The organism is Megamonas sp., assembly GCF_986095205.1.
Genome location: NZ_CFQVBI010000066.1, coordinates 1 through 57,671, shown reverse-complemented (window position 1 = coordinate 57,671; position 57,671 = coordinate 1). Strand labels below are relative to the sequence as shown.

Here is a 57,671-nt window from a genome sequence, read left to right as displayed (position 1 = left end):
TTCTAGACGTGTGCTTGGTATGCGTCATTTTGATGTACAGATGATTGGTGGTATTTGCCTACATGAAGGTAAAATCGCTGAAATGCGTACAGGTGAAGGTAAAACATTAGTAGCTACATTAGCTGTATATTTAAATGCATTAACTGGTAAAGGCGTGCATATGATTACAGTTAATGATTACTTGGCAAAACGTGATAGCGAATGGATGGGTAGATTATATCGTTCTTTAGGATTAACAGTTGGTTTAATCACTCATGATATGGATTTCCCTTCTCGTAAATTTGCTTATAATTGCGATATTACTTTCGGTACAAATAATGAATTTGGTTTTGACTATTTAAGAGATAATATGGTTGTATCTAAAGAACAGATGGTACAACGTGAATTAAATTATGCTATCATCGATGAAGTGGATAGTATTTTAATTGATGAAGCTAGAACACCACTTATTATTTCTGGTCCTGGTGCAAAATCTACTGATATGTATGCTATCATGGCAAAAGCTGTAGCAAATTTAAAAGAAGGAGAAGATTATGTTTTAAATGAAAAAGAAAAGACAGTTTCTCCTAATGATTCTGCTGTAGCAAAAGTAGAAAAAGCATTAAATATTAAAAACTTATATGATAGTGCTAATATAGAAATGTCTCATTGCTTTACACAAGCACTTCGTGCCAAAGCAATGATGAAACGCGACCGCGATTATGTTGTTCGTGATGGTGAAATCGTCATTGTCGATGAATTTACAGGTCGTTTGATGTTTGGTAGACGTTATTCTGAAGGTTTACATCAAGCTATTGAAGCTAAAGAAGGTGTAAAAATTCAGCGTGAATCTCAAACTTTAGCAACAATTACTTTCCAGAATTATTTCCGTATGTATGAAAAATTAGCTGGTATGACAGGTACAGCAAAAACAGAGGAAAATGAATTCTTAAAGATTTATAAATTACCAGTAATTGTAGTACCTACAAATAAACCTATTAAACGTATTGATTATCCTGATGTTATTTATAAAACTAAAAAAGCTAAAATGAAAGCAGTAATCAATACAATAAAAGAATGTCATGCTAAAGGTCAGCCAGTCTTAGTAGGTACAACTTCTATCGTTCAATCTGAAGAAGTAAGTGCACAATTGAAAAGACAAGGTATAGACCATAAAGTATTAAATGCTAAATATCATGAAATGGAAGCTGAAATCATTAAAGATGCAGGTCAAAAAGGTGCTGTAACTATTGCTACTAATATGGCTGGTCGTGGTACAGATATTAGCTTAGGTGAAGGCGTAGCAGAAGTTGGCGGTCTTTATGTAATTGGTACAGAACGTCATGAATCTCGTCGTATTGATAATCAGTTACGTGGTCGTGCTGGTCGTCAAGGTGACCCAGGTGCATCACGTTTCTTCTTATCCTTAGAAGATGATTTAATGCGTCTATTTGGTTCTGATAATATCGCCAATATCATGGAAAAACTTGGCATGGGTGAAGATGATCCAATTGAACATAAATTAGTTACTCGTTCCATTGAACAGGCACAGAAAAAAGTTGAAGCACGTAACTTCGATATTCGTAAACATGTCATTGAATATGATGATGTCATGAATCAACAGCGTGAAGTTATTTATGACCAACGTCGTAAGATTTTACTTGGTGAAAATCTCTATGAAAATATCATTGAAATGGTTAAACGTATAATTGACAGTCAGATGGATAGATATGCTAATGAAAAACTTTATCCAGAAGAATGGACATTAGATGGTTTAATCCAAGAAGCAGAAGATATTTATGCACCAAAAGGAACTCTAGTAAAAGAACAATTAGAAGCGATGAGTCGTGATGAATTAAAAGAAACTTTATATAAAGTAGCTAAAGATAATTATGATAATCGTGAAAAATTATTCGGCAGTGAAGTAATGCGTGATTTAGAACGCATCATTATGCTTAAAGTTGTAGATAATAAATGGATGGAACATTTAGATCATATGGATATGCTTCGTGAAGGTATTAGCTTGCGTGCTTATGGTCAAAGAAATCCATTAGTTGAATATAAAATTGAAGGTCATGATATGTTCCAAGCAATGATTGATAATATTCAAGAAGATATTGCAAAATTGATGTATCGTGTAAATGTTGTTCGTGAACAACCACAGCCAGAAGACCGTTTGAAAAATGCAACTGTAAATCATGGTGAAAGTATTTCTAAATCTCCACAGGCAAAAAGCAATAATATAGGTAGAAATGACCTTTGTCCTTGTGGTAGCGGTAAAAAATATAAAAACTGTTGTGGCAAAAATAAATAATTAATATATAATGATAAGGAAAAGCTCTATTTTTATTCAATTTAATAGAGCTTTTGCCTATAAATAATTTTATTTATTTTAGTTAAAAATAAAAAAGGAAGTGAAATGATGCTAGAAGATTTACACACTACGATTGTAGCGATAGAAAAAAAGCTCACTGAAATGGGGGATTCACTTTGACATCGCTCGCAAAGAAGAAAAAATTGCTGAGCTAGAATATAAAATGGGTGAACCTACTTTTTGGGACGATCCAGACCAAGCCCAAAAAATCACTCAAGAATTAAATGGTGTCAAAGCAGGTGTAGACAAATACAAAAACATTCTCCATAAATTTGAAGAAATGCAGATTTTATGGGAAATGGGCATGGAAGATAAAGATGAAACTGTTTGCAATGATGTAGAAGCAGAGATAAAAGAAATCAATGAAGCTATAGAACAGTTAGAATTAGAATTGTTATTATCAGGGAAATATGATGCTAATAATGCAATTTTGACGCTACATGCAGGTGCTGGCGGAACAGAAGCACAAGACTGGACACAGATGTTATTACGCATGTATGGACGTTGGGCAGAACGCAATGGCTTTAGCGTAGAAACAGCAGATTTATTGCCAGGTGATGAAGCTGGGGTAAAATCTGTTACTTTATTGATTAAAGGTCATAATGCTTATGGCTATTTAAAATCAGAAAAAGGTGTTCATCGTTTAGTTAGAATTTCTCCATTTGATGCAAACTCTCGTAGACATACATCTTTCTCTGCTTGTGATGTTATGCCAGAAATTGATGATGATGTAGAAGTGGATATCAATATGGCTGATGTACGTGTAGATACTTATCGTGCAAGTGGTGCAGGTGGACAGCATATCAATAAAACTGACTCTGCTGTACGTATGACACATATTCCAACAGGTGTTGTAGCACAATGTCAAAGTGAACGTTCTCAGTTGCAAAACCGTGAACAATGTTTGCGTTTACTTCGTGCTAGACTCTTTGAACTTGAAATGGAAAAGAAAGAAAAAGAACTTGCAGCACTTGAAGGTGACCAGCAAAAAATTGAATGGGGTAGCCAGATTCGCTCTTATGTATTCCACCCATATAATTTAGTAAAAGACCATAGAACGAATACAGAAACAAGTGATACACAAGGCGTAATGGACGGAGATATCAATAAATTTATTGAATCTTATTTACATGCAAAAGCTAATCATATAATTTAAAATACGAGGTATCTTGAATTTGCGAAAATTATTAATAGGTTTAATCCTTGTAGTTGTAATAGCATTGGCAGGTGCAACTTATATATTACCAACATATATAAGTAATCAAATATCTGGACGCATAGAAAGAAGTTTGCAAACTGATTCTGTTAGTGCCAATATAGAAACATCACCTAGCTTTATGATGCTATTTGGTCAAGTAGATAATATAGATATTGAAGCTACAAATATAAAATTAGATAAAGTAAATTTAAATGAGTTATCTTTAAAGGGCGAAAATATAGAGATTAGCGTACAAGATTTATTATTAGCTCGTAGATTGGTGATAAATTCAGCTGATAATTTGACAATAACAGGTCTAATTGATGAAAATAATTTAGCCCAATTATTAGCAAAAGAAGTAGATAAAATTTCTGATATAGCAGTAAAAATTACACCTGATAATGTTGAAGCTACAGGAAAAATTTCTTTCTTAGGGCAAGAAGCAACTATCAATGTAAAAGGTATTATTGTAGTGGAAGGAAAAAATTTACTTTTCCGCATTACAGATGCTAATACAGAAAATAGATTGTTTGGTAAAATTGGTATAAGTTTCACTAAAGATATATTCTTAGTTTCAACAGATAAATTACCATTAGAAGGTGCAAAATTTACTAGAGTAGAACAGCAAAATGGTCAAGTACTTATTGAAGCAAGTATCAATAAGTAATAAGTAAGGTGGAATAGAGATTGACAAAGTTTAAATATAATCGTTTGTTGATTGTTTGTATAATAATTGGCCTAATAGCTGCTATTGGTGTAAATATTCAACGTAATAGTGTAGAAAAAGCAAATATGACAGTGGATTTAGCCATTGATTATGAAGATATGGTTAAATTAGCTCAATTAGAAGGAATGCCAGTAGAGGAAGTATTATCTCAAGCAAAACAGGCAGGTATCTCTTCACTTGCTGTATATGAAACTACATTTGAAAAATTGAATAAAAATGGCAAAGCTATGGCTATTGCAGGCAGTTCTGTACTAGAAAATTATTATAGTGGAACTTTAAGTGATCCTGCATGGCGTACTTTAGTTCAGCAAGGTACTATAAAAGCTGACGAAGTATATGTTGTAGGACATGATAAGCAAACATATACAGAAGTAAAAGAAGATTTATTTAGACGCTTAGGCAAAGAGAGAGTAAATGTTCTAGATTTAGGAAATCAAGAAATATTAGCAGTAAAAGCTAATTATACAGAGTTATTAAAAATGAATTTAGGTATGCCAACTGATGAAATGAAGGCTGTTAATGATGCAGGTTTTTATGTGTTGGCTAGACCTAGTAATTATAAAAATGTAACAGATGATGATATCAATGCAGTTTTTGACCGTTTAAAGGATTTCAAAATATCAGAAATAGTATTTTCTGGTTCTGAAACATTAGGTGGTTTGCATAATACTGAGCGTACTATTGAGTTGATGAAAGAAAGAGATATCACTCTTGGTATGATTGAACATGTTACACAATTGCAATTTTATCCACAAGATGGTCTATATGATATTGCTAGAGGTTTAGATTATAAAGTCGCTAGATTATATACTATACCAAAAGATGAACAGCCAAAATTGAAAATGGATGTAGCTGTTGAGCGTTGGGCAAATACTGATGAAGAACGTAATATACGTATAGATTTAATGCGTATTTATGAAAAACCTGAAGGTGATATGTCTCTATTAGCTACAAATATGAAATATATTTCAGATACAAAAGCAAAACTTGAATCTAAAGGTTTTAATATTGGACCTGCTAGTCATTTTGAGCCATTTTTTGGCAATAGAATTTTGCAAGTTATAATGCTTTTAGGTATTTGTAGTGCTTGTGTATTGTATATTTCTTTGGTTTACCCAAGCTTGTCAAATAAAAAACAGTATATTTTATTAGCAATTTGCTTTGTAATAACAGCTGTTCCAGTATTGATAGGAAAAGGCTCTACAATTCGTATAATGGCTGCTTTAGCTGCGGCAAATGTTTTCCCTGCTATTGGTATGATAAGTCAATTAGATGTAATTCGTAGAAATCGTCTAATTGGTAAATTAAAATTTGGTCCATTATTATTAAAAGCAGTGAAGGCTATTGTCTGTGCAAGTGTTGTTTCTATGATGGGGGCAATGTTCTTATCTGGTATTTTATCTGATGTAGAATTCTTCTTGGAAATGAGTATTTTCCGTGGTATCAAGTTAACATTTGTATTGCCAATTATTTTAGTGGCTATAGCCTTTATGCAACGTTTTGATATATTCGGTGATAATTTATTAACACCACCAGCTTTTAAAGAACAGGCTAAACGTATATTGAATATGACTGTATCTGTAAAAGCTTTAGTAGGATTTTTGATAGCTATGATTGTAGCTGTTATCTTTATCGGTCGTTCCGGTCATACAGCTGGCGTTCCTGTTCCTGGCATAGAATTGAAAATAAGAGCTTTCTTAGAACAAGCGTTTTATGCAAGACCTCGTTCAAAAGAAATTTTTATTGGTCATCCAGCGTTTATAATAATGATCATGGCATGGTATCGTAAGTGGCCAGCAGCTATCTTCTTTATTTTATCTATAGTAGCGACTATTGGACAAGGTTCTATGGTAGAAACTTTTGCACATATGCGTACGCCGGTATTTATGTCATTAATGAGAGGTTTTGATGGTGCTTTATGGGGTGCTGTCATAGGCTGTGTTGTCATGGGTGCATTGTATTTATGGCAATATATTGCATCTTCAACAGATAGGAGTAAGTCTTTGAATGAATAATATTGTAATTTCTGGGTATTATGGTTCTAAAAATGCAGGCGATGAAGCGATGCTATCTGCAATGTTAGAAGTATTCTCAGAGCTTAATCCAAAACTTCATATTACAGTTATTTCATCAGACCCAGAATATACAAGAAAACGCCATAGTGTTGATGCAGTTAATTGGTTAAATGTAGTAGATATTTTGAAAGTGTTGAAAAAGGCGGATTTACTTATAAGTGGTGGTGGTAGCTTATTACAAAATGTAACTAGCGGTCGAAGCTTATATTATTATATGGGTGTATTATTTTTAGCTAAATTAGTTCATACACCGATAATGTTATATGCTCAAGGTATTGGCCCTATTTATGGTAAATTCGCAAGACGCTTGATGAGATGGTTTGGCAATCATAGTGCGTTGATTACAGTTCGCGATAAAGATTCATTAAAAGAATTGGATATGCTTAAGATTGTAAAACCACCGATAAAAGCTACAGCAGATCCAGTGTTAGCAATAAATGCAGTAGATAAAAAAAGTGGGCGAGAGATTTTTAAGAAATCACATATTTCACTCACTAAGCCGATAATTGGTATATCTGTGCGTGAATGGCGTGAATGGCAACATTATAAAGACGTCTTAGCAGAAGTGGCTGATGAAGCAGTAACGAAATTAAATGCTCAGATTGTTTTTATGCCAATGCAATATCCAGAAGATGTAAAGGCTGCTAAAAAAATTGTAGCTAAAATGAAACAGCCGGCATGTATCTTGAAAGAAGATTTTACAACAAGGGAATTAATGTCATTAGTAGGAAACATGGATTTAATGATTGGCATTCGCCTTCATGCATTGATTTTTGCAGGTGTGATGGGCACGCCAATGATAGGTATATCATATGATCCTAAAATTGATAGATTTTTAAAATCCATTGATGAAGATGTTGTAGGCGATTTAGAGAATGTAACAGTGGAAGCTTTGATGCAAGAAATTAATGCTAAATGGAATAATAAAGAAATATATCGCAATCAGAATTTGAAACGAATGGCTAAATTGCGTAGTTTAGCAAGGTCAAATGCGGAAATGGCTTTAGAATTTATAGATAAAAATAAATAATAAAAAATGACTCCTAGTTATAATTACTAGGAGTCATTTTTTTATTTAAAGAGATTTTTTAAAGTCTTAAAGAAGCTTTCTTGTTCTGGATTTGCTTTATCATTTTTAATACCAGCAAATTCACGAAGAAGTTCTTTTTGTCTGTCAGTAAGTTTTTGTGGAGTTAAAACTTTAATGCGAACATGTTGATCGCCACGACCAGAACCGCGAAGGAATGGAATACCTTTTCCTTTTAAGCGCATTATTGTACCAGACTGAATACCAGCTGGTATTTTCATTTCTACTTTACCATCAAGAGTTGGTACTTCTATAGTATCGCCTAAGGAAGCTTGTACAAAAGTGATAGGAACTTCGCAGATGATTTCAGTGCCTTCACGTTTGAAGAATTTATGGTCTTTTACTGTGATATATACATATAAATCACCAGTAGATCCACCACGAACACCTGCTTCACCTTCACCAGCTACGCGGATACGATTTCCAGTATCTACGCCAGCAGGGATTTTAACTTCAACTTTAGAGCGAACAGATTTAACACCTTTACCATTACAATCTTTACATGGTGTTTTAACGATTTCACCTGTACCACTGCAACGGGAACAAGTACGCTGATTTACCATGCGACCAAATGGTGTATTTTGAGTGAATTGTACTTGACCTGTACCATGGCAATCAGGGCAAGTTTCAGGATGGGTACCAGCAGCAGCACCTGTACCATTACAACTAGAACATTTTTCTGTACGAGGAATATTGAGTTCTACTGTTTTACCAAATGCAGCTTCTTCAAAGGAAATAGATAAATTATAGCGTAAATCAGAACCACGTTCTGGGCCACGACGACGAGCAGAGCCGCCACCACCATTGCCAAAGAACATGTCAAAGATATCGCCAAAACCTTCTCCACCAAAGCCACCTTGACCAAAACCGCCGAACCCGCCAAAGCCACCGCCAGCTCCACCAGTACCATCAAAAGCTGCATGACCAAATTGATCATATTGAGCTTTTTTCTGTGGATTGGATAAAACCTCATAAGCTTCATTTACTTCTTTGAATTTTTCTTCGGCTTCTTTAGGATTATCACGATTGAGGTCAGGGTGATATTTTCGAGCCATTTTTTTGTAGGCTTTTTTTATTTCTGCTTCTGTAGCATTTTTACTTACGCCTAAGACTTCATAATAATCGCGTTTTGTACTCACTTTGCACCACCTAAACCTAAATAAAGATTTTATGCTTAATTGACATAACTCCAGCTAAGGATTAACTGGAGTTATGTGCATCGAATTTCTTATATTAATTAAACTTAAATTATTTATCAGTTACATCTTTAAAATCAGCGTCAACAACATTGTCATCATCTTTTGTCTGAGTCTGTTGCTGTGCATTAGCACCTGCTCCGCCAGCTTGCTGTTGAGCTTGCTGAGCCTGCTGATATGCAGCTGCGCTTAATTCATAAAGAGGTTTTTGTAATTCTTCCATAGCTTTTTTGATTGCTTCGATATCTGTACCTTTGAGAGCATTTTTAACGCCTTCAATACCATCTTTTACTTTAGCTACAGTATTAGCATCAGCTTTATCGCCTAAATCTTTGATTACTTTTTCAGCTTGGAATACTAAAGAATCAGCATTATTTCTAGTTTCTACTTCTTCTTTACGTTTTTTATCTTCAGCTTCATGAGCTTGAGCTTCTTTAACCATACGGTCGATATCTTCTTTACTCATACCGCTATCAGATTGAATAGTGATATTTTGTTCTTTACCAGTACCGAGGTCTTTTGCAGATACATGAACGATACCGTTAGCATCGATATCGAATTTAACTTCGATCTGAGGAACTCCTCTTGGAGCTGGTGGAATATCTGTTAAATCAAAACGACCGAGAGTTTTGTTGTCTGCTGCCATTTCACGTTCACCTTGAAGAACATGAATGCTAACTGCAGGCTGATTATCAGCCGCTGTAGAGAATACTTGGCTCTTAGAAGTAGGGATAGTAGTATTTCTTTCAATAATTCTTGTGCAAATACCACCTAATGTTTCAATACCTAAGGAAAGTGGAGTTACATCAAGAAGTAATACGTCTTTAACTTCACCAGCTAAGATACCAGCTTGAATAGCTGCACCTACTGCAACGCATTCATCAGGGTTTACACCATGATTTGGTTCTTTACCAAGATATTTTCTAATAGCTTCTTGAACAGCAGGGATACGGCTAGAACCACCAACTAAGATGATTTTGTCGATTTCAGAAACGGATAAACCAGCATCAGCCATAGCTTTACGAGTTGGTTCGATTGTAGCTTCAACAAGATCTGCTGTTAATTCATCAAATTTTGCACGAGTAAGAGTTAAATCTAAGTGTTTTGGACCTGTTGCATCAGCAGTGATGAATGGTAAGTTGATATTTGTAGAAGTCATGCTGGAAAGTTCGATTTTTGCTTTTTCAGCAGCTTCGATAAGACGCTGAGCACTCATTTTATCTTGAGATAAGTCAATGCCGTTGGATTTTTTGAATTCTTCTACCATCCAATTCATTACTGCATGGTCAAAGTCATCGCCACCTAAATGAGTATTACCATTAGTGGATTTTACTTCAAATACACCATCACCAAGTTCAAGGATAGATACATCGAATGTACCGCCACCTAAGTCGAATACTAAGATTGTACCATCTTCACCTTTATCAAGACCATAAGCAAGAGCAGCAGCAGTTGGTTCGTTTACGATACGAAGAACATCAAGACCTGCGATTTTACCAGCATCTTTAGTTGCTTGACGTTGGCTATCGTTGAAGTAAGCAGGAACAGTGATAACTGCTTGAGTTACTTTTTCGCCAAGATATTTTTCTGCATCAGCTTTTAATTTTTGAAGAATCATAGCAGAAATTTCTGGTGGAGTATAAGATTTACCATCAATATTTACTTTATAATTAACTTCGCCCATATGACGTTTGATTGAAGCGATTGTTCTATCTGGATTGGAAACGGCTTGACGTTTTGCAAGTTGACCTACAAGACGTTCACCATCTTTTGTGAAACCTACAACTGAAGGAGTAAGTCTGCTACCTTCTGGGTTTGTAATAACTGTAGATTCGCCACCTTCCATAACAGCGACTACAGAGTTAGTAGTACCTAAGTCAATACCAATTACTTTGGACATTATAAATTCCTCCTAAAAACATCTATATATAAATATAAGTGTTATGCAATTTAATAAAATATTTTATATTAATTATAGTTAATTAAATGATTAATTAGCTACAACTTTTACCATACTTGGGCGAATTACTCGACCTTGTACCATATAACCTTTTTGGAATTCTTCTTCGATGGTATCATCTTCTTTTTCAGGATCTTGAACGCGCATTACAGCTTGGTGGAAATTCGGATCAAATTTTTCACCAGCAGCTTTAATAACTTCAAGACCATTTTTCTTCAAAGATTCCATTAATTGGTTGTAAACCATGGAAATTCCATCGTGAAGAGGTGTACCAGCAGCTCCTTCAACAGCTAAAGCACGTTCAAAATTATCAATGATAGGTAATAAATCTTTAATTAATCCTTGAAGTACTACACTAGATAATTCTTCACGTTCTTTTTCATTGCGACGACGGAAGTTTGCAAAATCAGCTTGCAATCTTTTATAGTGGTCTTCGCTTTGCTGTAATAATTCTTTTTGAGCTTCAAGTTCTTTTTTTATTGTATCAAAAGTTGCTTCATCATTTTCTACAGCAGTCTCATTAGTAGTTTCTTCTACTGTTTCTTTAACTTCATTATCAGAAGTCGTTTCAGTCTGCATAGTTTCTTTAGTTTCTTCTGGAGTAGCCATGAATCAACCACCTTCTTATAATAATAAATAGTTTAATCTTTATAGATTACAAATGAAATCTATGGAAAATATCAGCAAGATTAGCATTCATAAATTTTAATAAAGAAATTATTTTACCATAATCCATACGTGTTGGACCTAAAACAGCTAATGTGGCAATTGGTTTACCATCTAAATGATATGTGGCACTGATAATACTGCAATCTTTAATATCATTATATTTATTTTCTTGACCAATGGTAACAGCTAAACTTTCATCTTTTTGTGCATGTAAAATGTCATATAAAAGCTGTTTTTCTTCAAACATAGATAAAAGTTTTTTTACTTTATCTATATTATGAAATTCAGGCTGTTCCATCAATTCTCTAGCACCACCTAGATAAAGTCGTTCTTGCTTATCTTTGACTAATGCTTCATCTATAATATTAATGATAGCATTGAAAACTGTGGAATTAACAGTTTCACCGCGAATTTTGCGAATTGATGCCATACTAATATCTGATAGACGCTTACCTTTGAGATAATGATTAAAGATACTAGCGATATTATCAAAATCCTCAAAAGAAACACCACTTGGAATATCGATAATTTTATTATCAATAAAACCAGCATCTGTCATGATGACAGCTATTACTTGATGTTCATTAAGTGGTAAAAATCGCAAATACTGAAAAGCTGTTTGCGTTAATTGTGGAGCTAAAACTAAAGATACATTTTTTGTCAGTTGAGAGATTATACGTGAAGTTTCACGGAAAATTTCTTCAACAGAACGTACTTTAGTAGCATACCAATTATTGATAAGAGATATCTCATTCTCCGACATTTGTTCTAATGTTAATAAGTCATCAACATAAAAACGATAACCTTTTGATGAGGGGATACGCCCAGATGAGGTATGGAGATGCTTGATATAACCAAGTGTCTCTAAATCTGCCATTTCATTACGAATTGTCGCAGGGCTAATTCCCAAACTATATTTCTTAGCAATTGTTCGGGAGCCTATTGGCTCTGCAGTAGATATATAGTCATCTACAATGGCTCGGAGAATGCGTTGCTTTCTTTCATCTAGCATTTCTTTCACCCCTATTGTTAGCACTCTATAATAGTGAGTGCTAACTTCTAATTAAGAATGTATCACTATTTAGACAAAATGTCAATGTCTTTTGTTTAATTAAATAAAAAATTTCTTAAGTATAATGAAAACAGTTGAAATTAGTTTAATTATTATATAGGAACTAAACTAAATGATAAAAATTATTGATTATAGGTTGAGGTTTTTAATAAAATAGTGTAGAATATAAATTATGAGCGTAATAAAAAAATAAAAATAGAAAGCCGAATCCAGCTCAGGAGCGGGAGAACCAATTTTTTGGGGTGAATCTAATTTGTTTTGGTAGAATTTACTGAAATTTTAGATGGATAGTCTTTCCTTCTCTGTCCTAACCCGTCAGCTAACCTCGTAGGCGATTTTGAGAGGAGTCTTTTTTTTGAGTAAAGTTGTCCGTGTTTTAGTTTTATCTTTGTGTTTGATCTGTATGAGTGCTATTGCTAGCGCATCTTCTTTCCGTTTAGGAGACCAAGGTGCAGAAATCGCTGAAATTCAAGCAGCATTGGCAAGTCAGGGTTATGATGTAACAGCAGATGGAGATTTCGGTCCAGCTACACAAGCTGCAGTGGCAGCATTCCAATCAGCTAATGGTTTGGATAATGATGGTTTAGTTGGCGCTATGACATATCAAGCATTGATGGGACGTAACATGCCTGTAGTAAGCCGTAGTTCTAATTACATTGCAAAACGTATCATTAATTCATCTTTGAATTATATTGGCGTGCCATATGTATTTGGTGGTACAACTCCAAGCGGTTTTGATTGCTCTGGTTTTACGCGTTATGTTTTTGCTACAGCTGGTATTTCTCTTCCACGTACAGCAGATGTACAATTTGAAATAGGTACACCAGTATCTTATGATAACCTTATGCCTGGTGATTTAGTATTTTTCTCTACTTATACTTATGGAGCATCTCATGTAGGTATCTATATGGGTGATGGTAACTTTATTAATGCTTCTTCTAGCCGTGGAGTAGTTGTCGATTCTTTAAGTAGTTCTTATTGGGCATCTTGCTATATTGGAGCACGTAGAGTTTTATAATTACATAAATTAAATTAAACATAATTTAATTTAATACAAAGGAGACGATAGGTCTCCTTTTTTCTTTATAAAATTTAATAAAAGAATAAAATAAAGAAAGTGAAGTGAAAATAATGTCTTTTTTAAATAATTGTAGACAATTTACTAATTTATCCGCTATGAAAGCTAATTTTTTGCAAAAGATTAATGCTGCATTACCTTTAGTTGCTGATTTAGTGCATGCACATGTAGCTATGTATACATTTTCTAAAAAAGAAAATTATTTTACGGTTATATCTGAATTTGAACCACATACTACATATAATCCAATAAAACATTCACTAATAGGAAAAGAAATTCCTAAAGTACAAGAACCTTTAATCGAAAAAAGTATTAAATTTAAATCAAAATATGAAGGTCAAAGAGAATTAGATTTTGGTAAATTCCATCAAATGTATACTATACCAATTGTCGTTGATTATGAAGTAATAGCTGTTATTTGTTTTGAAATAAATTATGAAGATGCACAAACAAGAGGTTTTACTCGTCTTTTGAAAACTGCTTTTATTATTTTGGAAAATGCACCTAAAAAAACAGATAATAAAATGTATAGATCAATTTCTTCGCGTGATGGTATTATCATTACAGATAAAAACGAACGCATTATTTTTGCTAATATGGTAGCTTCTAGAATATATCATGTTTTAGGTGTTAGTAATTTATTAGGTTGTCATCTTTTTGATAGACAGTTGACTTTGCATATTAAAAAAGAAACTATTTTACCAAGATGCCCTTATGAAAAAGAGATTGAAGTTGGCAATTTAGTATTAATTAGAAGAGATATTCCAATAAATGAAGCAGGAAATTTATTGACACGTATAGTGATTTTATCTGATGTTACTGAAATTCGAAAAAAAGATAAAGAATTAAAAATAAAATCAGCTGTGATACAAGAAATACATCATCGTGTAAAAAATAATTTACAAACGATTGCTAGTTTGCTTAGATTACAGGCTAGACGTTCAAATTCAATGGAAGTAAAAGAGGCTTTGAGAGAAAGTGTAAATCGTATTTTAAGTATATCAGTTGTACATGAATTTTTATCACAACAAGGTGATGAAAATATAGATGTAATGGAAGTAACAAAAAATATTTTGCAATTAATCCAGCAAAATATGTTAGATAGTCATTTTAAACTGGAGACAGAATTCATTGGAGAGACAATAATTTTACCATCAAAACAAGCTAGTAATTTAGCTTTGATCATAAATGAATTGATTTTAAATTCAATTGAGCATGGATTTTTAGGCAGAAATTATGGTAAAATTGGTCTTAAAATAAGTCAAAGTGATGAAGCCTATATAATAGAATTGTATGACAATGGTAATGGTTTACCAGAGAATTTTTCTGATTTACCGACAAAATCTTTAGGACTTCAAATTGTGAGAACCTTAATTGAAGGAGATATGAATGGTTCTTTTGACTTATATAATGATAATGGGGTTCATGCCAAGATAGCTATTCCCTATAAATTTTTAATGGAGAGTGAAGTGGATGTCTAAGTTAAAAATTGTGATTGCTGATAATGAGTCGATTATTCGTATGGATTTGAAAGAAATGTTAGAAGAAGCTGGGCATGAAGTCGTTGGAGAATGTTTTAATGGATTAAAGGCTATAGAATTAACGCAGCGATTAAAACCTGATTTAGTGATTATGGATATAAAAATGCCAGAAATGGATGGGATTACAGCTGCAAAGAAAATTTCTGACCAAAAATTAGCTCCTGTTATTTTGCTTACAGCTTTTAGCCAAAAAGACATTGTAGAAAAAGCTAAGAATTCAGGTGTTCTAGCTTATTTGGTAAAACCAATAAAGCCAAGTAATTTGTTTCCAGCAATAGAAATTGCACTATCTAGATTTAATGAGATTAAACAATTAGAAAGTGAATTAGATGATATAAAAAATTCACTAGAAATGAGAAAATTATTAGATAGAGCAAAAGGTATTTTGATGGATGCTTATAATTTGTCTGAAAGTGAAGCTTATCGTAGAATACAAAAATATAGTATGGCAAAACGAAAAACAATAAAAGAAGTTGCACAATCAATTATTCGCGCAGCTACAAAATGATAAATAAAAAGGGCATTAACTTTTATAAGATAATGCCCTTCTTTATTATTTATACTATTTATGATAATTATGTTTTAAAAGTTAAATGTCATCATTGACTTTATTTTTTATTTTGCTCAATAAATCCATTAGTATTTTTTGTTCTTCTACATTGACAGCTTCTAATACTCGGCGACAATTTTGAGCGATAACTTCAAACCATTCATTATATTGTTCAATCGCCAATGGTGTGAGATAAATATATTTTTCGCGTTTATCTTCACCACTTTGACGCATGATAAGATTTTTTTTCATCAGCTGACGAATTGTTTTAGAGATTGCAGCAGGTTCAATATTTAAATAGTTAGCAAGTGCTGTCTGTGTCATAGTGCCTTGATCGTGAATTGTTTTTAAAATAGTCCATTCAGAACCATAGATATTTGTACTGTATAATGCACGGTTTACACTTTTTGACATAGCACGTGTTGTTTGATATAGTTGATGAACTAATTCGTCTGTCTGTTGAATTGTTTCTAGAGAAATTTCGATGATAATCCCCTCCTTATATACTGTTATAACAAATAATAGATATTTTTACAATGAAAATTAATGAAGAAATTAACGATGATTTTGTTATATTTATAATTTTTAGGGGAAAAAGTACGTTATAGGAGGTATATTTATGCTTTATTTAGTCAAGATTTTTTATGCTTTTATAATTCCACCGGGAGGAATTATATCACTTCTGATTTTATTTAATATTTATTTATATTGGAAAAAGATTAAAGGTAAATATATTTTAAGCATGATTACTTTATTGTTTTATTTATTATCTACAAATTTTATAGCTTATCATTTAGTTAAGCCATTGGAGAATTTTTATCAAAATAAAACTATTGAACAGTTAAAACAAGATAAAAATGATGTGATAATTATGCTAGGTGGCGGTGCGATAAATGTAGCAGATATTGATGGCGAAGGGCAAGTTTCAGGATATGTAGCTAATCGCATGATTACAGTTATGAGATTACAAAAAGAATTAGATATTCCTATTATTTTATCTGGCGGAAAGGTGTTTGAAGATACAGGAAGAGAAGCTGATATTGAAAAGCGTATATTTGAAGGTATGGGCATAAATTCGCAAGCTTTGATATTAGAAAATCAGAGTAGAAATACAGTGGAAAATGTGCAAAATAGTAAGGTTATAATGGAAGAATATAATTTTACTAAGCCATTAGTTATCACATCTGGTTTTCACTTACCAAGAGCAATGGAAATATTTGCACGTGAAGGAATTGAAGCTACGCCATATGTAGCAGATTATCAAATGAGTGATGAGTTAGTCTTTAGTATTTTTAATTTCTTACCTAATAATGGTAGTTTGAATACATCTTGTATGGCTATTCGTGAATATTTGGGTATTTTGGCTTTAAAATTAAAAATGCAATGAGTTTTAATATAAATAATAAATATAATTAGATTAAAGAGAATATAAAATGATGATTAATGAAGTATTACAAGAAAAATTAAAATTATTGCCTACAAAATCAGGTGTTTATTTGATGAAAAATAAGCAAAAACAGATTATATATGTAGGTAAAGCGATTAATTTAAAAAATCGTGTGCGACAATATTTTCAATCGAGTAGAAATCATTCAGCAAAAACAATTGCTATGGTGTCACATATAGAAGATTTTGAAACAATAGTTACAGATAATGAATTAGAAGCATTGATTTTAGAATGTAATTTGATAAAAAAACATCATCCTAAATATAATATTATGCTTCGTGATGATAAGACTTATCCCTATTTAAAGATTACTTTAAATGAAAAATATCCAAGAATAGTAACTACCCGTCGCCTTATCAAAGATGGCTCAAGATATTTTGGCCCATATACAAGTTCTACAGCAATGAAGGAAACTTTAAATTTATTGCGTAAATTATTCCCTTTGCGAACTTGCAAGCATTTAGCAGATAGACCTTGTTTAGAATATCATATAAAAAGATGTTTAGCTCCTTGTGCTAATTATATTGATGAAGATACTTATAAAGATATGGTAGATGGCGTATGTTTATTCTTAGAAGGTAAAAGTGAAGTTGTAGAGCAGAATTTAGCGAAAAAAATGCAGATGGCAGCACAGAATTTAGATTTTGAGAAAGCTGCTAGATTGAGAGACCAATTATTAGCTGTGCGCAAGATAATGGAAAAACAAAAGATATTATTAGATGATGGTGATATAGATGCTATCGGTATTGCTAGAGCTAATTATGGAATTTGTATAGAGATATTTTTTATTCGCAATGGTAAAATGTTAGGTCGCAATCAATTTTTATTAAATGATGAAGATGATGATGAAAAAAATTTGATAACAGCCTTTTTGAAGCAATATTATAATGACGCGGTGGACATTCCTAAAGAAATATTGATACCAGAAGAGATAGCAGAAATAGAATTATTGCAAGAATGGCTTTGGGCAGAAAAGAAGAAAAAGACCAAAATTTTATTGCCTAAACGTGGTGTGAAAAAAGATATTTTGATGATGGCAAAAGAAAATGCAGAAAAATATTTATTAGAGCAAGAGCAAAAATTAAAAGATATGAAGGCTCGTAGTTTAGGTGCTGTCTATGATTTACAAAAATATTTAAATTTACCAAAGCCACCGATGCGTATGGAATGTTTTGATATATCACATATTCAAGGTTCAGAAACAGTAGCTTCTATGGTAGTATTTCAAGATGGCAAGCCAGATAAAAATTCTTATCGCAGATTTAAGATAAATTCTACTGAAGGAAAACCAGATGATTTTATGTCGATGAGGGAAGTAACTACTCGCAGATATGTAGGCGTTGATAAAAATGATTTACCAGATTTGATAATCATTGATGGCGGTAAAGGTCAATTGAGCTCGGCTTTGGAAATTATTCGTGGAGCAGGTCATTATAGCGTCCCTGTAGTAGGGCTTGCTAAGCAATTTGAATATATTTTTACAGAACAATCATCAGAGCCTGTTATTTTGCCACGACAATCAGATGCTTTATATTTAGTGCAAAGTATAAGAGATGAAGCTCATCGCTTTGCTATTACTTATCATCGTAAACTTAGAACAAAACGCAATAAAATATCTATATTAGATAATATCTCTGGAATTGGTGCTAAGCGAAGAAAAAGTTTATTTGACCATTTTGAAACGATACAAAATATAAAAAATGCTTCAGTTGATGAATTGATGGCGGTACCAGGAATTAGCGAGCAAATAGCAAAATCTATATATAATTTTTTCCGCACACATGAGTTAGTGAGCAGTAAATTAAAATAAATTTACAACTACACATTTAATTTACAAGTTTACAATAAATAATCATTGACAAATATGAATTTTATTGTTATAGTAATAGACAGATAAAAACAGTGAAGAGGAAAAGTAGATTTATGAAGCTTGCAGAGAGCTATGGTTTGGTGGGACATAGTAGTGAATTAAATTGAAATACACCTTAGAGTTGCAAGGCTGAACAATTATAATAATTGAGATTAATTAAGTAAGTTTTGTCGGAGTGCCTCCGTTATCATGGGCTAGGATATGTTAGTATCCGAATGAGTGGCTAAAAAAGCAAATTGGGTGGTACCACGGGTTATAACAGCTCGTCCCTATATAGGGGCGAGCTTTTTTGTATGCTTTTTTAGTTAGATGAATTTATTTTAAACTTATATCAGCTGATAATAATACTTAAGTTTTTGACAAATTAAAATTTAATCTGCAGTAATTTAAAGATTGATGTTAAAGTAAAAATTTTGATTAACATCATAAGAAAGGATGAAAACTATGTCTATTCAATTAATGATAGTCTGTCTATATGTAGTATTATTATTTGCAATATCTTTTTATGTAAAACATCGCGCTAATAAAAATCCTATGGAGTATTTATTTGCAGGAAGAAAATTATCTACATCACTTATTGCTTTTAATGTAACAGGTCTTGCTGTAGGGGCTGCTTCTACTGTTGGTGTGGCAGAAAATGCAACACAGGTAGGAATAGCAGCTGGTTGGTACAATGGAGCATGGGCTATTGGTGCTGTGGTTATGGGAATTTTAGCCGCAGGAAAATATAGACAAATGGGTTGTTCTACGATACCAGAATTGTTTGAACGTTATTATGATAAAAAAGGTCGTCTTATAAGTGCAATTGGTTTAGCAATCATTCTTATTTGTATTACTTCGCTTCAATATGTAGCAGGCGGGGCAATTTTATCAACACTTATGCCAGATATATTTTCTATGAAAACAGGCATGATAATGAGTGCTATAGTTTTCATCGGTATCACTGTTGTGGGTGGATTGTGGTCTTCTGGTATGTCCAATATGATAAGCGTTAGCTTGATTTATTTAGGAATTTTATATTCAACTATTTCTGTCGTAGATAATAATGGTGGTCTTGTAAATATTAATAATAATTTACCTGTAGTTGATTTTTCTTGGTTTAGTCCTATTGGTGGCTTAGGTTTAGCTGTAGTATTGGGTTGGATTTTAATTATGATATCTCAAGCACTCACATTACAGGGAACTGTACAGATTGCCTGCGGTGCAAAAGATGCTAAAACAGCAAAAAAAGGCTTTATTTTAGGTGGAGCATTGATTTTTCCAATTGGCTTTTTATCAGCTATTTTAGGTTTAGCAGCTAAAGTTCAATATCCAGATATTAATCCAACTATGGCACTTCCTCAAATCATTATGAGCTTAGATCCTGTAGTTTCAGGGATAACACTTGCAGCATTATGGGCAGCAGATGTTTCCACTGCTTGTACAATATTATTAGGTGCAGGCACACTTATTTCTCAGGATATTTATAAACGTTTTATTAATCCACAAGTAACAACTGCAAAATTTTTGCAAGTAAATCGTTTAGTTATATTATTAGTAGGTCTTGCTACTTTATGGTTAGCATTTAATGCAGTGGGAATTTTAAAAACTATGATGATTGGTTTAAGTTTGACTACTGCATTTACTGTGGTATTTTTATTTACTGTATTTGCTCCTAGCCTTTGTCGTAAAAATTCAGCATTTTACACTACTGTTGTAGGTTTGATAGGGTTGGTTTTATGGCAATTTGTACCGCAGATACATGTATTGCCACATGTAATTTATTTTGAATGGATTATTTGTATAATCAGCTTTTTGATTATCAGTGTTGTAGATAAACAGCCAATTAAAATAGTTAAGAAAGAAACTACATCAGCAAAAGTAATGGTAAATCAAGAAGTTTTGAGCAGATAAAAATAAATAATAAAATTTATAACCTGACAAGTAAAAATACTTGACAGGTTATTTTTTGTCATATATAATAGTCAAAGTCGTAGGACATAATTAGTTTTGGTGAATAATGAAAGCTCAGGTGGTTTAAATGTTAGAAAAGTTTTTGCACATGAGCGCTTTATTTGATATTTATGGGGCTTTGCTAACTGACAAACAGAAACGTTGTCTACAAATGCACTTATTCGAAGATTTTTCACTATCAGAGATAAGTACAGAGTTAGGAATTTCACGTCAAGCTGTTTATGACATGTTGCGTCGCAGTGAGCAAATCATGCAGCAATATGAAGATAAATTAGGTTTGGCAGCCCGTTCGACAAAAGAAAAAACAGAGCTTTTGTCAATTTTATCTGATTTATTAGCATTAAAGCAGGAATCAGAAGATAACAGGCTTAATAATATAATAAGACGTATTTCTGTGTTAACAAATGATAGCAAGGAGGCATAAATTTGATTTTTGAAAATTTAGCTGATCGTTTGCAAGAGACTTTTAAAAAATTGCGTGGTCATGGTAAATTAACAGCTGATGATGTTAATGCTACCATGCGAGAAATTCGCATAGCTTTATTAGAAGCCGATGTAAACTTTAAAGTAGTTAAAGATTTTATTAAAAAAATAAAAGAACGTGCAGTAGGACAAGAAGTTTTAGAGTCCTTGACACCTGCACAAGCTGTTATTAAAATTGTTAACGAAGAGTTAACAGCATTGATGGGGCAGACTCAAAGTCATATAAACATTTCACCAAAAGCTCCTACAATCATCATGATGGTAGGTCTTCAAGGGGCAGGTAAAACAACATCTGCTGGTAAACTTGGTTTGATGTTTAAAAAGCAAGGCAAACACCCATTGATGGTTGCAGCAGATATCTATCGTCCAGCAGCTATCAAGCAGTTACAAATACTCGGTAATCAAATTGATATTCCAGTATTTGCTAAAGAAGATTGTAAAGATGCTGTGCGTATCGCTAATGAAGCAATAGATTATGCAAAATCTCATGCTAATGACATTGTAATCATCGATACAGCAGGACGACTTCATATAGATGAAAACCTCATGCAAGAGTTGAAATCTATAAAAGAAGATGTAAAACCGCATGAAATCTTATTAGTAGTTGATGCAATGACTGGTCAAGATGCAGTTAATGTAGCAGAAAGCTTCAATAATGATTTAGGTTTAGATGGTGTTATCTTAACTAAAATGGACGGGGATGCTCGCGGTGGTGCGGCGCTTTCCGTTAAAGCTGTTACAGGTTGCCCTATTAAATTTGTGGGTGCTGGTGAAAAATTAGAAGCCTTAGAACCATTTTATCCAGATAGAATGGCTTCTCGTATCTTAGGTATGGGTGATGTGCTTACTTTAATTGAAAAGGCACAGACTGCTTTTGATGCAGAAGAAGCAAAAAAAATGGAAAAAGCTTTCCGCAAAAATGAATTTACATTAGATGATTTCTTATCTCAATTAAATCAAGTGAGAAAGCTTGGCTCTTTTGAAAATATCTTAGGTATGATACCTGGTATGGGTGGACTTAAGAAAAAACTCGGTGATGTGGATATCGATATGAATGGTAAAGAAATCAAACATATCGAAGCTATTATTAGAGCCATGACACCAGAAGAAAAAAGAAATACAAAAATCATCAATGGTTCTCGCCGTAAGCGTATCGCTATGGGTAGTGGAACAAAAGTTCAGGAAGTCAATAAGCTCTTAAAGCAATTTGATGAAATGAAAAAAATGATGAAGAAAATGTCTAATATGAAACAGTTAAATAAGAAAGGTAAAAAAGGAAAAGGCGGTTTTAAACTTCCTTTCTTTAGATAAACCTTCTATAATATAACTTAATCACTTTAAGGAGGTGAAAACATTGGCAGTTAAAATTCGTTTAAATCGTATGGGTGCTAAAAAACGTCCATTCTATCGTATCGTTGTAGCAGATTCTCGTGCTCCACGTGATGGTCGTTTCATCGAAATCTTAGGTAACTATGATTCCACAAAAGAACCTGCTATTATCAATATTGATGAAGAAAAAACTTTAGACTGGATGCTCAAAGGTGCTCAGCCTACAGATACAGTTAAATCTTTACTTAGCAAAAAAGGTATCATGACTAAATTTGATGCAGCTAAACATGCTAAGAAATAAGAAAGAGGCAAATAGATGAAGGAACTTGTTGAAGTAATAGCAAAATCACTCGTTGATTATCCAGAACAAGTTACTGTTGATGAAATCATTGATGGTAATCATGTTTTGTTAAAATTGCGTGTAGCTTCAGCTGACATGGGAAAAGTCATTGGTAAACAAGGCCGTATAGCCAAAGCCATGAGAACTGTAGTGAAAGCTGCAGCTTCCTGTGAAAATAAAAAAGTTACAGTTGATATCATCGAATAATTGCAATAAAAATAGCCGAAGGTCGATTATGACTTTCGGCTTTCTCTTTATCCAAAATCTTTTCATTATAATATATATATGATAGTATATATCATGAGATTAATGAAATAATTAAAGTGAGGTTATAATTATGGAAAGCATTTCTTTACAATGTCCAGTAACAATTAAAGTAAAAGTTACTGAAAAATTTAGAGCTAAAATGTTAGATAAAATGGAAAAACAATTAGCAGAAGTAGATTTAAAATTATCTAAAATCGACATTCAAAAGAAAAAATTTTTAGAAGAACATGCTGAAGATAATATTCAACAAGTCGGAGCAATTGTTCAAAAAATGGAAGTAGACAAAGCTAAAGGTTTAAAATTAAAAGCTAAAATTGAACAAGATATTGCTGATATGAAACATTTAGGTTTAGGTGCTGAAATTATTCAAGGTACTATGCAACATGTATTTAATGTAAAAGTTGGCGATAAAATGCCAGCTGTTATGAATACTGAAATTATCGTAGAGGATGAAAAAATCATTGAAATCCGCAACTAATAAAAAGATTATTATTGGTAAAATCGGTGCAGCTCATGGTGTTAGAGGAGATATGAAAGTATATCCTTTAACAGATTTTCCGGATAGATTTAATACTATAAAAAAAGCATATGTAGACGATAAAGAAATAAATATTATTTCTACTCGCTATCAGGGGAATTTTGTAGTTATGAAAGTAGAAGGTGTTAATTCTCGTGAAGAAGTAGCACGTTTTACGAATAAATTATTGAAAATAAATCGCAGTGATGTGCCACCACTTGAAGATGGAGAATATTATGTTTTTGATATAATCGGACTTCAAGTAATCAATCAAGATGATGTTGTTTTAGGTGAAATAACAGAAATTTTGAAAACTGGTAGCAATGATGTATATATTACTAAAGCTAAAGATGGCAGACAAATTTTAATTCCAGCATTAAAGAAAGTAGTTACTGAAATAAATATTGAAGATGGATTTATGAAAGTAATTTGGGATGAAAATCAGGATGTGTAATTATGAGAATAGATATATTATCCTTATTTCCTGAGATGTTTGGCGGAGTTTTTGGTTGTAGTATTACTAAAAGAGCGATTGAAAAAAATATTTTAGATATACAAATAACAAATCCTCGTGATTTTGCTTTTAATAAGCATAATCAAGTTGATGATACAGCTTATGGTGGTGGTGCTGGCATGGTGATGAAACCAGAGCCATTATTTAGAGCTGTAGAAGACGTTAAAGCTAAAACGCAAATTGAAAATAGCAAGGTTATATTGATGTGTCCTACTGGAAAAGTATTCACTCAAGAAAAAGCGAAAGAACTTGCTAATTTTGATCAGTTAATATTTATCTGTGGTCATTATGAAGGCTTTGATAATCGTGTGGTACAAAATTTAGCTGATGAAGTAATTTCTATTGGCGATTATGTATTAACAGGTGGAGAACTTCCTGCTATGGTGGTAATTGATGCTGTATCAAGAATGCTTCCAGGCGTATTAGGTTCTGGAGAGTCTGCGCCAACAGATTCTTTTTATAATGGGCTTTTAGAATATCCACAATATACAAAACCACGTGAGTATAGAGGTCTTAGCGTACCTGATGTACTACTTTCAGGAGACCATGCTAAAATAGCAAAATGGCGTCGACAAGAATCTTTGCGTGTTACGTATACAAATAGACCAGACTTACTTGAAAAAGTAGAATTAAGCAAAGATGATAAGAAATTTTTAGAGGAATTGAAAAATAATTCTAAATAGAAAAAGGCTTTTAATAGAAGACAAAATCTATTAAAAGCCTTTTATAATTTTTTAATAATAAGATTTAGATACAACACTTGTTAAAGTTAAATAGATGGTGCAACAATAGCTGGTTTTGATGCTGATGGATTCAAATACAACACTTGTTAAAGTTAAATGCTTGTATGCAATAGCTAGGCAAATTCATTAGTATTATTCAAATACAACACTTGTTAAAGTTAAATTAGATAAAATGCGTGTTGATGAACCATTTGGAAAATTCAAATACAACACTTGTTAAAGTTAAATTATTTAATTTAATATATTATAAAGGTGTAAATAATTATTCAAATACAACACTTGTTAAAGTTAAATTGGGCAAATCAATATTTAATGGTATGCAAATACAACTATTCAAATACAACACTTGTTAAAGTTAAATACTACTACATAATCAGCACCTCCACCATTTCCACTTATTCAAATACAACACTTGTTAAAGTTAAATACATACTATAATATCTTTATTTTGCGACCACCCTATTCAAATACAACACTTGTTAAAGTTAAATATATTGTTATGTTCCTGCTTGCAGATTTAAAAAGCGATTCAAATACAACACTTGTTAAAGTTAAATTTGTGTTTGTATCCGATGGCAACTTATACTTTTTAAATTCAAATACAACACTTGTTAAAGTTAAATTAGGCAAAAACTACTTAGGACAAAAAGACAATCCAAAATTCAAATACAACACTTGTTAAAGTTAAATGACTAATGCCAGTATCTTTGCTTACTCTATAAGCAGAATTCAAATACAACACTTGTTAAAGTTAAATCTAATCGTGTTATTTATGCTGGTGGTAAATCTTCATTCAAATACAACACTTGTTAAAGTTAAATCACTCGCAGATGCACCAACTACTGCAACGTTATTATATTCAAATACAACACTTGTTAAAGTTAAATTAGACAATTGCGTTGAGCCAGATTTTAGGGACGCATTCAAATACAACACTTGTTAAAGTTAAATTGATGAACAGGTATCTCACATCATCATTTTGATTGTATTCAAATACAACACTTGTTAAAGTTAAATCTTTTGCAGAAGTATTAGAATACAGTGCAAAAATATATTCAAATACAACACTTGTTAAAGTTAAATCTAGAAAGGTTTGACACATGTTAATAGTTGTTAAATTCAAATACAACACTTGTTAAAGTTAAATTGGCGTACCATTCAATATCATCTTATATTTGCAAAAATTCAAATACAACACTTGTTAAAGTTAAATAACAGCAGGTATTGCAGGCATAATAACGGTTTCATAATTCAAATACAACACTTGTTAAAGTTAAATAGACTGTGCTTCTTTAGGTGTAAAAGAATACAAAGAATTCAAATACAACACTTGTTAAAGTTAAATTTGCTACTCCTGCACCAACTAAGGAGGAAACTAATTCAAATACAACACTTGTTAAAGTTAAATGATAGTACAAGTGGTCCACAATAATATTTTTAGTAGATTCAAATACAACACTTGTTAAAGTTAAATGTGGAAGATATCCACGGTTCTTTACCCAGTGATTTATTCAAATACAACACTTGTTAAAGTTAAATTTGCAACATAAACGAATTAGCATGTGATTACAACGAATTCAAATACAACACTTGTTAAAGTTAAATCAAGTAGATTGGTGATGTTAAAAGAACAAGAAGAAATTCAAATACAACACTTGTTAAAGTTAAATAGATAAACAACCACTAGAAGCAAATAAACAAGCTATATTCAAATACAACACTTGTTAAAGTTAAATTCGCAAATTTGTAGAGATATGGACGGAAAAGTTTTATTCAAATACAACACTTGTTAAAGTTAAATTGAGGATAAAAATTATAAAATTGTTTTACTTTATAAATTCAAATACAACACTTGTTAAAGTTAAATTAAACCAAAGGAATATCATATGCAATATTTCTGTTTGGAATTCAAATACAACACTTGTTAAAGTTAAATGCTAGAAAAATCAATCTTTATGATTTTCATTATACTATTAAAAGTATTGATATACAAGGATTTTAGTTGTTTTTTACCAGCGATAATAGGATTTTTGGAGATTTTATAAAAAGGTTTAATTTTCAAGCTTTAGAGGAGTTTTTCTTAATTTTAGCTGGTAATTTTATGGTAAATAAAATTTTATCAAGTAGTAAAAAACAAAAAGCAACTATCATTGATAGTTGCTTTAATTTTATAAATCATATGGTGACCCACCCGGGACTCGAACCCGGAACCTGCTGATTAAGAGTCAGATGCTCTACCAATTGAGCTAGTGAGTCATTAATAACAAAAATTATTATACTGCTCATTTATGTATTTTGCAATACTTTTTTATAATTTTTTTCATATGACTAAAATGTTATAAAATTTAATAAATAATTTTCAATAGTAAAACTTAAAAATATGTAATCTTTTTTCGTATTGTCTTAGAATTTATGAATAATTATGATATAATAAAAATTACTGTTGCAGAAATAAAAAAATATTTGATAGGAGGAATTTTATGAGCCCTGCAGTAATAACTTTATGCGTTTTAGCTGTAGCAGCATTTTTCTTTGTAACAGAGCTTATTCCATTGGCTGTTACGGCTATAGGTGCATCTATTGCATTAGGTCTTTTAGGAGTACTTACTCCACAACAAGTGTTTTCTGGTCTTTCTGATTCCACAGTAGTTTTATTTGCTGGTATGTTTGTCATTGGAGCAGCGATGTTTCAGACTGGATTGGCACAAAAAATTGGTATAAAAGTAGTAAAAAGCGCTGGAACTAGTGAAAATCGTTTGATGGCAGCTTTGATGTGCATTACTATTTTATTATCAGCAGTATCATCAAATACAGCTACAGTAGCTTGTTTGATGCCAGTAGTAATTCAAATTTGTGCGGTAGCAAAAATACCTGTATCCCCACAATTGATGGCATTAGCAGTAGCTGCAAATGTTGGTGGAACAATCACCATGGTTGGTACCCCACCAAATATTTTAATGAGTGCAACACTTCAGGCAACAGGTTTGGAACCTTTTGGATTTTTTGAATTTGCGTATATTGGTGTACCTTTGTCTATAGCTGGTATGGTTTATATGCTAAGTATAGGTAGAAAATTCTGTCCTAGACATTATGTAGAAACTGTAGAGAATGATAAAGCTTCAGATGAAGTTAAAGATCCAAAGAAAATGATAATATGTACTGTTATCTTAATTTTAGTTGTATTAGGTATGGCTTTTGAAAAAAATATTGGTATACCAATGCAAACTACTGCGATAATAGGAGCGTTAGCTTGCGTATTAACAGGTTGTTTATCTGAAAAACAAGCTTATTTAGGTATTGACTGGGTTACTATTTTCTTATTTGCAGGTATGCTACCACTTGCTTCAGCTATGGATAAAAGTGGTGCAGGTAAAATGATAGCAGATGGTGTAGTAGGAATTATTGGGGATAATCCATCTCCAATGTTAATAGTTGTAGCAATGTTTATTTTATCTTGTGGGCTTACACAATTTATGTCAAATACAGCTGCTGCAGCATTATTAGCACCAATTGGTATATCTATAGCACAATCTATAGGTGCATCACCTTATCCTGTGCTTATGGCAATAGGTATTGCTGCTTCTTGTGCATTTACAACACCAGTCGCAACGCCACCGAATACTTTGATACTGATACCAGGTCATTTTAAATTTATGGATTATGTAAAAGTCGGTTTGCCACTTGTTGTAGTTTCTCTAGTTGTTTGCATGATTGTAATTCCTTTCTTCTGGCCATTTTTCCCATGATGAATATCAGATAGTATAAGAGAGTTTTATTTTAGATTTTATTTATAGTTAAAGGATTGATTTTATGGATAGAGAAAATGCTCTTAGTACGATTGCTTCATTTGATACAGAATTATATACATTCTTTCAAGAAGAGGTACAAAGACAAAAATATACCTTATCTTTTATGCCAGAGGAAAATTATTCATCACCTTTAAGCACATATCTTGAAGGTAGTATTTTGTCAAATACATTGACAACACATCATGATGAAGCTAAACCTACAGGCTTAGAAGAAATCACTATTAATCGCATTAATAAATTATTTGGCAGTGAACATGCAGTTATTCGTTTAGAAAGTATAGCAGCTGCTTCTCGCGTTGTTTTTTATAGTTTAGCTAAAAAAGGCGATACTATATTATCTTTAGATAATAGAAAAAGCGACCATTGTAATAGTAAAAATTTAGAATTTAATTTTGTTAGATTTAGTATTGACCCTAAAACACAATTATTAAATCTAGATAGAGTTGAACAAATAGCCAAAGAACATAAACCTAAAGTGATAATTTTTTCACCAGTTAATTATCCAAGAGTTATAGATTATGAAAGATTAGCTAAAATTGCACATGATATAGGTGCTTATATGTGGTTTGATATTTGTCAAAATGTAGGTCTTGTAGCAACAGGACAAATACCTTCACCTGTACCTTATGCAGATGTAGTAACTTTTTCAACACATGATTCTTTAAGAGGACCACAAAGTTCAGTGATTTTATGTAAAAAAGAATTAGCTGATATCATTGATAAAACAGTTATCACTACAGGACATTTTTCTTTGAAAAAAAATATTTTAGCTAGTTTAGCTGTTATATTTAAAGAAGCGACTACAGAAAAATTCAAACAGTATACTAAACAAGTTGTATTAAATGCGAAAGCACTTCAAAAAGGACTAGAAGAAGAAGGCATTACAATTTTATGTAAAGGAACTGATACAAATTTAGTTTTAGTGAACCTTACTAAATTAGGTATTAGCTGTAAAAAAGCGCATAATGCTTTACAAAGTGCAGGTTTTATCGTAAAACCAACTGTATTATCTACTTGTGATGAAAATCTTAATTTTGAAATCTTGAGATTATCTAGTTTGATTTTAACAACTAGAGGGCTTAAAGAAGTGCAGATGAAACACATTGGTAAAATGATGGCTAAGGTATTGAAAAATATTGATGACATGGCAATCATTGAAGAAGTAAGACAAGAAGCCGTAGATATTGCTATGGAATGTCCATTATTTTCTGATGAATGGTTAGCGTTTAAAGATGTATTAAATCCTCTTTATAGTGCAAAAGATATAAATATATCTCATGAATTAGCAGCTGAAAGAAAAATGGCTGTAATGAAAAAATTATTTAGTTTCATGAAAAAATAACATTTATTTAGTATAAAATTTATTTATAGATATTTATATTAATAATAAAGCTTATTGTAGTAATATAAATTAAATGTTATACTAAGAGAAAAATAAATAAAACTAAGGGAGGTTTTATAATGAAAAAAATAGTATTGATTTTTGTAGCTGTTATGATGATGGCATTTTCTAGTGTGTGTATGGCAGCTGATGGCGGAGATTTAAATAAAGATCAAAAAGTTGCTGAAACATTTATCAGTGGTATTACAACAGAAAAAGTTCCATATGATAAATTAGGAGCAAATATTGATAATGGATTAAAAAAGAATTTTGATGCAAAAGCATATGATGCATTAAAAAATGAAGTGAAAACTAAATTTGGTGATTTGAAAGAAAGTAAATTTTATTCTTTTGAACGTTATAATAATCAAGACAAAGTAACATATTTAACTTCTTTTAGCCAAGAAAATGTTGTAGCCATAGTTTTTGTTTTTGATAAAAATAATAAATTATTAGAATTTGGTTTATTACCTATACAACAAAATCAACAAGCTCAAGAAAGTGCTCAACAATAATTGTATTTTTATAAATTAAATAAGTAATTAAATTAAAGAATAGGATTTTTATATGGTTATATAAAAATCTATTCTTTTTTTTTATATACTAGTTAAATAGTATTGTAAAAAATAAAAAAGATGATAGAATTAATATCTATGTCGGGGAATAAATTTAAGAAAGGGAGTTTTTTATGGAGAAGCTTTGGTCAAAGGATTATGTATTAAACATTGTAGGCAATTTGTTATTATTTGTAGTATTTTATTTATTGATGGTTTATACAACTAAATTGGCTATTACAGAATTTAATGTTTCCGTCAGTGAAGCGGGATTAGCCTCAGGGATTTTCATTGTGGGCGCATTAGTAGCACGTTTAGTTATTAGTAGATATATGGATTTCATTGGTAGAAAAAGAATGTTAATCATTGCAGTAGTAATTCATGCTATATGTACATTTGGTTATCATTTTATTGATGGTATGTTGTTTTTATGTACATTGCGTTTTGTACAGGGTATGACTTATGGTATGGCTTCTACTGTTATTGCTACTACAGTAGCGTCTATTGTTCCAGAGAGTAGACGTGGTGAAGGTATTGGTTATTTTACTTTGAGCATTACTTTAGGCTCTGCAATTGGTCCGTTTTTAGGAATTAGTTTACCACAGATAAATCCTCTATATGCACTTGTTTTATGTGATGTTTTATCAATTAGTTTAATTGTTTTGGCTTTTATTTTGAATATAACAGAAATAAAAGTAGGTTTCCGTCAACGTGTAGAAGTTAAATCTTTTCGTTTAAGAACTTTCTTTGAACCTACAGCTATTCCAATTTCTATCGTAGCATTGTTAGGTGCGATTGGTTATTCTGCCGTAATGAGTTATATTGGTACATATAGTGAAACTATTGGTTTATTATTAGGTGGAAGTTTATTTTATATAGCATATTCTATCGCTTGTTTAATTTTTAGACCTATATCTGGTGTAATGATCGATAGATATGGTAATCATGTGGTAATGGTACCTATTTTATTCACTATGATTTTAGGATTTGTTGCTATTGCTTTAGCTCATTCTAATTTAGTATTATTGTTAGGTGCTGTTTTAGTAGGTATAGGATATGGTTCTATTCCTTCAGCAGGTCAAACTATTGCTGTACAAAAAGTTAAGTTAAATAAATTTAGTTTAGCAACTTCAACATTATATATAGCATTGGATTTAGGAAATGGCATAGGGCCATATATTTTAGGTATGGTTGTGCCTATATATGGCTTTAGAGCAGTTTATATGTGTTCAGCAATAGCGGCTTTATTAGCATTTTTATTTTATATAGGTATGATCATAAAATCTCGAAAAGAAAATATGGCAGTGTAAAATAAAAATAACATCTCTAATCTTCTTATTAAGAAATAGAGATGTTATTTTTATTTTAATTTTTTATTATGTGATTTAAGTTAGATAATAATGTTTTATAATCAGCAGTTGTGAAATCACTAACATCGATCGTTAATAAATCACCTAGTTGAAATTTATTATATCCTCTGTTCAGACATCTATTAATAAATTCATCATGAGATAATAATCCCTCAGCATGAGTTCTATCAATAGTTTTTTGCTTAGGGTCATATTTGTTTAAAATATGTCCTAAATGTCTAGAATGATCTAAGTCCCTAGTTTTTTGTCGCTTAAATAAAATTTCTAAATCAGCAGTCATTCTGATCGTAATGATTTTATAATTATATTTTTTAGATAAATTTAATAGATAATTTTTTTGTTTATCACTAAAAGGATAATCACTAATGATATTTTTATCAGAAATCATTAATTTTTCAATAAAAGAATAGTAGTATTCCCAACTTAAATTGATCAATTTATTTTTTTCATCTAAGTTTTTAAAACCATATTTATCCCATAATTGTTCTTTTACTTCATCAGGTGAAAAAGTAACAAAATCAGGATATTCTTTTAGTATCATTTTACATAAATAGGATTTTCCTGTACCAGGATATCCCGCAATTAAAATTAAAAAATTTTTCATAATATCAAACCTTATTTAAATTACTATATAATTATTTTTCAAAAAATGTTTTAACTCTGTTAAATTAGGTAAATTTCCTCTACTACCTAATTTTTGAGTATTAATACTAGCAACTGCACTAGCAATTTGTATTGTTTGGGTAAGAGAAAAATTATTTATTAAGCCATAAAGAAAAGCTCCATGATAACTATCACCACAACCAGTAGTATCTATAATATTTTTTTGTTTAAATGCTGGCTGATAAATTATATTATAATTATTATCCATAATATAGCTTCCTTTATCGCCTAATGTAATACCAGCAATATAAGAACCTTTTTCGATAATAATTTTTAGTGCTTTAATAGTATCTATTTCATTTGTATATTTATTAGCAAAATCTTTAGCTAAAATACATATATCAGATTTTTGAGCTAATAGATCATTGAATTCATTATAGCGATTGGCCCCACCATCAAAAGATATTTTCACATTGTAATTTTTAGCTATAGTAATGGCATCAGATAAGATTTGTTTATGTCGACCATTTATATGTAAGATTTTACTATTTTTTATTACATCAATAAATGGAGATATATCAGATAGTTCTGTAGTTGTACTTGGTGTAAAATAAATGGCTCTATCACCAGTTGATTTTTTTACTAAAATTGTAGCAGAAGCAGATTGTTTATTTTTCTCAATTTGTATATAGGAGGTATCTACATCATATTTGAGATAATCTGAAAGAATAGATTTTCCAATAATATCATCGCTAATTTTATCAATCATAATAGTTTTAGAACCTAATTTAGAAGCTGTAGATAAAGCAGTACCTACAGGACCACCAGAAGAACAAATAAAATCTAAAGTAGGATGAACTTCTCTACCGTTAGGAAAATTTTCTATTATCATTAAAGTATCTAAAGGAGTAGCGCCAATACCAACAATATCGTATTTTGTATTTTGATTAAATTTCATAATATAACATTCCTTATATCTAGGGAATATGCCTATTGGATAAATTTCCAATAGGCATATTTAAATAAATTATTTATTTAAGAAAATACCAATTTTGTGTTTAACAATTTCATAAACAACTTCATTACAAGGTACAATATTATTTCTTAAAGATGCATTTTCTTTGGTAGTAGCAAATTTTTCCATTGCTTTTTTTGTCCATCCCACTAATAATTCAGTGCCTACATTGAATTTACGAACACCATAATTAGTACATTTATGAATATCTTCTTCTTTTACACCAGTACCACCATGAATAACAAGTGGAATATCTACTGTTTCATGAATTTCTTTTAATAAGTCAAAATTTATATCTGTTTTAGATTTATATTGACCGTGATTTGTACCAACAGCAACGGCTAAAGCATCAACATTTGTTGCTTCTACAAATTGTTTAGCAATTTTAGGATCTGTATATTTTACTTCATGAGCAGCTACAGCAATACCTTCTTCTGTACCACCTATTGTACCAAGTTCCGCTTCTACAGAAACTCCTCGTTTATGTGCAAATTCTACAACTTCTTGTGTACGTAGAATATTTTCTTTTAATGGTAATGCGGAACCATCAAACATTACAGAAGAGTAGCCATTTTCAATAGCTTCTTTGATGTCAGTAAATTTAGCAGCATGATCTAAATGTAAAACAATATCTAAACCTTCATTATCAGCCATATATTTACAAACACTAGCTAATACACCATAACCAATGTAACGAGCTGTACCAACACTAGTTTGGATACTGATAGGTGAACCCATATCTTTAGCTGCACGGATCATATATGGGAGCATTTCTAAATTATGAGTATTGAATGAACCAACTGTAAAATTATATTTATCAGCTTTAGCTAGAACTTCTTTTAATGTAGTATACATAACAATTAACCCCTTTATATAAAAAGATATCAAATTAATAAGTAGTAGATTTTTTCATTGTTTCTTTATTTAATTTCATTAAATTGTCTATTTTTTCTAGATAGAATTGAATTAAATTATCATCTTTAGCTAAGGATGCTTCTTTACGTTTTATATTATAAAGTTTTAATAAATCTGTAGAAGCTTTACCTAATGTAGGTTGTTTCTTTAGACTTTGTTCGTAGTAAGAGATAGCATCATCAATTTTATTGAGGTTTGTACAAACTTCACCTAATTTATTAAGTATTTCAATAATATTATTATCGTTAGATGTAGATAACTGTTCTTTAAGTTGAATAAATTCTTTTTCTAAAGATTCAGTGTCAATAGTTTTTTTTATATTTTCGTTAGCTGAATTTTCATTGTTATTTGTACCAAATAGATTTTTAAGGAATGAAAACATTTAAATATCACCTCTTATTGACCAGCACCCATAAGTGGAATGATAATCCAAGCATATAAGAGCGCAGCTGCTATAGTATCAACATCAGTAGCAGTAGCATTTACAAATCCTAAAGAATCAAATATGCCAACTAATAAAGCAGGAAGAAGTGTAATGAAGAAGCCATGAACAATACCACCAATAATTGCTCCACGTTTACCACCAACAGCATTACCAAATATACCTGCAGTACCACCAGCAAAGAAGTTAGTTAACATACCAGGTAAAATCATAGCTAATCCAAAAACTGGTAATATGAACATAGCAATAATTGTACCAATTGTTGTTGTAATAAATCCTAAAATTACTGCATTTGGAGAATAAGGGAATAATACAGGGCAATCGAGAGCAGGAATTGCATTTGGAACTAATTTCATAGCAATACCACGGAATGCAGGAACAATTTCACCTAATATTAAACGAACACCAGATAAGAGTACATATACACCAACTACAAATTGAATTGCTTGTAGAAAGGCGAATACTAAATAATTTGTAGTACCAGATAAATCTTGACAAAATGCAGGACCAGCAAATAATGCTGTAATGATATAGAGCGGAACCATTACTACCATTACGGATAAATACGTATCTTGTAAAAATTCAAATTGTTTAGGTAGTTTTATTTCTTCAACAGAATCTTTAGGATTACCAACAAGTTTAGCAACACCAGCTTCTACAAGATAACCAATTGTGCAGAAATGTCCTAAAGCAATATCATTACTACCGGTTATTTTTCTTATGATGGGTTGAGCTATAGCTGGCATAGCAACAGCAAAAATACCACCGATGATACCACCTATGATTACCAGAGTAAAACCTCTAAATCCAGCAAAATAACCAAAAGCTGTACACATAGTAGCCATCCATAAAAGAGCTTGACCAGTTAAAAATATATATTTCCATTTGGTAATACGTGCTAAAATAATATTTACAATAAATATAGCTAAGAATGTAAATGCAATTTGGCTTCCTAAACCGAGCTTATTCATAGCTTGACCATTAATAGCTTCGATTGAAGGAATAATACCACGTAAACCAAAACCTTCTGTAAAAATTTTTCCAAAATAAGTTAAACTGCCAACGATAATTGCAGAACCAGCTGATAGAACCATAAATCCAAGAAGGGTTTTAAATGCACCGCTCAAGCAATTTCCAAAAGATTTTTTTTGGAGAATTAATCCCAATAAGGCAATTAAAGCTAGAGTAATACCAGCTTGAGTAAGGATGTTATTGATTATAAAATTAATAATTTCCATAAAAAGAAGCCTCCTTTAGTTAGTTTATAAAGCACCTATTTCTTTAAGTACAGGAGTAAGTTTTTCTTTAATTTCATCTTTACTTACAATATTTTTTAAATAAATAAGTTTTGTTTCATTTGGATCAATATTAAATTTTTCAAATTGAGTCTTAAAATTAGAAGCTGTTAATATAATATCAGGTCGCATAGAAACAGCTGAAGAAATATCACAATGATCTAAATTTGCTTCTGCACCAATTTGAGCTAAAACAGTTTCAACAGTCATTTGACAAGCAAAACTACTACCAAGACCAGCACCACATACCATTAAAATTTTAGGTTTTTTCATAATAAAATCTCCTTTTTACATCTTTTTAATATTAATTTAAATTTTAATAAATAAGTTTATAGATATATTTAAGAAATAATAGTTATTAAGCATTTTGTTCAAATTTATTTAATATAGAAATAAATTGTTCAATATTATCAATTTTTGATAGTTGTTCGATTTTCCAATTTTCGTTAATAACATTAACTAATGATCTCATAACATCAAGATGAGTTGTTGGATCTGGAGCAGCTAAGCAAAAAATTATTTTTACAGGATCATTTTCAGGATTACCAAAATTAATAGGATCCTTAGTCGTCATAATACTTAATCCCATGCTCTTTACACCATCTTCACTTCGAGCATGCGCAAGAGCCACTCCTTTAGCAATAACAATATATGGTCCATAATTTTTTACTGCATCAATCATAGCAGTAATATATTCAGGATAAATATATTTACTATCAAGAAGTGGTTTTGCAGCTACAGTTATAGCTTGTTGCCAATCAGAAACCGATTGATGTAATAAAATTTTATCTGGACTTACAATATCCGTTAACATTAAAAAACCTCCTAATCTATATTATTTAATAATTGCATTAGTGTTTCAAATTTTGGGTCTGTAACTAATTTATAGGAACCATATTTTTCTATAAAAGCTTTATAGATACTTTTAAAAATATTTTCCCATAATTTGTATAAATGTTTAGGAATACTTAATAAAAATATTACTTGTACTTTTTCTTTATTCCAAATAATAGGATTTTTTAAGACACCTACAGAAATAGTAACTTCTGACATATGATTTTCTAAGGCATGAGGTATAGCAATCATACCACCAATTTCAGTAGAAGCCATATTTTCACGTTCAAATATTGATTGTTTAACTTGATTATCAATATAACCATGTTGAATCATAGCATCAGCTAGTTGTTCAATAGCATTATATGAAGATGTAGCTTCTAAAGAAGGGAAAAATAAATCTTCTTTAAAAAATAAACGATAATTAGTGAAATTATTTTCTTCATTTTTATTAAGTTGTTTTTCTACTGAAAGTAAATCATCTTCTGTCATAATAGGTTCTACTAAAATAAATTTTTTATTATCTAGTTTTGGAATAGGAACTGTAGAAAATATAAAATCAACACTGTTTATAATTTGCTCAGTTAATTCATAAAAACTCATAACACGAGTGATTTTTAAAATACCACCAAATCGTCTTTGTAGTTTACTTTTTAATAAAAGAGCAGTAGAAAGACCTGTAGCACATACAATAATAGCTGTTTTGCCCATTTCTTCGTTTAATTTATTACGTTCTAATGAGGCACCAAAATGGATGGCTAAAAAACCAATTTCGTTTTCATTTGTTTTAACATTTTCTTCTTGTTCGATTACTTCACTAGCAATTATCGCCATTTCAAAAGCTAATGGATAATTATTTTTTATAGATTCTAAGATACCATTGCGGATATTCATATTAAATTTTAATCTGTTAATTGCCGCAATTAGGTGAATAGTAAGACCAGAAATAAGTTCATTATCATCAGATAAATCAATATTTGTATTTAATTTGATTTTTTTTAATATATTAGATATTAATTGTTGACAATTATTTCTAGTTTTAGTTGATTCTATAAATTTTTGACTAGCTATAAAATGTTGGGTTAAATAATAGCTTTCGTTACTTATATCTACGCCTAGTTGTTGTTGAATGATAGATAATATTTCTTTTGCTGATGAAAAATAAGAAGATTGTTCTAATTTTTTTCGTTCATTTAAAGTATATTCAACAGTATTTTCTCTATTTGAACGACACATAATAATTATTATGTGAACTAAAAGATTTTTGAAAGCAATATCTGTTAGGCGTATGTTATGTTTTAAGATAACTTTCATTAAAATATGTTTAACAGAATTGATTTCTTCTTGAGAAAAGATATCTTTTACAAATTTATTATTGGTAAAATTAATTAAATCATCTCTATTAAATATATATTCAGAAATGCAGTAACGTATATTTGTTTCATTTCCATTTATTTTTATACCATTAAATCTGTCTGATATGAGTTCAAGATTAAAACGTGCTAAGCTTTTCTTTATATCTGTTAAATATTTTTTTAATGTAGACAAGCTAATAAATAATTCTTCGGCTAATTCTTCTTGATTAACTATTTTGTTGTGTAAAGAATTTAATAAAATTCTAGCAATTATAAAAGAAATTCTATCATTATAATCAAAAGGAACAATATTGTCACCTGTATAGTTAATATATGAATTTAATTTATATTTTTCAGTGAGAACCGAATATTTTTCTTGCTCATCAATAACTAATTTGTAACCATTGCCTGCTTCTGATAATATATGAGCACCATATTTTTGGATACTTGAGTTTAAGTCTTTAATATCTCTTCGTATAGTGCTACGACTAACTCCAATAAGATTAGCTAGATTTTCACCTGAAATAGCTTTTTTATGTTTATTTAGTATTTTTAAAATAGATAAGATACGTTTATTTTGTATTGGCATTAGATTTATTTCACCTCCTGTCAATTACTATACTTTTATTATATTTAGATAATTTTGAAATGTTAAGACATGTTATGAACACATGCTATGTTCATTTTTAACTTAAAAATAAAATCTCTCTTTTAATAGATATTATAAAGAGAGATTTTTAAGTTATTTTGTAGTTAATATTTTTTTATCGTTTAAATAGCATTGATTTAATTTTTCAAAGGCAACAGTTTTATCAATAATTGTTTTTATGAGTAAGTCAAGTTTACTATTTTCATTATAATCAGCAGGAGCAAAATATTTGATGCGATTTTCAGTAAATAGTTTAATGACTTTATCCATATTAGATAATTGAGGATTATATACGCAGATAGAATGACCACCATAGCTATTTACTAGTTTCATACAAGGAATATCTGTTTCACTATCGCCAATATAGACTATATTTCTAAAGGGCACACGAATTTTTTCTTCAGGTATAGAATCGTTTACCGCAGGGTCATTTATATCTAAAAAACCTTTTTCAATGCGAAAGAGAAATTGTGTTTTATTTGTATAATTGACGGCTTGAGCGGGCCATTTGGCTATGCCATTATCATCAAAATAAAATGAGCTTGCATAGATTTTTTCAAATTCACCAGCTTGAGCCATGACAGTACCTTCAATCATCTCTTTTAAGCCACTTGAGATAATATAATGCTCAATGATGATATTATGTTTTTTGCCATAATCGCGAATGCGTTTGAACCATGTTTTGACGCCAGGAAAAAGTTCAACTTTGGCTCCATAATCAGCAAGTATTTTTTTATCTAAACGGAAATTTCCTTGAGATTTTTCTACCATTTTATACATATAAGCTAAATTTGTATCCATATCGTTGGCTTTTGCCAAAGCATTTGATTCTTCCCAGAAATTATTTACATCATAGCCTATATCTTGAATAAAGCCTTGAGCTTGCATATCTTTAGGTGATAAAGTCTTATCAAAATCATAACAAATGGCAATAACAGGAAATTTTTCTTTATATTTACGTTTGTACATGAAATCACCTCTAATCTTTATTTTATTATAATCATTTAGTATATACTATGGAAATTTTTTATAAGTTTTTAAAAATATGTTGGAAAAACAACATATGCTTAATATGATTTATTATATAATGATATATGAAATTTAGATGATTGTTAATTGAGTATAAATTTTTTGTTATTTAGGAGAGGCTATTTGATGAATATATTTGAAATTTTAAGAGAAGAACATGATAATATCAGTAAATTTGTAGATAAATTTGAAATTATGGCAATAGATTTGATGGAAAAAAATGAAATATCTATTGAAGAATATACAAAAGCTATAGAATTTATCCGTGTATATGCAGATAAAACTCATCATCAAAAAGAAGAAGAACTTTTATTCAAAGCTATGCTTGAAACGAAAGATGAGATGGCAAATAATTTAGTAAATCATGGTATGATTGTAGAACATAATTTAGCTAGATTATATGTATGGGAATTGGAAAATGCGTTGAAAGCGTATCAAAAAGATCCTACAGTAAAATTGAAATTAGCGATAGTTACAAATACAATGTCTTATGTTTATTTACTTCGTAGACATATAGATAAGGAAAATAGAGTGGCTTATCCTTATGGTGAACGTTTATTATCTAAAGAAGTAATAGAAAAATTAAATGAGCAAGCACAAAATTATATGAAATAACAAAAAAGCCTATTATGATGATTTAAAATTTATTTAAATTATTATAGTAGGTTTTTTCATTTTTTTATTGACATGAAGTTAAGTTTAACAGTTAATATATAATGTAGATAGAAGACAAAGGAGCTAGATTATGAATAATATATTGTATTTAGAATGTTATGCCGGTATTAGTGGAGATATGTTTGTAGCTTCGTTATTAGATTTAGGTGTAGATAAAAATTATTTAATGGAAAATTTACAAACATTACCACTAGATGGTTATAAAATAGAAATTAGCCGTGTGAAAAAAATGGCACTTGAGGCTTGTGATTTTAATGTAATTTTGGATATAGATAATCATGACCATGATATGAATTACTTACATAGTAAACATCATGAGGCTCATCACCATAATCATAGTCATGAACATCATCATCACCATGAACATCGTGGTTTAAAAGAAATTGTAGAAATAATTAATAAATCACAAATAACAGATAGAGCAAAAGAAATAGCAATAAGAATTTTTAATATTATTGCTAATGCAGAAGCAAAAGCTCATGGTGTAAGTATTGATGAAGTTCATTTCCATGAAGTAGGAGCAGTGGATTCAATAGTAGATATAGTAGCTGCTGCTGTATGTATAGATAAATTAAATATAGATAGAGTTGTTTGTCCAAAGATATATGAAGGTCAAGGCTTTGTGCGTTGTCAACATGGTCAAATTCCTATTCCTGTGCCAGCTGTAGTAAATATTGCTATAGAACATGGTTTAAGATTACATTATACACAGATAAAAGGGGAATTAATTACTCCAACAGGGGCTGCTATTATTGCAGGTATTCAAACAGAAGATAAATTGCCAGAAGAATTTATCATAAAGAAAATTGGTATAGGTGCAGGGAAAAGAAAATATGATATACCAAATGTAGTTCGTGCTATGATGATTGAAGTTAAATAAAAAAATAAGAGACTTTATAAATGATAAAAAATTTATAGAGTCTCTTTTTATTTATGAATTAAAATTTTATATTTAGATAACAAAAAAGCCTTAGCTATTGCTAAGGCTCTGATTTCAAAGTGGTGCGTCCAGCAGGATTCGAACCTGCGACCGCACGCTTAGAAGGCGTGTGCTCTATCCAGCTGAGCTATGGGCGCGTTCCTTGAGAACATTTAATATTATATCTATATATTACGTGTTTGTCAACAACTTTTTTAAAATTTTTTTAAATTAATTTGTTAAGCTACGTACAGGTGCAGGAATACGACCACCACGAGCAATAAATGCATCAGAACTATATTCACTGCGAACTTTAATAATAGGGCAATGACCGAGTAAACCACCAAAGTTAACAGTATCGCCAACTTTTTTACCAGGAACAGGAATAACACGAACGGCAGTAGTTTTATTATTAATCATACCGATAGCAGCTTCATCTGCGATGATACCAGAGATTGTAGCAGATGGAGTATCTCCTGCGATAGCGATCATATCAAGACCTACAGAGCAAACGCATGTCATAGCTTCTAATTTTTCAATAGAAAGACTTCCACAGCTTACAGCATCAATCATACCAGCGTCTTCACTTACTGGAATGAAAGCACCACTTAAACCACCAACATGAGAGGAAGCCATTAAGCCACCTTTTTTTACAGCGTCATTTAATAAAGCAAGAGCTGCTGTTGTACCTGGAGCACCACAAGATTCAAGACCCATTTCTTCTAAGATATGAGCAACACTATCACCAACAGCAGGAGTTGGTGCTAAGGATAAATCGATAATACCAAATTGTACGCCAAGACGACGAGAAGCTTCTTTAGCTACTAATTGACCTACACGAGTGATTTTGAATGCAGTCTTTTTAATTGTTTCAGCAACTTGTGTAAAATCTGCACCTTTTAAATCTTCAAGAGCATGTTTTACAACACCAGGGCCACTTACGCCAACGCTTACTACTTTTTCAGCTTCACTAACACCATGGAAAGCACCAGCCATAAATGGATTATCTCCAGGAGCATTAGAGAAGATAACGAGTTTAGCACAACCAATAGCTTCACGGTCGCGAGTAAGTTCAGCAGTGCGTTTTACTACTTCACCCATTTCACGAACGCAGTCCATATTGATACCTGCTTTTGTAGAACCTAGATTTACAGAAGAGCAAACTAAGTCTGTAGTAGCTAAAGCTTGTGGAATGGAATTGATGAGAATTCTATCACCATTTGTATAACCTTTTTCAACAAGAGCAGAAAAACCGCCGATGAAATCAATACCAATTTCTTTAGCAGCTCTATCCATTGCTTCAGCAACAGGAACATAAGTATCTGTCTTGCAGGCTTCAGCAGCAATAGCAATAGGAGTTACAGAAACACGTTTATTAATAATGGGAATACCATATTCACTAGAAATATCTTCACCGGTTTTTACTAAGAATTCACCAGATTTTGTGATTTTGTCATAAACATTATCACAAAATTGTTTTAAATTAGGGTGAGCACAATCACGAAGACTAAGTCCTAATGTAATCGTACGAACATCTAATTTATTTTCTGTTATCATACGATTAGTTTCTAAAATATCATTAATAGTAATCACAAAAGTTCCTCCTAAATTCTTCAGTTAATTAATAAAGAATATTTAAAATTAGCCGATTGTATGCATAGCATTGAAGATATCTTCATGTTGAGCTTTGATATCTACGTTAAGCTGAGCACCTTTTTCTTTGAGGAGTTTTTGTAAATCCTGTAATTTAATGTTTTTGTCAGTCATTTCAGCAATTAGAACCATATTGAAAAAGCCATTCATAATATTTTGGTTGATGCTGATAATATTTACTTTGTTTTCAGCAAGAACATTACTTACAGTGGCAATGATGCCTACACGGTCTTTTCCGATAACAGTTATAACGAGTTTCATTTATACTTCCCCTTATTAATTTTATAGAGTTACTAAATTATTGTAACAGTGCTATTATATCATTAATAATAGTGGCTTGCATTAGTTTTTGCTAAAAATACATTGTACATATATAATAATATAGGTATTATTTTATGATATGAGATTTTAATAATAAGATGATAAAAATAAGAGATTAAGTTAAGAGGAGTTTTTATGAAAGTTTTATTGACAGCGATAAATGCAAAATATATACATTCATCTTTGGCAATTCGCTATATATACAAAAATTGTCAAGATTTATCTTGTGATATAGAGATGCTAGAAGTATCTATAAATAATCATTTGATTGATATTGCTAATCAGATATTTGATGCTAGACCAGATATATTGGGAATTTCTTGTTATATCTGGAATATTGAATTAGTGAAACAATTGTTGCCACTTGTGCATAGATTATTGCCAAATTGTAAAATTATCTGTGGCGGGCCAGAAGTTTCATATGCTACAAAAGAATTTATGCAGGATTTTCCTATGGTGGATTTTGTAGTGCGTGGCGAAGGTGAAAAAGCTTTTCATGATTTATTGCAAGCTTTATTAGATGAAAAAAATAATGAAGAAATTAAAATCGCTGGTATAGCAAAGAGAAATAGTGATGATACTATTGATGAGAATATTGCCGTTACTGTAAGTGATTTAGATGAAATAATTTTCCCTTATGATGATAATGATATCGAAAATTTAAAGGATAAGATAATTTATTATGAAAGTTCAAGAGGTTGTCCTTATTCTTGTAAATATTGCCTATCTTGTGCGACTAAAGGTGTAAGATATCGCTCTTTAGATAAAGTTTTTGCCGAACTAAGTTATTTTATAAAACATAATGTTCGTCAGGTAAAATTTGTAGATAGAACTTTTAATGCAGATAAAAAGCATTATTTACCGATTTTAGAATTTATTGCTAAACAAGATTGTAGAACTAATTTTCATTTTGAAATAGTAGCTCACCATATTGATGATGAAATCAAGGCTGTACTTAAGAAAATGCCAAAGGGTAGAGTACAATTTGAAATAGGTATTCAATCTACGAATTTAAAAACTTTAGGTCAGATAAGTAGGGCAAATCCATGGGAAGAAATGACAAATAATATAAAATCTATCATGGCTTATGGAAATATTCATCTGCATGTGGATTTAATTATTGGTCTTCCTTATGAAGATATTACTTCTTTTGCAAAATCTTTTAATGATGTATATTTATTGCAAGCGGATATGCTTCAAGTGGGCTTTTTGAAATTATTAAAAGGTGCAGCAATGAATGATTTAATACAAGAGCATGATTATGTATATATGCCACAAGCACCATATCAAGTAATAAGCAATAAATATATGGATTATGCCACTATGCGAAAATTACAGATTTTTGTAGATGTATTGGAATTATATTATAATGCTGGTCGTTTTAAATATACGATTATTAATTTAATCAAACAATATAATCAAGATGCCTATACATTTTTTGCTGACTTTGCTCAATATTGGCAAGCTAAAAAATTGCATTTAGCACCACACGCTCCTAAGAATTTATATGTATTTTTATATGATTTTATTGAGCAAAATTCTAAGATAAAAGATAAAGAATATATTTATAATGTATTGAAATTTGATGCTTTATTGACAGATAAAGGTAAGATAAAAATAGATATGTTGCCATGGAAAGAAGTAGATAAAAAAGTAACAGATGATTTTTATATGAGTGAAAAAGCACTAGCTTATATTAATAATTATCAATTTAAATCATGGCGCGATTTGAAAAAGAAATTTTCGATAGAAGTTTTTGCCTATGATATGAATGAAGCGAAATCATGTCAAATAAAAGCAAAAGAAAATGCAATGATTTTTGCCTATGAAGATGGTGGAGTATTTTATCAAGAAATAAAACAAGGAGATATAAATTTATAATGATATATTATGCTTTTTCCGATTATTTAAAACAGCGTTATGGCGAGAAAGTTTATAAATTGCCTATAGGGTTACCACTTACTTGCCCTAATCGTGATGGTTCATGTGGGAAATTTGGCTGTACTTTTTGTGGTAGCATCGGTGCAGGTTATGAAAATTTACCACCAGAATTATCTGTAACAGAACAAATTCGCATGAATAAGGCTCATATAGTGCCTAAGTATAAGGCAAAAAAATTCATACCGTATTTCCAAAATTTCAGTAATACGTATATGCCACCAGAACAATTAGAAAAATATGTATTAGAAGCATGTGCTAGTGATGATATAGTGGCTATTTATATAGCGACAAGACCAGATTGCATAAATGATGTTTATTTAGAAATCTTAGCTAGAATTGCTAAAGAAAAAAATATTGATATTTGTGTAGAATTAGGTTTACAAACAATAAATTATAAGACTTTAGAAAAAATAAATCGCGGTCATGGTTTGGCAGAATATATTGATGCAGTATTGCGTATAAAGCGTTATGGATTATTATGTTGTACTCATGTGATTTTAGATTTACCATGGGACGATGATAAAGATATGATTGAAACTGCTAGAGTGATTTCTGCACTCGGCGTTGATCAGGTGAAATTACATGCACTTTATATCGTAAAAAATACAAAAATGGCTCAGCAATATGAAAATAAAGAATTTGAAATTATCTCCTGTGAGCATTATAAACAAAGAGTAATTGATTTCTTAGAACATTTATCTCCAAATATTGTTTTACAGCGATTAATTGGTAGAGCGCCAGCTGAAAATACTTTATTTAGTAATTGGCAGACAGGTTGGTGGAAAATTCGTGATGAAATTGTAAAAGAAATGGAAGAAAAAAATCTTTATCAAGGTCGTCTATGTAATTATTTAAATGGCAGTGCTGTACAAAAATTTTTAGTCAAAGAATGATGTAGGGATTTTGATTTTATGGAAATCATTTATAAAGATGAAAAAGATTTTACGAAAGAAAATATAATAGAATTGTTTTTATCTGTTGATTGGCAATTATCGGCTAGTAATCCTGATAAATTATATACAGCATTAATTAATTCGCCAACGGTATTTACTGCGTGGGAAAATAATAAATTAGTAGGCTTAGCTAGAGCTTTAGATGATGGCATATTTACAGCATATATTCACTATGTATTAGTAAATCCTAAATATCAAGGTAAAGGTATTGCCAGCAATTTAGTAGAGATGATAAAAAATAAATATAAAGATTATCTTTATATTGAATTGATGCCTGATGAAAAGAAAAATGTTAGTTTTTATCAAAAATTAGGTTTTAATATAGTAAAAGAAGGCACACCTATGCAATTGTGCAATCCTGAAACTATGAAAGTTAAATTATAAATAAAAAAGCTATAATAATTTAAGGAAAAATTTCTAGTTAAATTATTATAGCTTATATTTCAATTATCGCATTTATAATCTTGCCAATTAGGTAGAGCAGTATGATTATCCACAGCTGTTTTCATAGCTTGATAATAAGCTAATTTTTTTTGAATATGCTTATAATCGTGTTGCATTTTTGCTAATTGTGCTAGAATATGATTTTTTTGATTGGTCAATAATTTTAAAATATCATCAATATGTGAAGGCTCTTGCTGCTCATATTGAAAAAATTCTTGTAGTTGAGCGATACTCATACCAGTATTTTTAAAACAGCAGATAGTTTTTAAACGATTGATATGTTTTTCTAAATAAATGCGTTTTCCTGATGAATTGCGAGGAATATCAGTTAAAATGCCTACTTCTTCATAATAGCGAAGCGTGGAAGCTGGCAGATTGAATTTGGCTGATACTTCACGAATTGAATATTGTTTATCCATAATAAAGCCCCTTTATCATAGTAATATCTTGACTTAAAGCGTACTTGAATTAGTATTATGATAATTATAAAAAAGATATTGACTAAAAGTAAAGGGGCGTTTTTCATGTATATAGCAGACAAAGACAGATATAATAAGTTAGAATATGCTAGATGTGGTAAAAGCGGTTTGAAATTGCCAAGAGTATCTTTGGGACTTTGGCATAATTTTGGTGATAACAATGATTTTAAAACTATGCAAAAACTTTGTTTCACTGCTTTTGATAATGGCATAACTCATTTTGATTTGGCAAATAATTATGGCCCTCCTTATGGTAGTGCAGAAATAAATTTTGGTAGAATTTTAAAACAAGATTTGAAAAAATACCGTGATGAATTATTAATCAGTACAAAAGCTGGCTATGATATGTGGGAAGGCCCTTATGGCAACTGGGGCAGTAGAAAATATTTGATTGCTAGTTTAGACCAAAGTTTAAAACGCATGGGTCTTGAGTATGTAGATATTTTTTATCATCATCGCATGGATAAAGACACTCCACTTGAAGAAACTATGGGAGCATTAAATCAAATAGTACAAAGTGGAAAAGCTTTATATGTAGGTTTATCAAATTATGATGGTGAAACTTTGGCAAAAGCTAGTGAGATTTTAACTCAAATGCATTGTCCATTTATCATCAATCAAAATCGTTATTCCATTTTCGATAGAACTATTGAAAACAATGGCTTGAAGGAAATGGCACATAAATTAAATAAAGGTATTATAGCTTTTAGCCCATTAGCACAAGGATTGTTGACAAATAGATATTTGAAAGGTATTCCTGAAGATAGTCGCATAAAAACTGATGGAAGATTTTTGAAAGCTGAAATTTTGACAGAAAAAAAATTAATGCAGATTGCTAATTTAAATGAAATAGCAAAACAGCGTGGTCAAAGTTTAGCTCAGATGGCATTGGCTTGGATTTTAAAAGATAACATAGTTACAAGTGTTTTGATAGGTGCATCAAAGCCAGAACAGATTTTAATGAATTTAGAAGCAATGAACAATATAGCATTTTCCAGTGAAGAATTGAAACTTATAGATGATAATAGTTTATAAAATTTTCTATATGAGTATGGATTTACCACTGATAAATTATAGATATAAAAGGTATATTCATAGTTGAAAAATATTATAAAAAGTTGTATCATAAATATGTGTTATAGTTTAAAATGCCTATAAAAGGGTATATATATATAGAAGGGAGCTTATTTGAAAATATGAGCAAACATATGAAAACTATGGATGGTAATACTGCTGCGGCGTATATATCTTATGCATTTACAGATGTAGCAGCTATTTATCCAATTACTCCATCATCTCCAATGGCAGAAGTTGTAGATGAAATGGCAGCAAAAGGTAAGAAAAACCTTTTCGGTCAAAAAGTACGTGTTGTAGAAATGCAATCTGAAGCAGGTGCTGCTGGTACAGTACATGGTTCTCTCCAGGCTGGTGCATTAACTACTACTTATACTGCTTCTCAGGGTCTTTTATTAATGATTCCTAATATGTATAAGATTGCTGGTGAATTGCTCCCAGGTGTATTCCATGTAAGTGCTCGTGCTCTTGCAACATCTTCTCTTAATATTTTTGGTGACCAACGTGATGTTATGGCAGTTCGTCAAACTGGTTGCGCTATGCTTGCTGAAGCTAGTGTTCAAGAAGTTATGGACTTAAGTGCTATTGCTCACCTTGTAGCTATCAAAAGTCGTGTACCATTTGTAAACTTCTTTGATGGTTTTAGAACTTCTCATGAAATTCAAAAAATCGAAGTTTTAGATTATGAAGATTTAGGCAAAATGCTTGATTGGGAAGCTGTAAATAAATTCCGTCATAATGCTTTAAATCCAGATCATCCAGTAATTCGTGGTACTAGCCAAAACCCTGATATTTATTTCCAAGGTCAAGAATCTGCAAATCCTTATTATGAAGCTGTTCCACAGATGGTTGAAGATGCTATGGCTGAAATCAATAAATTAACAGGTCGTAACTATCAATTATTCAACTACTATGGTGATCCAAATGCTGATCGCGTAATCATTGCTATGGGCTCTTTATGTGATACAGCTATGGAAGTTGTTGATTACTTGAATGCAAAAGGCGAAAAAGTCGGTGTTGTATCCATTCACCTTTACAGACCATTCTCTGTAAAACATTTCTTAAATGCACTTCCAAAAACTGTTAAGAAAATTGCTGTTATGGACCGTACAAAAGAAGCTGGTTCTATCGGTGAACCTTTATATCTTGAAATTCAGTCCGCTCTTTATAATAGCGATTTACGTCCAACAATCGTTGGTGGTCGTTATGGTCTTGGTGGTAAAGACGTTACTCCAGATCAAATCTTTGCAGTTTATAATGAACTCAAAAAAGATGCTCCTAAAAATGGCTTTACTATTGGTATCAATGATGATGTTTCTTTCACTTCTTTACCAGAATATCATGAAGATATCGACCTTACACCAGAAGGAACAACTGCTTGCAAATTCTGGGGCTTAGGTTCTGATGGTACTGTAGGTGCAAATAAAAGTGCTGTTAAAATCATCGGCGATAAAACAGATATGTATGCACAGGCATATTTTGCATATGACTCCAAAAAATCTGGTGGGGTAACAATGTCTCACTTGCGTTTTGGTAAAAAACCAATTATGTCTCCATATCTCATCAATAAAGCAAACTTCATTTCCTGTTCTCAACAGTCTTATGTAGATAAATATGATTTACTTGCTGGTTTAAAACCAAATGGTACATTCTTATTAAATACACTTTGGACTGATGAAGAATTAACAGAAAAACTCCCTGCATATATGAAACGTTATATTGCAGAAAATAATATTAACTTCTACACTGTAAACGCTGTTAAAATTGCTCAAGAACTCGGTCTTGGCGGTCGCTTTAACATGGTTATGCAGTCTGCATTCTTTAAACTTGCAAATATCATTCCTATTGATGAAGCTGTTAAATATCTTAAAGATGCAGTTGTTACTTCTTATGGTAAAAAAGGTCAACATATCGTTGATATGAATAATGGCGCTATCGACAAAGGTATCGAAGCTCTTCATAAAGTAGAAGTTCCAGCTTCTTGGAAAGATGCTAAAGATGCTGATGATGCAAATGCTAATATTCCTGATTTCATTAAAAATATCCAAAATCCAATGAACCGTCAAGAAGGCGATAAACTTCCTGTAAGTGCTTTCAAAGGTATTGAAGATGGTACATTCCCAGTAGGTACTGCTGCTTATGAAAAACGCGGTATCGCTATTAATGTTCCAGAATGGGATATTGATAAATGTATTCAGTGTAACCAATGCTCCTTCGTATGTCCACATGCTGCAATTCGTCCAGTACTTATGACAGATGAAGAAGTAGCTAATGCTCCAGAAACAATGAAATCCAAACCAGCTCTTGGTGCTAAAGGCTTAAATTTTGCAATCACTATTTCTGCAAAAGATTGTGCAGGTTGCGGTAACTGTGCTGATATTTGTCCAGCTCCAAAAGGTTCTGCTCTTGCTATGAAACCTATTGCAACTCAACTTGCAAAACAAGCTGAATTTGATTATGCTGTTGATGCTACAAAAGTTGCACCTAAGAAAAATCCTATGAAGAAAACTACTCTCAAAGGTAGTCAGTTCGAACAACCACTCTTAGAATTCTCCGGTGCTTGTGCTGGTTGTGGTGAAACTCCATATGTAAAACTCATCACTCAGCTTTTTGGTGATCGTATGATGGTAGCTAATGCTACAGGCTGTTCTTCTATTTGGGGCGGTTCTGCACCATCTATGCCATACACTAAAAACCATAAAGGACAAGGTCCTGCTTGGGCTAACTCCTTATTTGAAGATAACGCAGAATATGGTTTAGGTATGTTCCTTGGAACAAAAGCTGTTCGTGAAACATTATCTTCAAAAATCACTCAAGCTTTAGAAGAAGGTCTTGGCAGTGATGAACTCAAAGCTACATTTGCTGATTGGCAAGCTAACATCAATGAAGGTGAAGGCAGCCGTGAACGCGCTGAAAAATTGACTGAACTTCTTGAAGTAGAAAAAGGCGATAATGCACTCTTAAATGAAATCTATGATAAAAAAGATTTCTTTGTAAAACGTTCCCAATGGATCATTGGTGGTGACGGTTGGGGTTATGATATCGGTTATGGCGGTCTTGACCATGTACTTGCTTCTGGTGAAGATGTTAACGTATTAATTCTCGATACAGAAGTTTACTCAAATACTGGTGGACAGTCCTCTAAAGCTACTCCAGCTGCTGCTATTGCTCAATTTGCCGCTACTGGTAAACGTACTAAGAAAAAAGATATCGGCATGATGGCAATGAGCTATGGTTATGTATATGTAGCACAGATTGCTATGGGTTACGATAAAAACCAAACTTTAAAAGCTATTGCTGAAGCAGAAGCTTACAAAGGACCATCTCTTATCATTGCATATGCTCCATGTATCAACCATGGTTTACGTGCAGGTATGGGTAAGAGCCAACTTGAAACTAAACGTGCTGTTGAAGCTGGTTACTGGGCTACTTATCGTTATAATCCTGAATTACGTGGCACAGATAAAAATCCATTCAGCTTAGACTCTAAAGAACCAACAGGAAACTTCCAAGAATTTATTCAAGGTGAAGTTCGTTATACATCCTTAAAACGTGCATTCCCTGAAATTGCAGATGAATTATTTGCAAAAACAGAAAAAGATGCAAAAGAACGTCTTGAAGGATATAAAAAATTAGCAGGTAAATAATATTTCGTGCTGATAAAATAAAACTGACGCTATTTATTAGCGTCAGTTTTTTATTGCATGAATTAAGTTTTTTTTATATGATATAAAAGGATTAATTAAATAGTTAAGCATATGCATATATTATATAAGAAAGGAATGAATGCTTTGAAAAAATTATTATTAGTAGCAATTTGTATTTTATCTATGCTATGCACAGCTTGTGGTTCAACTACAGATGAAAAAGAAGTAGCAGATAATACAAAAACAGAAACTTTAAAAATTGGATTGATGCCAGACATTGATTCCATACCATTTATTATTGCTCAAGAAAAAGGCTATTTTAAAGAAGAAGGTGTAGACGTAGAGCTACAGCATTTTAAAAGTGCTATGGATAGAGATAGTGCCCTTCAAAGTGGCAATTTAGATGGTGGCGTATCTGATATGCTAGCAGCAGGATTTGCTAAAGCTGGAGGATTTGATGTAAAAATAACTTCTTCTACTAATGGCAATTACTGTTTAATTGCAGGTACTGGCAATACTGCTAAATCTTTAGCGGAAATGAAAGGTCAGAATATATCCGTATCTAAAAATACTATTATTGAATTTGTTTTAGATGAAATGCTTGCACAAAACAATATGACTGAAGCAGATATCAATAAGACAGTAATTCCACAGATACCTACAAGATTAGAAATGTTACAAAATGGTAAATTAGATGGTGCAGTACTTCCTGAACCTATGGGCAGTATCGCTGTAAAAAATGGCAGTTATTTAGTAAATTCTTCTGAAGCTATGAAAATAAATCCAGGCGTAATGGTATTTACAAATGATAGCGTAGAAAATAAAAAAGAAGCTATAAAAGCTATGTATAGAGCTTATGATAAAGCTATAGAATATTTAAATTCTACACCTCAAGAAGAATATATGGATTTAGTTATTGAAACAGCAGGATTACCACCAGCAACTAAAGATGCTTTAGTTATGCCAAAATACATGAAAGCTGCATTACCAGAAAAATCTGATTGGGATAAATCTATAAATTGGCTCAATAAAAAAGAATTAATAACTGAAAAATATAATTATGAAGATATAGTAAGTGATATTTTAACGAAATGATTACCGTAGATAGACTTTATGTAAGATATGATGATACAAATATATTAGAAGATATTAATTTAAATTTGCCAACAGGGATAACTTGTGCAGTGATTGGTCCTTCTGGTTGTGGGAAATCTACCTTATTGAATGTTTTGGCAGGACTACAAAAAAATTATCAGGGTTTAGTGCAAATAAATGGCGAAAATCCTTCCCCTAAAAAACAAACTATAGGTTTTATTCCTCAAAATTATGGATTATTGCCATGGCTTACTGTAAAAGAAAATATTTTATTAGGTTTAAAAATAAAAAAAGAAGCTAAACAAGGTTTACCTCAAAATTTAGTAGATAATTTAGGATTAAGTAATTTATTAAATCGCTATCCTAATAATTTAAGTGGTGGTCAACAACAACGCGTAAGTTTAGCTAGAGCTTTTGCTTTAAAAGCTGATTTATTATTAATGGATGAACCTTTTTCTGCTTTAGATGCTATTACAAGAGAAGAGATGCAAGATGTATTCATTGATTTATGGCAGAAGCAGAAAGTTTCTACTATATTAGTTACGCATTATGTAGAAGAAGCTTTATATTTAGGGCAAAAAATAATAGTGATGACTAGTGCACCTGGAGGTATTTATAAAATAATCGATAATCCTTTATTTAGTGATAAGAATTTTCGTGATAGAGAAATCTTTAGTTCACTAAGTAAAGAAATAAGAAATTATTTGAAGAAAGCAGGTAGTAAGAATGAAAGATAAATCATGGTATTTTTATTTACCTGCAATGATATTATTGCTTATTTTATGGTATGTTATATCTATAATCGTACATTTGCCAATTATTCCTTCGCCTGTTTTGGTAATGGAAAGATTGGGCAATATTTTTACACAAACAATAGCTATTCATGCATTGTATAGTCTTTGGCGAATTATAGCAGGAGTATTTTTAGCTATAATAATTGGTGTACCGATAGCGGTGATGATGGGATATTATAAAAAATGTGATAAGATTTTAGCTCCTATTGTTTATCTGACATATCCTATTCCTAAGATTGCATTATTGCCTATCTTGATGCTTTTAGCTGGCATTGGAGAATTACCAAAAGTTATTATGATATTTTTGATTGTGATTTTTCAAGTGTTAGTTGCCATTCGCGATAGTATAAAAACTATACCAAAAGAAATGTTTTTTCCTTTATATAGTTTAGGTGCATCTTTTAGACAAATTTTCTTAAATATACTATGGCCAGCTGTATTACCAAATTTTATTACATCTTTACGTGTAGCAATGGGGACAGCTATATCAGTATTGTTTTTTACAGAGACATTTGGCACTAAATATGGTATGGGATATTTTATAATGGATTCGTGGCTTCGTGTAAATTATTTAGATATGTACGCAGGTATTGTAGTTTTAAGTTTAATAGGTCTATTTTTGTTTGGTTTTTTAGACTTGGTAGAAAATTATTTTTGTAAATGGAAGAAAAAAGTATAAGAAGATATGGTTCTAGTAGCGATATTAGAACCATATCTTTTTTTTTGTAATTAATTTTAATTTTTTATATAATTTTTTGAAAATTGTATATTGACTTTATATAGGGAGATGGGTATAATTAAACCATAACAAGATTGTAAATTTGTTGATGTAAACGTTTGTTTTTTGTATTTATGTTGAGATTTTTATTAAATTCCAGCTTGTTACATAAAAATTTTTTGAGAAATATATATTGACTTTAAGTGATGAGAATAATATAATGAAGCTGAGTTAAATGAAAATTTGTAAAAATATAAAAAAACATTTGTTCAAGAACTTTAAGATATGTATAAAATAAGTTCGTATTTTGACAAAATGTGTAAACGTTTTCCGTTTTCAATTTTATGAAATTGAATTTTCTAAAAAATCATATGGTTTTATTTATTGATATAATATTGCATTTATAAATAAAAAATATGGTATTTTGAAATATTAACTCGTTATCAATTTCATATTGATAATAAAATAAATGAGTAGGTGATTTTAATGAAGGAAAACACAGTAATAACGGTTAGTAGACAGTATGGTTGCGGTGGTCGTGAATTAGCTGAAATTTTAGCTAAAAAGCTAAATGTAAAGTTATATGATAGACAGATTGTTCATATAGCAGCAGCTAAATTAGGTATCAATGATTTATCTGAACAGGATTTATTAGAATTAGAAAATACTGTTCATCCATTGACATTGACATTCATGCCATTCCATTCTTTCGGTACTCGCATGGGCGAATCCAGCAGAGGTATGTTCTTATCTGAAGCTAGTGTAGTAAGAAAACTTGCTAATGATGGAGCATGTGTTATCTTAGGTCGTTGTGCTGATTATGTATTAGAAGATATGCCAAATCATTTCTCCATTTTCGTTTGTGCAGACGATGAATATAGAGAAAAAAGAGGTAAAGAAGTTTACGAAGGTAAAACTTTAAAAGAATTAAACGAAGAAAATGAAAAAAGAGCTAGATACTACAATTATTACACAGGTAAAAAATGGGGCGAAGCTTCTAACTATGATTTAATTGTAAATACTAGCAATGCATCTTTAGACAAAATAGCAGATGCTATCATTGAATATATTAATAAAGTTCAAGAATAAAAGAACTAAAGAATATAGAAGGGTAACAGCATAGATGCTGTTATCTACATAAGTTTTGTTAATAATTTTTTTATTAAATATTTATAATTTTATTTAGGAGGACTTATAAATGTCAGGTAATAATGGTAATAAACTTATGCAACGCATATCATATGCTTGCGGTACTTTCGGACATGATATCTTCTATATGATGGTTAGCACATACTTTATCATGTTTATCACAAGTAATCTTTTCAACACAGAAGATCAAAGTCATAATGAATACATGATCGGTATCATCATGACAGTAATTCTTGTAATTCGTGTAGCAGAACTTTTCATTGACCCATTCATTGGTAACACTATCGATAAAACAAACACTAGATGGGGTAGATTTAAACCATGGGTTATCGTTGGTGGTTTCGTAGCAGCTTTAAGCTTAGCAATTTTGTTCACTGACTTAGGTGGTTTAACAACATCTAATCCATTACTCTACTTAATTATCTTTGCTATTTTATACTTAGTAATGGATATCTTCTATTCAGCAAAAGACGTTGCTATTTGGTCCATGGTTCCAGCAATGTCCTTCGACTCTAAAGAACGTGAAATTACAGCAACATTTGCTCGTATTGGTTCCGTATTTGGTGCTCAGCTCGTAACAGTAATGGTTATTCCTATCGTATTATTCTTCTCCAAAGACGCTAACGGCGGTGTTGGTGATGCTAATGGTTGGTTAGCTTTCGCTTTAATCGGTGGCGGTGTATCTTTATTAGGTGCTGTTATCCTTGGTCTTGGTACAAAAGAACAAGCTTCCGCTCTTCGTGAAAACAAAAAAGAAACAACTTTCAAAGAAGTATTCTCTATCTTAGGTAAAAATGACCAGTTAATGTGGATCGCTATTACATTCCTTATCTTCTGCTTCGGTCAGGACTTAGTAAACTCCTTCCAGATGTACTATTTCGCTTACATTTTAGGTGATTCCACTTATTTATCCTTCTTAGGTATTATCAACGTTATCATTGGTTTATTAGCAGTTGCTTTATTCCCTGTATTAACAACTAAATTCAAAAGAAGAAACTTATTCTTCTATTCTATCGTAATCATGATCGTTGCATTGCTCATCTATGCTTTCGCTGGTACAAATTCTGTATTAGTATTAATCGCAGCTGGTTTATTCAACTTACCACAGCCACTTGTATTCTTAGTAGTATTAATGACAATCACAGATACTGTTGAATATGGTCAGTTAAAAATTGGTCACCGTGATGAATCCCTTATCCTTTCCATCAGACCATTAGTTAACAAATTATCCGGTGCTGTAACAAGTGCTATCGTTGGTTTCACAGCTGTTTGGGTTGGTATGTCTGGTAAAGCTACAGCTGATAGCATTACTGATAGCAATAAAATGATGTTCGAATTAATCATGTTTGCTGTGCCAATCGTATTCATGCTCATCGCAACATTACTTTACAAAACAAAAGTTACTCTTACTGAAGAAAAACATGCTGAAATCGTTAAAGAACTTGAACGTACTTGGAAAGATATCAGTAAATAATATATAAATATGAAGATAAAAGAACTGTACTAAAATTGAACTGCACCCCAAAAGTTGGACACAAAACAACTTTTGGAGGTGCAGTTTTTTTATGACTAAATACTCAAATGAATTT

51 protein-coding genes, 2 tRNA genes, 1 CRISPR repeat array, 1 riboswitch and 1 other annotated feature (1 of these 56 running past the window's edge) are annotated in these 57,671 nt (G+C 31.2%); of the genes, 34 read left to right on the top strand and 19 right to left on the bottom strand.

Features of this window, described 5'->3' with window-relative positions; translation table 11 throughout:
- The 5 genes from secA to csaB all read left to right on the top strand — a co-directional run.
- Positions 1–2,293, top strand: partial view of a preprotein translocase subunit SecA gene (gene secA / locus AC5LAX_RS09605; RefSeq protein WP_008538299.1) — the 3' portion only. 218 nt of this gene lie to the left of the window's left edge; 2,293 of the gene's 2,511 nt are visible here — the last part of the coding sequence; its start codon lies beyond the left edge, outside the window; it ends in the stop codon at positions 2,291–2,293.
- Positions 2,294–2,401: 108 nt separating this feature from the next.
- A protein-coding gene (prfB, locus tag AC5LAX_RS09600; RefSeq protein WP_193525820.1) for a peptide chain release factor 2 occupies positions 2,402–3,509 on the top strand; the annotation gives its coding sequence in 2 pieces (ribosomal slippage) (positions 2,402–2,470 and positions 2,472–3,509; 1,107 coding nt in all).
- A 19-nt stretch (positions 3,510–3,528) separates the two neighbouring features.
- Complete coding sequence (locus AC5LAX_RS09595) at positions 3,529–4,218, top strand: LmeA family phospholipid-binding protein (RefSeq protein ID WP_193525821.1); 690 nt, start codon at positions 3,529–3,531, stop codon at positions 4,216–4,218.
- A 20-nt stretch (positions 4,219–4,238) separates the two neighbouring features.
- Positions 4,239–6,293 carry a DUF5693 family protein gene (locus AC5LAX_RS09590; RefSeq protein WP_288908957.1) on the top strand — a complete coding sequence of 685 codons (2,055 nt, stop codon included), beginning with the start codon at positions 4,239–4,241 and terminating at the stop codon, positions 6,291–6,293.
- Complete coding sequence (gene csaB, locus AC5LAX_RS09585; RefSeq protein WP_115151282.1) at positions 6,286–7,383, top strand: polysaccharide pyruvyl transferase CsaB; 1,098 nt, start codon at positions 6,286–6,288, stop codon at positions 7,381–7,383. The genes AC5LAX_RS09590 and csaB overlap by 8 nt, the downstream gene beginning before the upstream one ends.
- Positions 7,384–7,424: 41 nt before the next feature.
- On the opposite strand, the gene dnaJ is transcribed toward csaB, so the two are convergent.
- The 4 genes from dnaJ to hrcA all read right to left on the bottom strand — a co-directional run bounded on the left by dnaJ (position 7,425) and on the right by hrcA (position 12,277).
- Positions 7,425–8,579, bottom strand: a complete 1,155-nt coding sequence (gene dnaJ, locus AC5LAX_RS09580) for a molecular chaperone DnaJ (protein WP_288908956.1) — start codon at positions 8,577–8,579, stop codon at positions 7,425–7,427.
- Positions 8,580–8,688: 109 nt separating this feature from the next.
- Positions 8,689–10,536 (bottom strand): molecular chaperone DnaK, encoded by a 1,848-nt coding sequence (dnaK, locus tag AC5LAX_RS09575; RefSeq protein ID WP_288908954.1) that lies wholly within the window; start codon positions 10,534–10,536, stop codon positions 8,689–8,691.
- Between the two features lie 90 nt (positions 10,537–10,626).
- Positions 10,627–11,205 carry a nucleotide exchange factor GrpE gene (grpE, locus tag AC5LAX_RS09570; RefSeq protein ID WP_008538292.1) on the bottom strand — a complete coding sequence of 193 codons (579 nt, stop codon included), beginning with the start codon at positions 11,203–11,205 and terminating at the stop codon, positions 10,627–10,629.
- Between the two features lie 46 nt (positions 11,206–11,251).
- The gene (gene hrcA / locus AC5LAX_RS09565; protein WP_288908953.1) at positions 11,252–12,277 is read right to left on the bottom strand and encodes a heat-inducible transcriptional repressor HrcA; all 1,026 of its coding nucleotides are present in this window, start codon (positions 12,275–12,277) and stop codon (positions 11,252–11,254) included.
- Positions 12,278–12,528: 251 nt separating this feature from the next.
- A riboswitch (cyclic di-AMP (ydaO/yuaA leader) is annotated at positions 12,529–12,686 on the top strand.
- 6 nt (positions 12,687–12,692) lie between these two features.
- Here hrcA and AC5LAX_RS09560 point away from each other — a divergent pair.
- The 3 genes from AC5LAX_RS09560 (at position 12,693) to AC5LAX_RS09550 (ending at position 15,464) form a co-directional block, all read left to right on the top strand.
- Positions 12,693–13,355, top strand: a complete 663-nt coding sequence (locus AC5LAX_RS09560) for a C40 family peptidase (protein WP_018998925.1) — start codon at positions 12,693–12,695, stop codon at positions 13,353–13,355.
- 113 nt (positions 13,356–13,468) lie between these two features.
- On the top strand, positions 13,469–14,896 hold the full coding sequence (locus AC5LAX_RS09555) for a histidine kinase N-terminal domain-containing protein (protein WP_288908952.1): 1,428 nt from the start codon (positions 13,469–13,471) through the stop codon (positions 14,894–14,896).
- Complete coding sequence (locus tag AC5LAX_RS09550; protein WP_117976802.1) at positions 14,889–15,464, top strand: ANTAR domain-containing response regulator; 576 nt, start codon at positions 14,889–14,891, stop codon at positions 15,462–15,464. The genes AC5LAX_RS09555 and AC5LAX_RS09550 overlap by 8 nt, the downstream gene beginning before the upstream one ends.
- Positions 15,465–15,545: 81 nt before the next feature.
- Here AC5LAX_RS09550 and AC5LAX_RS09545 read toward each other — a convergent pair whose 3' ends face one another.
- Entirely contained in the window at positions 15,546–15,920 is a 375-nt protein-coding gene (locus tag AC5LAX_RS09545) for a MarR family winged helix-turn-helix transcriptional regulator (RefSeq protein WP_051081841.1), read from the bottom strand.
- Between the two features lie 205 nt (positions 15,921–16,125).
- Between AC5LAX_RS09545 and AC5LAX_RS09540 the strand changes: the two genes are divergently transcribed.
- From AC5LAX_RS09540 to trmD, 10 genes are all read left to right on the top strand, one after another.
- Positions 16,126–16,893 (top strand): YdcF family protein, encoded by a 768-nt coding sequence (locus tag AC5LAX_RS09540; protein WP_288908951.1) that lies wholly within the window; start codon positions 16,126–16,128, stop codon positions 16,891–16,893.
- Positions 16,894–16,945: 52 nt separating this feature from the next.
- A complete protein-coding gene (gene uvrC, locus AC5LAX_RS09535; RefSeq protein WP_353888852.1) occupies positions 16,946–18,763 on the top strand; it encodes an excinuclease ABC subunit UvrC in 1,818 nt (605 codons plus the stop codon).
- Positions 18,764–18,846: 83 nt separating this feature from the next.
- Positions 18,847–19,097: a binding site (T-box leader), on the top strand.
- A gap of 170 nt (positions 19,098–19,267) precedes the next feature.
- Positions 19,268–20,716: a sodium:solute symporter family protein gene (locus AC5LAX_RS09530; RefSeq protein WP_204920826.1), complete on the top strand. Its 1,449-nt coding sequence runs from the start codon at positions 19,268–19,270 to the stop codon at positions 20,714–20,716.
- A 127-nt stretch (positions 20,717–20,843) separates the two neighbouring features.
- The gene (gene ylxM, locus AC5LAX_RS09525) at positions 20,844–21,200 is read left to right on the top strand and encodes a YlxM family DNA-binding protein (protein ID WP_008538282.1); all 357 of its coding nucleotides are present in this window, start codon (positions 20,844–20,846) and stop codon (positions 21,198–21,200) included.
- A 2-nt stretch (positions 21,201–21,202) separates the two neighbouring features.
- Positions 21,203–22,570, top strand: coding sequence for a signal recognition particle protein (ffh, locus tag AC5LAX_RS09520; protein ID WP_288908949.1), 1,368 nt, complete (start codon positions 21,203–21,205; stop codon positions 22,568–22,570).
- Between the two features lie 43 nt (positions 22,571–22,613).
- Complete coding sequence (gene rpsP / locus AC5LAX_RS09515) at positions 22,614–22,889, top strand: 30S ribosomal protein S16 (RefSeq protein ID WP_008538280.1); 276 nt, start codon at positions 22,614–22,616, stop codon at positions 22,887–22,889.
- A gap of 15 nt (positions 22,890–22,904) precedes the next feature.
- The gene (locus AC5LAX_RS09510; RefSeq protein WP_018998918.1) at positions 22,905–23,135 is read left to right on the top strand and encodes a KH domain-containing protein; all 231 of its coding nucleotides are present in this window, start codon (positions 22,905–22,907) and stop codon (positions 23,133–23,135) included.
- Positions 23,136–23,265: 130 nt separating this feature from the next.
- Positions 23,266–23,673, top strand: a complete 408-nt coding sequence (locus tag AC5LAX_RS09505) for a YlqD family protein (RefSeq protein ID WP_008538278.1) — start codon at positions 23,266–23,268, stop codon at positions 23,671–23,673.
- Entirely contained in the window at positions 23,645–24,166 is a 522-nt protein-coding gene (gene rimM, locus AC5LAX_RS09500; protein WP_288908948.1) for a ribosome maturation factor RimM, read from the top strand. The genes AC5LAX_RS09505 and rimM overlap by 29 nt, the downstream gene beginning before the upstream one ends.
- A 2-nt stretch (positions 24,167–24,168) precedes the next feature.
- The gene (trmD, locus tag AC5LAX_RS09495; RefSeq protein ID WP_115151289.1) at positions 24,169–24,909 is read left to right on the top strand and encodes a tRNA (guanosine(37)-N1)-methyltransferase TrmD; all 741 of its coding nucleotides are present in this window, start codon (positions 24,169–24,171) and stop codon (positions 24,907–24,909) included.
- A 62-nt stretch (positions 24,910–24,971) separates the two neighbouring features.
- A CRISPR array of direct repeats spans positions 24,972–26,905; the repeat unit is 30 nt; unit sequence ATTCAAATACAACACTTGTTAAAGTTAAAT.
- A gap of 244 nt (positions 26,906–27,149) precedes the next feature.
- On the opposite strand, the gene AC5LAX_RS09490 is transcribed toward trmD, so the two are convergent.
- Positions 27,150–27,225, bottom strand: a tRNA-Lys gene (locus tag AC5LAX_RS09490).
- Between the two features lie 224 nt (positions 27,226–27,449).
- On the opposite strand from AC5LAX_RS09490, the gene AC5LAX_RS09485 reads away from it, so the two are divergent.
- The 4 genes from AC5LAX_RS09485 (at position 27,450) to AC5LAX_RS09470 (ending at position 32,023) form a co-directional block, all read left to right on the top strand.
- Positions 27,450–28,715, top strand: a complete 1,266-nt coding sequence (locus AC5LAX_RS09485) for an SLC13 family permease (RefSeq protein ID WP_018998915.1) — start codon at positions 27,450–27,452, stop codon at positions 28,713–28,715.
- A 64-nt stretch (positions 28,716–28,779) separates the two neighbouring features.
- Positions 28,780–30,120, top strand: coding sequence for a serine hydroxymethyltransferase (gene glyA / locus AC5LAX_RS09480; protein WP_288908947.1), 1,341 nt, complete (start codon positions 28,780–28,782; stop codon positions 30,118–30,120).
- Between the two features lie 119 nt (positions 30,121–30,239).
- Complete coding sequence (locus AC5LAX_RS09475; protein ID WP_204922702.1) at positions 30,240–30,674, top strand: DUF3887 domain-containing protein; 435 nt, start codon at positions 30,240–30,242, stop codon at positions 30,672–30,674.
- A gap of 173 nt (positions 30,675–30,847) precedes the next feature.
- The gene (locus AC5LAX_RS09470; protein WP_288908945.1) at positions 30,848–32,023 is read left to right on the top strand and encodes an MFS transporter; all 1,176 of its coding nucleotides are present in this window, start codon (positions 30,848–30,850) and stop codon (positions 32,021–32,023) included.
- A 55-nt stretch (positions 32,024–32,078) separates the two neighbouring features.
- Here the strand turns inward: AC5LAX_RS09470 and AC5LAX_RS09465 are convergent, their stop codons facing one another.
- From AC5LAX_RS09465 to AC5LAX_RS09425, 9 genes are all read right to left on the bottom strand, one after another.
- A complete protein-coding gene (locus AC5LAX_RS09465) occupies positions 32,079–32,687 on the bottom strand; it encodes a P-loop nucleotide/nucleoside kinase family protein (protein ID WP_018998911.1) in 609 nt (202 codons plus the stop codon).
- Positions 32,688–32,702: 15 nt separating this feature from the next.
- Entirely contained in the window at positions 32,703–33,644 is a 942-nt protein-coding gene (locus AC5LAX_RS09460; RefSeq protein ID WP_288908944.1) for a carbohydrate kinase family protein, read from the bottom strand.
- A 69-nt stretch (positions 33,645–33,713) separates the two neighbouring features.
- Positions 33,714–34,556 carry a class II fructose-bisphosphate aldolase gene (locus AC5LAX_RS09455; protein WP_008538186.1) on the bottom strand — a complete coding sequence of 281 codons (843 nt, stop codon included), beginning with the start codon at positions 34,554–34,556 and terminating at the stop codon, positions 33,714–33,716.
- Positions 34,557–34,590: 34 nt separating this feature from the next.
- Positions 34,591–34,998, bottom strand: a complete 408-nt coding sequence (locus AC5LAX_RS09450) for a tetratricopeptide repeat protein (RefSeq protein ID WP_018998910.1) — start codon at positions 34,996–34,998, stop codon at positions 34,591–34,593.
- 14 nt (positions 34,999–35,012) lie between these two features.
- Entirely contained in the window at positions 35,013–36,296 is a 1,284-nt protein-coding gene (locus AC5LAX_RS09445) for a PTS sugar transporter subunit IIC (protein WP_288908942.1), read from the bottom strand.
- 24 nt (positions 36,297–36,320) lie between these two features.
- Positions 36,321–36,626 carry a PTS sugar transporter subunit IIB gene (locus AC5LAX_RS09440; protein WP_008538183.1) on the bottom strand — a complete coding sequence of 102 codons (306 nt, stop codon included), beginning with the start codon at positions 36,624–36,626 and terminating at the stop codon, positions 36,321–36,323.
- Positions 36,627–36,711: 85 nt separating this feature from the next.
- Positions 36,712–37,167, bottom strand: coding sequence for a PTS sugar transporter subunit IIA (locus tag AC5LAX_RS09435; RefSeq protein ID WP_008538182.1), 456 nt, complete (start codon positions 37,165–37,167; stop codon positions 36,712–36,714).
- Between the two features lie 11 nt (positions 37,168–37,178).
- On the bottom strand, positions 37,179–39,131 hold the full coding sequence (locus tag AC5LAX_RS09430) for a BglG family transcription antiterminator (protein ID WP_018998908.1): 1,953 nt from the start codon (positions 39,129–39,131) through the stop codon (positions 37,179–37,181).
- Positions 39,132–39,284: 153 nt separating this feature from the next.
- Positions 39,285–40,160, bottom strand: coding sequence for an HAD family hydrolase (locus AC5LAX_RS09425; protein WP_167625273.1), 876 nt, complete (start codon positions 40,158–40,160; stop codon positions 39,285–39,287).
- Between the two features lie 186 nt (positions 40,161–40,346).
- Between AC5LAX_RS09425 and AC5LAX_RS09420 the strand changes: the two genes are divergently transcribed.
- A complete protein-coding gene (locus AC5LAX_RS09420) occupies positions 40,347–40,835 on the top strand; it encodes a hemerythrin domain-containing protein (RefSeq protein WP_204922738.1) in 489 nt (162 codons plus the stop codon).
- Positions 40,836–40,965: 130 nt separating this feature from the next.
- Positions 40,966–41,775, top strand: a complete 810-nt coding sequence (gene larC, locus AC5LAX_RS09415; protein ID WP_288908941.1) for a nickel pincer cofactor biosynthesis protein LarC — start codon at positions 40,966–40,968, stop codon at positions 41,773–41,775.
- 120 nt (positions 41,776–41,895) lie between these two features.
- Here larC and AC5LAX_RS09410 read toward each other — a convergent pair.
- From AC5LAX_RS09410 to AC5LAX_RS09400, 3 genes are all read right to left on the bottom strand, one after another.
- Positions 41,896–41,972 (bottom strand) — tRNA-Arg (locus AC5LAX_RS09410).
- A gap of 73 nt (positions 41,973–42,045) precedes the next feature.
- Positions 42,046–43,407, bottom strand: coding sequence for a PFL family protein (locus tag AC5LAX_RS09405; RefSeq protein ID WP_204920775.1), 1,362 nt, complete (start codon positions 43,405–43,407; stop codon positions 42,046–42,048).
- A 48-nt stretch (positions 43,408–43,455) separates the two neighbouring features.
- Complete coding sequence (locus AC5LAX_RS09400) at positions 43,456–43,728, bottom strand: ACT domain-containing protein (protein WP_008538176.1); 273 nt, start codon at positions 43,726–43,728, stop codon at positions 43,456–43,458.
- A 195-nt stretch (positions 43,729–43,923) separates the two neighbouring features.
- On the opposite strand from AC5LAX_RS09400, the gene AC5LAX_RS09395 reads away from it, so the two are divergent.
- The 3 genes from AC5LAX_RS09395 to AC5LAX_RS09385 are packed head-to-tail and all read left to right on the top strand — an operon-like array spanning position 43,924 to position 47,066.
- Positions 43,924–45,669 carry a B12-binding domain-containing radical SAM protein gene (locus AC5LAX_RS09395; protein ID WP_282927680.1) on the top strand — a complete coding sequence of 582 codons (1,746 nt, stop codon included), beginning with the start codon at positions 43,924–43,926 and terminating at the stop codon, positions 45,667–45,669.
- On the top strand, positions 45,669–46,622 hold the full coding sequence (gene mnmL / locus AC5LAX_RS09390; RefSeq protein WP_008538173.1) for a tRNA modification radical SAM protein MnmL/YtqA: 954 nt from the start codon (positions 45,669–45,671) through the stop codon (positions 46,620–46,622). The genes AC5LAX_RS09395 and mnmL overlap by 1 nt, the downstream gene beginning before the upstream one ends.
- Positions 46,623–46,640: 18 nt before the next feature.
- On the top strand, positions 46,641–47,066 hold the full coding sequence (locus AC5LAX_RS09385; protein WP_288908938.1) for a GNAT family N-acetyltransferase: 426 nt from the start codon (positions 46,641–46,643) through the stop codon (positions 47,064–47,066).
- 59 nt (positions 47,067–47,125) lie between these two features.
- On the opposite strand, the gene AC5LAX_RS09380 is transcribed toward AC5LAX_RS09385, so the two are convergent.
- A complete protein-coding gene (locus tag AC5LAX_RS09380) occupies positions 47,126–47,545 on the bottom strand; it encodes a MerR family transcriptional regulator (protein ID WP_115151298.1) in 420 nt (139 codons plus the stop codon).
- A gap of 105 nt (positions 47,546–47,650) precedes the next feature.
- Between AC5LAX_RS09380 and mgrA the strand changes: the two genes are divergently transcribed.
- From mgrA to AC5LAX_RS09345, 7 genes are all read left to right on the top strand, one after another.
- Complete coding sequence (gene mgrA / locus AC5LAX_RS09375) at positions 47,651–48,640, top strand: L-glyceraldehyde 3-phosphate reductase (RefSeq protein WP_288908936.1); 990 nt, start codon at positions 47,651–47,653, stop codon at positions 48,638–48,640.
- Positions 48,641–48,801: 161 nt separating this feature from the next.
- Complete coding sequence (gene nifJ / locus AC5LAX_RS09370; protein WP_288908935.1) at positions 48,802–52,326, top strand: pyruvate:ferredoxin (flavodoxin) oxidoreductase; 3,525 nt, start codon at positions 48,802–48,804, stop codon at positions 52,324–52,326.
- Positions 52,327–52,470: 144 nt separating this feature from the next.
- On the top strand, positions 52,471–53,421 hold the full coding sequence (locus AC5LAX_RS09365) for an ABC transporter substrate-binding protein (RefSeq protein WP_288908934.1): 951 nt from the start codon (positions 52,471–52,473) through the stop codon (positions 53,419–53,421).
- A complete protein-coding gene (locus AC5LAX_RS09360) occupies positions 53,418–54,158 on the top strand; it encodes an ABC transporter ATP-binding protein (RefSeq protein ID WP_018998898.1) in 741 nt (246 codons plus the stop codon). The genes AC5LAX_RS09365 and AC5LAX_RS09360 overlap by 4 nt, the downstream gene beginning before the upstream one ends.
- Positions 54,148–54,894: an ABC transporter permease gene (locus AC5LAX_RS09355; RefSeq protein ID WP_288908933.1), complete on the top strand. Its 747-nt coding sequence runs from the start codon at positions 54,148–54,150 to the stop codon at positions 54,892–54,894. The genes AC5LAX_RS09360 and AC5LAX_RS09355 overlap by 11 nt, the downstream gene beginning before the upstream one ends.
- Positions 54,895–55,419: 525 nt before the next feature.
- The gene (locus tag AC5LAX_RS09350; RefSeq protein ID WP_018998896.1) at positions 55,420–56,022 is read left to right on the top strand and encodes a cytidylate kinase-like family protein; all 603 of its coding nucleotides are present in this window, start codon (positions 55,420–55,422) and stop codon (positions 56,020–56,022) included.
- 109 nt (positions 56,023–56,131) lie between these two features.
- Positions 56,132–57,556, top strand: coding sequence for a glycoside-pentoside-hexuronide (GPH):cation symporter (locus tag AC5LAX_RS09345; RefSeq protein WP_117584908.1), 1,425 nt, complete (start codon positions 56,132–56,134; stop codon positions 57,554–57,556).
- Positions 57,557–57,671: the final 115 nt, after the last annotated feature.

Bases quoted from the DNA above. Each gene is read 5' to 3' on its own strand.
- csaB (WP_115151282.1), top strand. From the start codon at position 6,286: ATGAATAATATTGTAATTTCTGGGTATTATGGTTCTAAAAATGCAGGC.
- dnaK (WP_288908954.1), bottom strand. From the start codon at position 10,536: ATGTCCAAAGTAATTGGTATTGACTTAGGTACTACTAACTCTGTAGTC.
- grpE (WP_008538292.1), bottom strand. From the start codon at position 11,205: ATGGCTACTCCAGAAGAAACTAAAGAAACTATGCAGACTGAAACGACT.
- hrcA (WP_288908953.1), bottom strand. From the start codon at position 12,277: ATGCTAGATGAAAGAAAGCAACGCATTCTCCGAGCCATTGTAGATGAC.
- AC5LAX_RS09555 (WP_288908952.1), top strand. From the start codon at position 13,469: ATGTCTTTTTTAAATAATTGTAGACAATTTACTAATTTATCCGCTATG.
- AC5LAX_RS09550 (WP_117976802.1), top strand. From the start codon at position 14,889: ATGTCTAAGTTAAAAATTGTGATTGCTGATAATGAGTCGATTATTCGT.
- AC5LAX_RS09545 (WP_051081841.1), bottom strand. From the start codon at position 15,920: ATGTCAAAAAGTGTAAACCGTGCATTATACAGTACAAATATCTATGGT.
- AC5LAX_RS09540 (WP_288908951.1), top strand. From the start codon at position 16,126: ATGCTTTATTTAGTCAAGATTTTTTATGCTTTTATAATTCCACCGGGA.
- AC5LAX_RS09530 (WP_204920826.1), top strand. From the start codon at position 19,268: ATGTCTATTCAATTAATGATAGTCTGTCTATATGTAGTATTATTATTT.
- ylxM (WP_008538282.1), top strand. From the start codon at position 20,844: ATGTTAGAAAAGTTTTTGCACATGAGCGCTTTATTTGATATTTATGGG.
- AC5LAX_RS09510 (WP_018998918.1), top strand. From the start codon at position 22,905: ATGAAGGAACTTGTTGAAGTAATAGCAAAATCACTCGTTGATTATCCA.
- AC5LAX_RS09505 (WP_008538278.1), top strand. From the start codon at position 23,266: ATGGAAAGCATTTCTTTACAATGTCCAGTAACAATTAAAGTAAAAGTT.
- rimM (WP_288908948.1), top strand. From the start codon at position 23,645: ATGAAAAAATCATTGAAATCCGCAACTAATAAAAAGATTATTATTGGT.
- trmD (WP_115151289.1), top strand. From the start codon at position 24,169: ATGAGAATAGATATATTATCCTTATTTCCTGAGATGTTTGGCGGAGTT.
- AC5LAX_RS09485 (WP_018998915.1), top strand. From the start codon at position 27,450: ATGAGCCCTGCAGTAATAACTTTATGCGTTTTAGCTGTAGCAGCATTT.
- glyA (WP_288908947.1), top strand. From the start codon at position 28,780: ATGGATAGAGAAAATGCTCTTAGTACGATTGCTTCATTTGATACAGAA.
- AC5LAX_RS09475 (WP_204922702.1), top strand. From the start codon at position 30,240: ATGAAAAAAATAGTATTGATTTTTGTAGCTGTTATGATGATGGCATTT.
- AC5LAX_RS09470 (WP_288908945.1), top strand. From the start codon at position 30,848: ATGGAGAAGCTTTGGTCAAAGGATTATGTATTAAACATTGTAGGCAAT.
- AC5LAX_RS09465 (WP_018998911.1), bottom strand. From the start codon at position 32,687: ATGAAAAATTTTTTAATTTTAATTGCGGGATATCCTGGTACAGGAAAA.
- AC5LAX_RS09460 (WP_288908944.1), bottom strand. From the start codon at position 33,644: ATGAAATTTAATCAAAATACAAAATACGATATTGTTGGTATTGGCGCT.
- AC5LAX_RS09455 (WP_008538186.1), bottom strand. From the start codon at position 34,556: ATGTATACTACATTAAAAGAAGTTCTAGCTAAAGCTGATAAATATAAT.
- AC5LAX_RS09450 (WP_018998910.1), bottom strand. From the start codon at position 34,998: ATGTTTTCATTCCTTAAAAATCTATTTGGTACAAATAACAATGAAAAT.
- AC5LAX_RS09445 (WP_288908942.1), bottom strand. From the start codon at position 36,296: ATGGAAATTATTAATTTTATAATCAATAACATCCTTACTCAAGCTGGT.
- AC5LAX_RS09440 (WP_008538183.1), bottom strand. From the start codon at position 36,626: ATGAAAAAACCTAAAATTTTAATGGTATGTGGTGCTGGTCTTGGTAGT.
- AC5LAX_RS09435 (WP_008538182.1), bottom strand. From the start codon at position 37,167: ATGTTAACGGATATTGTAAGTCCAGATAAAATTTTATTACATCAATCG.
- AC5LAX_RS09430 (WP_018998908.1), bottom strand. From the start codon at position 39,131: ATGCCAATACAAAATAAACGTATCTTATCTATTTTAAAAATACTAAAT.
- AC5LAX_RS09425 (WP_167625273.1), bottom strand. From the start codon at position 40,160: ATGTACAAACGTAAATATAAAGAAAAATTTCCTGTTATTGCCATTTGT.
- AC5LAX_RS09420 (WP_204922738.1), top strand. From the start codon at position 40,347: ATGAATATATTTGAAATTTTAAGAGAAGAACATGATAATATCAGTAAA.
- larC (WP_288908941.1), top strand. From the start codon at position 40,966: ATGAATAATATATTGTATTTAGAATGTTATGCCGGTATTAGTGGAGAT.
- AC5LAX_RS09400 (WP_008538176.1), bottom strand. From the start codon at position 43,728: ATGAAACTCGTTATAACTGTTATCGGAAAAGACCGTGTAGGCATCATT.
- AC5LAX_RS09395 (WP_282927680.1), top strand. From the start codon at position 43,924: ATGAAAGTTTTATTGACAGCGATAAATGCAAAATATATACATTCATCT.
- mnmL (WP_008538173.1), top strand. From the start codon at position 45,669: ATGATATATTATGCTTTTTCCGATTATTTAAAACAGCGTTATGGCGAG.
- AC5LAX_RS09385 (WP_288908938.1), top strand. From the start codon at position 46,641: ATGGAAATCATTTATAAAGATGAAAAAGATTTTACGAAAGAAAATATA.
- AC5LAX_RS09380 (WP_115151298.1), bottom strand. From the start codon at position 47,545: ATGGATAAACAATATTCAATTCGTGAAGTATCAGCCAAATTCAATCTG.
- mgrA (WP_288908936.1), top strand. From the start codon at position 47,651: ATGTATATAGCAGACAAAGACAGATATAATAAGTTAGAATATGCTAGA.
- nifJ (WP_288908935.1), top strand. From the start codon at position 48,802: ATGAGCAAACATATGAAAACTATGGATGGTAATACTGCTGCGGCGTAT.
- AC5LAX_RS09360 (WP_018998898.1), top strand. From the start codon at position 53,418: ATGATTACCGTAGATAGACTTTATGTAAGATATGATGATACAAATATA.
- AC5LAX_RS09355 (WP_288908933.1), top strand. From the start codon at position 54,148: ATGAAAGATAAATCATGGTATTTTTATTTACCTGCAATGATATTATTG.
- AC5LAX_RS09350 (WP_018998896.1), top strand. From the start codon at position 55,420: ATGAAGGAAAACACAGTAATAACGGTTAGTAGACAGTATGGTTGCGGT.
- AC5LAX_RS09345 (WP_117584908.1), top strand. From the start codon at position 56,132: ATGTCAGGTAATAATGGTAATAAACTTATGCAACGCATATCATATGCT.